Below are 57,671 nucleotides of genomic sequence, written 5' to 3'. Positions count from 1 at the left end.
TGCACCGTCGAACCTGGCGATCATCGGCCGCTACATCCTGACCCCGGACATCTTCGACCTGATCGAACAGACCGAGCCAGGCAAGGGCGGTGAAATCCAGATCACCGACGCCCTGATGAAACAGGCCCAGAACGGCTGCGTCATGGCCTACAAGTTCAAGGGCAAGCGTTTCGACTGCGGTGGCGCCGAAGGTTATATCGACGCGACCAACTTCTGCTTCGAAAACTTCTACAAGACCGGCAAGGCTTACTGATAAGCCTGCGTCGCGCTTGAAAAAACGCCCCGACTGGTTCGGGGCGTTTTTTTGCCTGCAAATCGCAGGCGCTGAGCATCCCGTGGCGAGGAGCTGCTCCAGCCGGGCCCGGTAGGAGCTGGCGAAGCCTGCGATCTTTTGATCTTGATCTTGATCTTGATCTTGAGATTCAAGTGTCTGGGGAAAGATCGCAGCCTCGTTTCACTCGGCAGCTCCTACGCAGTTCCTACGCAGCTCCTACGTAGTTGCTACGCAGTTCCTACAGCGCCGGGCGGGGGCAAGCGCCCTTGCCACAAGCTGCAAAAAACCGTTTGGCTTTTGAGGTTCCGCCCCCATAACCATCTGAACGCTGCCCCAGGTGAAAGCAGCAGGTATGCTGACAACCTGCCGAAGGAGATAGATGATGGCCTACGATTTTGATCTGTATGTGATTGGCGCCGGTTCCGGCGGTGTGCGGGCGGCGCGGTTTGCTGCGGGGTTCGGCGCGAAAGTGGCCGTGGCGGAAAGCCGCTACCTGGGCGGGACCTGCGTCAACGTCGGTTGCGTGCCGAAAAAACTGTTGGTCTACGGAGCGCATTACGCCGAGGACTTCGAACAAGCGTCGGCCTACGGCTGGACGGCCGGCGAGGCGAGTTTCGACTGGGCGACGCTGATTGCCAACAAGGATCGCGAGATCAATCGCCTCAACGGTATCTACCGCAACCTGCTGGGCAACAGTGGCGTCACGTTGCACGAAGGCCACGCCAGGATCACCGGCCCACACGAAGTCGAGATCAACGGCGAGCGCCACACCGCCGAACACATCATGATCGCCACGGGTGGCTGGCCGGTGATCCCGGATATTCCAGGGCGCGAGCACGCCATCAGTTCCAACGAGGCGTTTTTCCTGAAGACGCTACCCAAGCGCATGCTGGTGGTGGGCGGCGGCTACATCGCGGTGGAATTCGCCGGGATCTTCCACGGCATGGGCGCGCAAACGTCCTTGCTCTATCGCGGCGACCTGTTCTTGCGTGGCTTCGACGGCGCAGTGCGCAAGCATTTGGCCGAGGAGTTGCAACGTCGTGGCCTGGACCTGCAGTTCAACGCGGATATCCAGCGCATCGACAAAGAAGCCGACGGCAGCCTGAAGGTAACACTCAAGGACGGTCGCACGCTGTCCACCGATTGCGTGTTCTACGCCACTGGCCGGCGACCGATGCTGGACAACCTCGGCCTGGAGAATACCGGCGTGACGCTGGACGAAAAAGGCTTTGTCCAGGTCAACGAAAAATACGAGACCGCCGAGCCGTCGATCCTGGCCATTGGCGACGTGATCGGCCGCGTGCAGCTCACGCCTGTCGCGTTGGCCGAGGGCATGGCGGTGGCGCGACGTCTGTTCAAGCCCGAGCAGTATCGCCTGGTGGATTACCGGATGATCCCCACCGCCGTGTTCAGCCTGCCGAACATCGGCACGGTTGGCCTGACGGAAGAGCAGGCCCGGGAGGAGGGCCATGAGGTGCAGATTTTCGAAAGCCGTTTCCGGCCGATGAAGCTGACCCTCACCGAGTGCCAGGAACGCACGCTGATGAAGCTGGTGGTCGATGCCAAGACCGATAAGGTCTTGGGTTGCCACATGGTCGGCCCGGACGCGGGGGAAATCGTGCAGGGCCTGGCGATTGCCCTGAAGGCTGGTGCGACCAAGCGTGACTTTGACGAAACCATAGGGGTACACCCGACCGCCGCCGAAGAATTCGTCACCATGCGTACGCCCACTGCCTGACGCGTGGAAGACGCCTGTAGGCGCTGCCTGTAGGAGCTGCCGAGTGCAACGAGGCTGCGATCTTTCCCCTGACATTTGCCTCTCAAGCGAAAGATCCAGATCAAGATCAAAAGATCGTCCGAACGCGGCCCGAGCCTTCGCCAGCTCCTACAGATTTCTTCTATCTATATGGATTCCTGATAGCCAAAACCAATCATTCGCATGAGGTTTGGCAATGAGCCAATAGCGGAATGAATGGCTAAGATTCCCCCATCAACTTTTCAACCCCTGACGGAGAGTCAACGATGCCTATCATCAACAGCCAAGTTAAACCGTTCAAAGCTACCGCTTTCAAAAACGGCGCATTCGTCGAAGTGTCGGATGCTGACCTGAAAGGCAAGTGGTCTGTCGTGTTCTTCTACCCGGCTGACTTCACCTTCGTTTGCCCAACCGAGCTGGAAGACCTGGCCGACAACTACGCCGAATTCCAGAAACTGGGCGTCGAGATCTACAGCGTGTCCACCGACACTCACTTTGCCCACGCCGCCTGGCACAACACTTCGCCAGCCATCGGCAAGATCCAGTACACCATGATCGGCGACCCGACCCTGGCAATCTCCCGCAACTTCGACGTGCTGATCGAAGAAGCAGGCCTGGCTGACCGCGGTACTTTCGTGATCAACCCAGAAGGCCAAATCAAGATCGTTGAAATCAACGACGGCGGTGTAGGCCGTGACGCTTCCGAGCTGCTGCGCAAGATCAAGGCTGCTCAGTATGTTGCCGCTCACCCAGGCGAAGTCTGCCCAGCCAAGTGGAAAGAAGGCGAGGCCACCCTGGCTCCGTCCCTGGACCTGGTCGGCAAGATCTAAGTCCGTGAGTCATCCGAGGGCGATCCGCTCTTAATCAGGTAAGCCGCTTCGCCCCAAAAAACGCCCGGGCGAGATTCGCTCGGGCGTTGTTTTTTCTGAAATTCAAACATGGAAATCGCCCGTATGTTGGACGCCAATCTTAAAGCTCAGTTGAAGTCATACCTGGAACGGGTCACCCAGCCGATCGAGATCGTTGCATCCCTCGACGACGGTGCGAAATCCCAGGAAATGCTCGCGTTACTCAAAGACGTTGCCAGTCTTTCCAATCAGATTACCTTGCTCGACAACGGTACTGATGCGCGCAAGCCATCGTTCTCGTTGAACCGCCCCGGAGCCGATATCAGCCTGCGTTTCGCCGGCATTCCCATGGGGCATGAATTCACTTCGCTGGTGCTGGCCCTGCTGCAAGTCGGTGGCCACCCTTCGAAGGCCAGTGTCGAAGTGATCGAACAGATCCGCTCGCTCAAGGGCGAGTTCAACTTCGAGACGTATTTCTCGCTGTCGTGCCAGAACTGCCCGGACGTGGTCCAGGCGCTGAACCTGATGGCTGTGCTGAACCCGAACATCAAGCACGTCGCCATCGACGGCGCACTGTTCCAGGCCGAAGTCGATGAACGCCAGATCATGGCCGTGCCAAGCATCTACTTGAACGGTGTGAACTTCGGCCAGGGCCGCATGGGCCTGGAAGAAATCCTCGCCAAGATCGACACCAGCGGCATCGAGCGCCAAGCCGAGAAGATCAGCGCCAAGGACGCCTTCGACGTGTTGGTGGTCGGCGGTGGCCCGGCCGGTGCCTCGGCGGCGATCTACGCAGCGCGCAAAGGTATCCGCACCGGTGTGGCGGCCGAGCGTTTCGGCGGCCAGGTGCTCGACACCATGGCCATCGAGAACTTCATCTCGGTCCAGGAAACCGAAGGCCCGAAACTGGCCGTTGCCCTGGAAGAACACGTCAAGCAGTACGACGTGGACATCATGAACCTGCAACGCGCCGACGCCTTGGTGCCTGGCACGGACGGCGGGCTGCATGAAGTCAAGTTCGCCAGCGGCGCAAGCCTCAAGGCCAAGACCGTGATTCTGGCGACCGGCGCCCGCTGGCGCGAAATGAACGTGCCGGGCGAGCAGCAATACCGCAACAAAGGCGTGGCGTACTGCCCGCACTGCGACGGTCCACTGTTCAAGGGCAAGCGCGTGGCGGTAATCGGTGGTGGCAACTCCGGCGTCGAAGCGGCCATCGACCTGGCGGGTATCGTCTCCCATGTCACGTTGCTGGAGTTCGATGTGCAATTGCGTGCCGACGCGGTGTTGCAGCGCAAACTGCACAGCCTGCCAAACGTGACGGTGATCACCAACGCCCAGACCACTGAAGTAACCGGCGATGGGCAGAAGGTCAATGGCCTGCGCTACAAGGATCGTCCGAGCGGTGAATTGCGCGACGTGGCGCTGGAAGGGATCTTTGTGCAGATCGGCCTGTTGCCTAACACCGATTGGCTCAAGGGCACCGTCGAGTTGTCACCGCGTGGCGAGATCATCGTCGATGCCCGTGGCGAAACCTCGATCCCGGGTGTGTTCGCCGCCGGTGACGTAACCACCGTGCCGTACAAGCAGATCGTGATCGCCGTGGGCGAGGGGGCCAAGGCTTCGTTGAGTGCCTTCGACCACCTGATCCGCACTTCCGCGCCGGCCTGATCGCCTCTCGCTGAAACAACAAAAACCCCATGGGCCTTGGCCCCTGGGGTTTTTTATGTGTAGCTGAAGGATCGAGCCCGGTCCAGCAAGACTTACAGTGGCGCAGGCTGGATGATTTCAACCCAGTAGCCGTCCGGGTCCTTGATGAACGCCAGGCTTTTCATGCGGCCATCGTTCAGGCGCTTCTGGAAGTCACAGCCCAGCGCTTCGAAGCGTTCGCAGGCGGCGACGACGTCCGGCACCGAGATGCAGATGTGGCCAAAACCGCGCGGGTCGGTGTTGCCGTTGTGGTAGGCGAACGCCGGGTCGTTTTCGCTGCCATGATTGTGGGTCAGTTCGAGAATACCGGGGATCGATTTCATCCACTCGGTGCGCACCGCCGCGTCCGCCGGGATCCGGTTTTTGTCCACCAGCGCCAGGAAATACAGGCTGAATTCGGCTTCAGGGAAATCACGTTTTTCCACCAGGGAAAAACCCAGCACGCGGGTATAGAAGTCCAGGGATTTGGTAATGTCCTTGACCCGCAGCATGGTGTGGTTGAAGACGAACTGGGTCGTGGCGGCGTCGGGTAGTGCGGTGACGCCAGGGAAAGTGTTGAGTTCGTGCAGGCTCATGGGCCCTCCGGAAAATAAGTGGGGCAAACGGCGTCGCAACGTGGGCGCGACGGTCCTGGGCTTGCGCTGGACGGCTTCCTTGCAGGTGTGTCCATGATACGCAAGGGGCATGGCATCGCCAAACATCGCTATTGCCTGGCAATGCGACGCCCATCAGACTTCAGGATTCGCCTTAGAGTGCAGTGCAATGTTTCGATCGTTCCTTCCGCTGTCTTTGTTGCTGTTCGCCGTCGTGGCGAGTGTTGATGCCGGAGCGGCCGAACCACAGGTAATCTGGCCCCAGGGCTGGAAAGTCGAGTCGTTGTCTGCCGATGCGCCAGCACCGGGTACCCACCGGCAGCGTGCGACCAAGAACGACCTTTCCGGCAATGCCTTGATGGTCATGGAGCTGACTGTAACGCCTGTAGCGGCGGATCATCAGCCGAACTTGGAAGGCGTGTTGCTGGAAATGCGGAAGTCCCTGCAAAAGGATTTTTTCCAGGGCGGCTATCAAAGCGTTTGCAATAAGATTCATGCTTCCGTGTTGGGCGGCGTAACGGCCTTGGAAACCACTTGCACGATCACGCAGAACGGGCGTCATGTATTGTCACAAACGCTGGTCGTAGCACTAAGCGAGGGGAGCGCCTATGTGCTGTCCTACGCGGGGCAGGCGCAGGTGTATGTTGAAAGCCAGGACGAAATACAGTCAGTACGAAATAGCCTGAAACTATAAGGCCTCGGTGTACTACTCTGGAATTACTCCCAAAGTTCAGCCATAAAAAAGCCCTGAATGTATTCAGGGCTTTTTGCACTAGTGTTGACTGTCAGCCACGCAGCCACGAATCGACCGTGCTCGCGCCGTACTTTTCCTTCCAGGCTTTCAGGCCGCGATGGTTGCCGCCCTTGGTTTCGATGAGTTCGCCGGTGTGTGGGTTCTGGTAAACCTTGACGACCCTGGCCCGGCGGGTCTTCGGGGTCTTGACGGAGAGGCTGCCTGACTTGGACGGGTTCGGCTCGAGGATCGCGATAATGTCGCGCAGGCCTTTGCCGTAGGTTTTCATCAGCCCCTGGAGCTTTTCTTCGAATTCGATTTCTTTCTTGAGCCCGGCGTCATTCTTCAGTGCTTCCAGCTGTGCGAGCTGTTCCTGAAGGGCCTTCTCGGCTTTGCGAAATTCAGCGAGTCTGGACAATATCAATACTCCAATAGAAATAGATGGCTGATACCAACCGCAAACAAAGCTATAAGCCAAGCGCTTTGTAGCGACTCGGTGACTAATGACTCTCCTGCTATCTGGTACAGGCAGAAAAAATTGTAGTAGTTAAACCGAAAAGTGTAAATCGTAACTTTTTCGTTATGTAACAACAGTAGCCGTTCTAGCGAGAGCGCGCTTTCATCGTCAAGCGCTTGGCGGCGGAAAATGGCCACTAACGGTACTCGCTGTCGTAATAAATTCTTTCCCCCTAATCGCACATACCAATAGACAGCACTCTATAAAGTTCACGCGTCGGGCTGTGGAAAGTCACTGTCACTCAGTAGGTTATTTAAGATTCGAGCTGCCGTCACCCGGGCGAACGCCGCATCAGAGCGGGTGCAACGCCTGGGCCAGTTCAATAAATGCAAGGGTTGCGGGAGAGGCCTGGCGGCGATCCAGCACGGCCAGGCCGATCTGGCGTGGAACGCGTGGTGACAAGGCTCGTTTGGCGATACGTGGATCATCGAGGGGCGGCAACGAGCCTTCGGACACCACGCTTACCGCGTCGCCACGACTGACGATATCGAGCGTGCTGAGCAACTGCGAGCAGCGATAGCGCACGTTCGGTGTGAGCCGAGCGGCATTGAACAGGCGCCAGACCAGTTCCGACGAGCCGGCCTCGGTGAGTACGAAAGGGTCGTTGCACAGATCGCCGAGCGTGAGATTGGCCTGGGCGGCAAGGGGGTGAGCGGCGGGGAGCAGGGCGACCATTTGGTCCTCCATCAACGCGAATGTATCGAAGCGCTCTTCAGGCAAGACCACGAAGCCGACGTCGATTCGCCGTTCATCCAGCCATTGCAGAACCTGCCGGTCCGGCCCCTCGTCGACGTGCACCTCGATCCCCGGGTGCAAGGCTCGGAAGCGCGCCAGGATCGACGGCAGCAACTTCATCGATGACGTCGGACCGAACGAACCGATGCGCAACGTGCCGCGGCGCATCCCTCGGGCGTCGGCGGCTTCCTGGCGCAAGGTGTTCGCCAACCCGAGCATGGCCCGGGCCCGCAACAGCAACTGCTGGCCGATGTCGCTGGGCTCGACGAGGGACTGATGACGTCGGAACAGTTCGACGCCCAATTCCTGTTCGAGGGTTTTGATGGCGTGTGACACCGCTGACTGGCCGATGCCCAGGCGTGTCGCGGCTGCCGTGAAACCGCGCAGCTCGGCGACCAGCGAGAAGATTTCGAGTTGGGTGAGGGTCATGAGGGATTGCTCATTTTACGATGATCGAACATGAGGCGAACAATACGGCATCCCAACCGTACACGGAACTTTGGCCCAGGCGCTTTTCCGTGGCGAGGGCGCTTGCTCCCGCTGGACCGCGCAGCGGGCCCATTGCTGGTCAATGAAAGGACTGCTTCGCAGCCCAGCGCGAGCAAGCTCCCTCGCCACAGGTAATTCGTCCTATTCAACGTGGTGAAACCATGAAAACCCTCGAACAAACCGTCCCAATCCCTTCAGACCTGCCGGTCTACCTGAAGCTCGCCATGGTCACCATGATCTGGGGCGGAACCTTCGTGGCCGGCCGGATTCTTTCCGATGCCCTCACGCCCCTGTTCGCCGCCAGCCTGCGGTTCCTGCTGGCGAGTGTCGCGCTGTTGGTGTTTCTCGCCCTGGCCGGGATCCCACTGGCCAAGCCCAGTGTGAAGCAGGGGCTGCAATTGGCGGCGTTGGGGTTCTTCGGCATTTTTTTCTACAACCTCTGCTTTTTCTACGGCTTGCAGTACATCAATGCGTCGCGGGCCTCGCTGATCGTGGCCTTGAATCCGGCGGTGATCGGGTTGGCGTCCTGGTGGCTGTTCAAGGAACGGTTGGGTCGCTTGAAAATCACCGGCATCGCGCTGTGCATCGGCGGGGCGGGGCTGGTGATCGTCAGCCGTGATCCGTCCTTGTTGCAGGCAACGGGGCAGGGCTGGACCGGCGACTTGCTGATCTTCGGCTGCGTACTGGGATGGGGCATTTATTCGCTGTTCTCCCGGAGCCTCAATGAAAGCCTTGGCCCCTTGCAGACGGTCACCTGGTCGATCCTGTTGGGCACGCTGATGTTGTGGGCTGCCTGCGCGACGGTGGGTGAGGTTCGCTTGGAGGCGTTGACCGCGCTGGACATCAGGCAATGGCTGAGCCTGCTGTACCTCGGCGTGCTGGGCTCGGCCCTGGCCTACATCGCCTGGTATGACGGTATTCGCCGGATTGGCGCAACCCGTTCCGGCGTGTTCATCGCACTCAATCCGCTGACGGCGGTGTTGCTGGGGGCGTTGTTGCTGGACGAACGGCTCACGGCCCTGATGTGCGTCGGCGGTGGCGTGATTCTGGCGGGCATTTTCCTTTGCAACAAACCCCTTGCACGGTCGGCGCAAAAGGCGATTTGATACAGAAGGCGGACAAATCCAGTTACGCTGTGTAGAATCGATTTACGCATATAAGAATAACGTCTTCTGGCAGCAGAAGCCTCGCCCGCAAGAGCCTTGGGTCGACAATGAAGATACTTGGGTTTCAACTGATCTATGGCGATTTCCTCGCCCGCAGCGTTCGTGGCATCTCCTGCGCGCCGCCCCGTGCCCTCAGCATCACTGGCAACTAACGTTTCCTGTTAATTGATAAGCATGATGAGGCGCCGACATGGCAGATCTATACGAAAACCCGATGGGCCTGATGGGCTTTGAATTCATCGAATTCGCGTCCCCTACGCCCAACACCCTGGAGCCGATCTTCGAGATCATGGGCTTCACCAAAGTGGCCACCCACCGGTCCAAGGATGTGCACCTGTATCGCCAGGGTGCGATCAACCTGATCCTCAACAACGAACCCCATAGCGTGGCTTCGTATTTCGCGGCCGAGCACGGCCCGTCGGTGTGCGGCATGGCGTTCCGGGTCAAGGACTCGCAAAAAGCCTACAAGCGCGCCCTGGAGCTTGGCGCCCAGCCGATCCACATCGAAACCGGCCCGATGGAGCTGAACCTGCCCGCCATCAAAGGCATCGGCGGCGCGCCGCTGTACCTGATCGACCGTTTCGGCGAAGGCAGTTCGATCTATGACATCGACTTCGTGTTCCTCGAAGGCATCGACCGCAATCCGGTGGGCGCGGGCCTGAAAATCATCGATCACCTGACCCACAACGTGTATCGCGGACGGATGGCCTACTGGGCGAACTTCTACGAGAAATTGTTCAATTTCCGCGAGATCCGCTACTTCGACATCAAGGGCGAATACACCGGCCTGACCTCCAAGGCGATGACCGCCCCGGACGGCATGATTCGCATCCCGTTGAACGAAGAATCGTCCAAGGGCGCCGGCCAGATCGAAGAGTTCCTGATGCAGTTCAACGGCGAAGGCATCCAGCACGTGGCGTTCCTCACCGACGACCTGATCAAGACCTGGGACCAGTTGAAGAAAATCGGCATGCGCTTCATGACCGCTCCGCCGGACACCTACTACGAAATGCTCGAAGGCCGTCTGCCGAACCACGGTGAACCGGTGGGTGAGCTGCAATCGCGTGGCATTCTGCTGGACGGTGCGTCCGAGCAGGGCGATAAGCGCTTGCTGCTGCAGATATTTTCGGAAACCCTGATGGGCCCGGTGTTCTTCGAGTTCATCCAGCGCAAGGGCGACGATGGTTTCGGCGAGGGCAACTTCAAGGCGTTGTTCGAGTCGATCGAGCGTGACCAGGTGCGTCGTGGTGTACTCGCCACCGAGTAAACCCTGAAACCATAAAAAGCCCGACGCATTCCCGAATGTGGGAGCGAGCCTGCTCGCGAAGGCGGTATATCAGTGCCAGATATGGAAACTGACACGCCGCTTTCGCGAGCAGGCTCGCTCCCACAAGGTTTGGCGGTGACCTTAAGTCCTGCGCCGCTGCCTCACCAGGTGCTTGAACCCTTCGAACACCAGGACCGCCACGGCCATCCAGATGGGAATGTAGGTCAGCCATTCTTCGGGCTTGATACTTTCTCCCAGCAACAGCGCGACGCCCAGCAACAACACGGGTTCTACATAGCTCAACAACCCGAACAGGCTGAATGGCAGCAGTCGGCTGGCGACGATGTAGGACACCAGCGCCGACGCACTGATGACACCCAGAATCGGGATCAGCAGCGACAGCCACGGGTACTGATCGAAGACGCCGAAGCCCTGTTCACCGCTCTGCACGAACCAGAGTGCCAATGGCAGCATCAATGTCATGTCCAGCCAGAGCCCGCCCAGGTTGTCGGTGCGCAGGCGTTTGCGCAGGATGAAATAGATGGGATAGCCCACCACCACCAATAACGTCGCCCAGGAAAATCCACCCACCTGGTAGAGCTCGTTGAGCACGCCAAGGGTGGCGAAAAACACCGCGACTTTTTGCAAGCGGGAGAGGCGCTCGCCATAGGCGATACGTCCGGTCAGGACCATCGACAGCGGCAGCAGGAAATAGCCCAGCGACACGTCCAGGCTGTAGCCGTTGAGCGGCGCCCACATGAACAGCCACAACTGCGCGCCCATCAGTGCCGATGACGCCATCGCACCTAGCAGCAAGCGCGGCGTGGCGACCAGGCGTGCGACAAGGTCCGAGACGAGTTTCCATTCGCGGGCGATCAACATGAACGCGGTCATGCACGGCATCGTCAGCAACATGCGCCAACCGAAAATCTCCAGGCCGGTCAATGGCGTGAGGAGCGAGGTGTAGTAATACATGACGGCGAACAGGGCGGATGCCGAGACCGATAGAGCGATGCCTTTGGACACGGGTGCCTCTTGTTATTGGATGAGCCTAAGTCACCGTGGCGAGGGAGCAAGCTCCCGCTCGGCCTGTAGGAGCTGTGTAGGCGCTGTGTAGGAACTGCGTAGGAACTGCGTAGGAGCTGCCGAGTGCAACGAGGCTGCGATCTTTCCAAAGAACACTTGAATCCCAAGCGAAAGATCAAAAGATCGCAGCCTCGCTTCGCTCGGCAGCTCCTACGCAGCTCCTACACGCGCCTACAGGCCGCGCGGGAGCACGCTCCCTCGCCACGGTGATATCTGTGCAGGTTACGACGTACGCGGCACGCGTCCCGGCACGAAATGGCCGACATCGTTGAACCCCGGCGTCGAGGCATGCCCCGGCGTCACCAGCGAATCGATGAACGCTTCATCTTCAGCGGTGATTTTTACCGACTGCGCCTTGGTGTACGAATCCCACTGCTGCTCCGTGCGCGGCCCGACGATGGCCGAGGTCACGGCATTGTTGTTCAGCACCCAGGCGATGGCGAACTCGACGATGCCCACGCCCCGGCCCTGGGTGTATTCCAGGATCTGCTGGGCAATGCGCAGGGACTCGACCCGCCATTCGGTTTCCAGGATGCGCTTGTCCTGGCGACCGGCGCGGCTGTTGGCGTCCGGTGGCACGTCTGGCGCGTATTTGCCGCTGAGCACGCCGCGAGCCAGGGGGCTGAACGGCACCACGCCGAGGCCGTAGTTCTGCGCGGCGGTGATCTGCTCGGTTTCCGCCTGGCGGTTGACGATGTTGTACAACGGTTGGCTGATCACCGGGCGGTCGATGCCCAGGCTGTCGGCAATCCGGATCACCTCGGCGATGCGCCAGCCGCGGTAGTTCGACAGGCCCCAGTAGCGGATCTTGCCCTGGCGGATCAAATCGCCGATCGCCGACACGGTGACGTGCAGCGGGGTGTTGTGGTCTTCGCGGTGCAGGTAATAGATGTCCAGGTAATCGGTGCCCAGGCGCGTCAGGCTGGCTTCGATGCCATTGAACAGATGCTTGCGGCTCAGGCCGCTGCGGTTGGGCACGCCGTCCGGCGGGCCGAAACCGACCTTGGTGGCGAGCACCCACTCGTGACGACGACTGGCAATCGCCTCGCCGACGATTTCTTCGGAGCGACCGCCGGTGTAGACGTCGGCGGTGTCGATGAAGTTGATGCCCTGGTCCCAGGCCTTGTCGATGATCCGCAGCGAATCCTCGGTGCTGGTCTGTTCGCCGAACATCATCGTGCCCAGGGTCAACGTCGAGACTTGCAACCCGGAATGGCCTAGCGTGCGGTAGCTCATGACAAGATCCTTTCATCCATGGGGAAAGGCTCAATCAAATACCAGAACCGCCGCGTGGATCCAACCGTTTTCTCAAACACCCCCAATCAACTGTGGGCGCGAGCTTGCTCGCGATAGCGTCAGGTCAACCAACATTGGTATCGACTGATACACCGCCATCGCGAGCAAGCTCGCTCCCACGGAGGGCAGGGGGGGGTCAGGCCCGCAGGGTGCGAGTCATGCGCAACGCCAGCAGGCTGCCGCAGACAATCACGCCGGCCAACAGGTACAACGCCGCGTCGGTCGAGCCGGTGGCGTCCTTGACCCAGCCCACCAGGTAGGGGCTGAGGAAACCGGCCATCTGGCCCATGGAGTTGATCAACGCCAATCCACCAGCCGCCGCGCCCGCGCTGAGCAGGGCGGTGGGCACCGGCCAGAACATCGGCAGGCCGGTGAGGGCGCCCATGGTGGCGATGGACAGGCCGAGGATGGCGATGGCCGGCGTGGTGGCGAAATTCACCGCGATCAGCAGCCCCACCGCGCCCATCAGCATCGGCACCACCAGGTGCCAGCGACGCTCCTTGTGCAGGTCCGCCGAGCGTCCCACCAGCAACATGAACACCGCCGCCAGCAAATAGGGAATCGCGCTCAGCCAGCCGATCACCAGGTTATCGCTGAAACCGAGGTTCTTGATGATCGACGGCAGCCAGAAGTTGATCGCGTACACGCCGCTCTGGATGCAGAAGTACACCAGGCCAAACGCCCAGATCGCTGGGTTCTTGAACACCGCCGCCAGTGAGTCGGTGCTGGTTTTCGGTTTGTTGGCCTGGTCTTCGGCGTGGTCGGCGGTGAGCACAGCACGTTCATGATCGGTCAGCCAGGTGGCCTTGGCGAAGGTGTCGCTGAGCAGGAAGAACGCCAGCCCGCCAAGGATCACCGTCGGGATGCCTTGCAGCAGGAACATCCATTGCCAGCCCGCCAAGCCGCCCTGGCCCGCGGCGAAGTGATTGAGGATCCAGCCGGAAAACGGGCTGCCGAGCAGGCCGGACACCGGGATGGCCGACATGAACAGCGCCATGATGCGGCCACGGCGGAACGTCGGGAACCACTGCGAGAGGTACAGCACCACGCCAGGGAAGAATCCGGCCTCGGCCGCGCCGGTGAACAGTCGCAAGGTGTAGAACTGCGTCGGTGTGGTCACGAACAACAGGCAGGTCGACAGCGTGCCCCAGGTGATCATCATCAGCGCGATCCAGCGCCGTGGACCGAATCGGGTCAGGGCCAGGTTGCTCGGCACGCCGCACAGCACATAGCCGATGAAGAAAATCCCGGCGCCGAGGCCGTATACGGTTTCGCTGAATTTCAACGCGTCGAGCATCTGCAACTTGGCGAAGCCAACGTTCACCCGGTCGAGGTAATTGAACAGGTAGCAGATGAAGATGAAGGGGATCAAGCGCAGGGTGATGCGCTTGTAGACGGTATTCTTTTCGTCGTGGGTAGCCAGGAGGGCTGCTGCGCTCTGGGACATGGCGGGTCTCTCTTTATTATGATTTTGGCGTGCCAAGGGGTAACGTTGACCGCCCCTTGAGTCTCGGCCAGCCCAAGGTCCCGTGTCTTTGTGCCGGAGCACAGGGTTTGGCTGTCGACCCTGTGCGCCTGACCAATCACGCGCGCGCTGCACCTCAAAAACAACAATCACGCCGCTTGCAAGGAACACCGCCCATGTTCGAACTCGATCACGACCTGGCGCAGGACATCGTCGACCGGGCGATGGCGATCCTGCCCTATAACGTCAATGTCATGGACAACCAGGGCCTGATCCTCGGCAGCGGCGAGCGCGAGCGCATCAATACCCGCCACGAGGGCGCGCAACTGGTCCTGGCCAACGGCCGGGTGGTGGAAATCGACGAACACACCGCCGTGCACCTCAAGGGTGTGCAACCGGGAATCAACCTGCCGCTGATGCTCGACCAGCGGCTGATCGGCGTGCTGGGCATCACCGGTGAGCCCGCGCAATTGCGCACCTACGCTGAACTGGTGCGCATGACCGCGGAAATGCTGCTCGGCCAGCGCAACCAGCAGGCCGAGCAGCAATGGCGCCGCCAGCGTTGCGATGACTTGCTGGCGTTGCTGCTGGGCGATGCCGGGGATTCGCCACGGTTGCTCGACGAGGCGCAGCAGATGGGCCTCAAGCCGCAGCTGTCGCGGGTGCCGTACTTGTTTGAATTGGGCTGGGAGCACGGGCCTGGGCAAACCGTGGAATCGTTGAGCGCCTGGTTGATGTCGCGCTACCCGGACAGCTGGTGCCTGACTTCGTCCAAATCCTCGTTGCTCTGGTGCCGGCCAGTCACGGCTTCGGTGGAGAACGAGCGCTTGCTGGGCAAGCTCGACGGCCTGGGCTGGAACATCCTTCGAGTCGCTGTGGGCGGCCAGGCCGAAGGCTTGGCGGGCCTGCGCCGTTGCTACCGGCGCGTGGCGGACCTGCTGGCGTATGGTCGTGATGTCCTGCCGCAGTCACGCTTGTTGATCCTCAATCGCTATCGTCTGCCGGTGATGCTCTGGCGGCATCGCAGCGATGATGCGCTGGACGAGTTGTTGACCCCGTTGCGCAAAGTCATCGCCAAGGACAGCAACGGCCAACTGCTGGCTACCCTGCGAAGCTGGTGTGAACACGACGGCCAGAGCCAGGCCTGCGCCGACGCCCTGGGCATCCACCGCAACAGCCTGCGCTATCGCATGGAGCGCATTGCCGAACTCAGCGGCGTCGACCCGCTCAGGCTGGATGGGATGTTGGCGTTGTACTTGGGCGTCCAGCTGTTGCCACAGACCGTCGATACCCCCACATAACCTATGTGGGGTGCAATTGACTCATAACCCCGTGGCGAGGGAGCTTGCTCCCGCTGGGTCGCGCAGCGGCCCCAAAAAAGCGGCCGCTACGCAGCCGAGCGGGAGCAAGCTCCCTCGCCACAGATGCGCTGGCCACACGCTATGCGACCCAGCCTTTGTGAATTTGACCAATAATCCCCAGTGTCTTTTGTGCGGCGGACCGGCGTCACGGTTGCGGTCAGCTGGCAGCATGCTGTGCATCGGAACCGGAGAACAAAAATGAAAATAATCATCGCCCCCGACTCGTTCAAGGACAGCCTCAGCGCCCAGGGCGTGGCGGATGCCATCGCACAAGGGCTGGCCCAGGTCTGGCCGGACGCGCAGTTGATCAAGTGTCCAATGGCGGACGGAGGCGAGGGAACGGTGGAGGCGGTGCTTGCGGCCTGCCACGGCCAGTGGCGTGAAAACCGGGTCCGTGGCCCGCTGGGAGCCCCCGTCGAGGCCCGCTGGGGCTGGCTGGCGCAAAGCCGCACGGCAATCATTGAAATGGCTGAGGCCAGCGGTTTGCAATTGGTGCCACCGGGACAGCGCGATGCCTGTTCCAGCAGCACCTATGGCACCGGTGAGTTGATTCGCGCCGCCCTGGACGAAGGCGCCAGCCGGGTTATTTTGGCGATCGGCGGCAGCGCCACCAACGACGGTGGCGCCGGGGCGATGCAGGCCTTGGGTGTGGCGTTGCTCGACGACCAGGGCCAGCCGCTGGCGCCCGGTGGTTCGGCCTTGGACAAACTCGCGCGGATCGACCTGGGCGACCTGGATCCGCGCCTGGCCGGCGTGCGTTTCGAGATCGCCGCCGATGTCGATAACCCGCTCTGCGGCCCCCACGGCGCTTCAGCCGTGTTCGGCCCGCAGAAAGGCGCCTCCGCCGGGCAGGTGCGGCAACTGGACCGGGCGCTGGGGCACTTCGCCGAACATTGTGCCCGGGCGCTCGCCCGTGACGTTCGCGACGAACCGGGCAGCGGCGCCGCCGGGGGCCTGGGCTTCGCCGCCAAGGCGTTCCTCCAGGCGCAGTTTCGGACCGGTGTGGAAGTCGTTGCGCAGTTGACCGGCCTGGCCGATGCGATCAACGGTGCCGACCTGGTGATCACCGGTGAAGGCCGTTTCGACGCCCAGACCCTACGCGGCAAGACGCCGTTTGGCGTCGCCCGCATCGCCCGGCGCCACGGGGTGCCGGTAGTGGTCCTGGCCGGTACGCTGGGGGAGGGCTACGAAGCGCTTTATGGACACGGTATCGACGCCGCGTTTGCCCTGGCGAACGGGCCCATGACGCTGCAAGAGGCGTGCACCGAGGCGCCGCGCCTGCTGGCCGAGCGGGCCCGGGACATCGCCCGGCTCTGGCGAGTGGCGGCCCGCTGATTTTCCCTGCGGACGGTCGCCAGGACGCCCCGGTCAGCGGAGATTGCCTGCGGAGATTGACCCGCCCGCACACCCTGCGTAGCCTTGCGCCTTCGAGGTTCTTCGGCATGCGCCGAAGCTAGGGGCTGTATGAAATGTGTTCGCGCGAAGGCCAGACAAGGCGAAACGGGCGAGTGCGGATACCTTTTTTACAGAGCCTGAAGGGAACGCGGTCCAAGCCGCGGCTGCCCCCGCAACTGTGAACGGTGCTGTCTCTGCAAGGCCACTGTGCATGCCCTGTTACAACGGGCGCACGGGAAGGCGCAGAAAATTGCCAGCCCAGGCTTTGGATAAAGGCCTGCCTGGCCCGCCGTCAGCCAGGAGACCTGCCTCGACAACAGATTCTCACTACAACCGGGCGGGGTGATCCGGTGGCGAAATCTTCCGCGCACGCCTGTGCCTGCGGTTGTCGTCCCGTTTGCCCGCCACCTTGCCAAAGGGCATCCGATGAAAACACTGGCCAAACTCCCCGTCACCATCGTCACCGGTTTCCTCGGCTCGGGTAAGACCACCTTGCTGCGGCACATGCTCGACAACGCCCAGGGCCGACGTATCGCGGTCATCGTCAACGAATTCGGCGAACTGGGCATCGACGGCGAGATCCTCAAGCAGTGCTCCATCGGATGCACCGAAGAAGAAGCCAACGGCCGCGTCTATGAACTGGCCAACGGCTGCCTGTGCTGCACCGTGCAAGAAGAGTTCTTCCCGGTGATGCGCGAACTGGTAGCCCGTCGCGGCGACCTTGATCACATCCTCATTGAAACCTCCGGCCTGGCCTTGCCCAAGCCGCTGGTCCAGGCGTTCCAGTGGCCGGAAATCCGCAGCGCCTGCACCGTCGATGCGGTGATCACCGTGGTCGATAGCCCGGCCGTCGCCGCCGGCACCTTCGCCGCATTCCCGGACAAGGTCGATGCCCAGCGCAAGCTGGACCCGAACCTGGACCATGAATCGCCGCTGCACGAGCTGTTCGCCGATCAACTGGCAAGCGCCGACCTGGTGATCCTCAACAAAGCCGACCTGATCAACCCTGAAGACCTGGCAAAAGTCCGCCTGGAAGTCGCCGAAGAACTGCCGCCAGCGGTCAAGATCATCGAAGCCAGCAGCGGTCGCCTGCCACTGGACGTGCTGATCGGCCTGGGCGCCGGTTCCGAAGAGCACATCGACAGCCGCCACAGCCATCACGACCACCACCATGACGGCGATGACGACGACCACGATCACGATGCCTTCGATTCGATTTCCATCGAACTGCCCCAGGCTGACGAAAGCCTGCTGCTGGACGCGCTGACGCAACTGGTGGTCCAGCACGACGTGCTGCGGGTCAAGGGCTTCGCGGCGATCCCGAACAAACCGATGCGCCTGCTGATCCAAGGCGTCGGCACGCGCTTCGACAAGCACTTCGACCGCCAGTGGAGCGCCGACGAAGCACGCGTGACCCGGTTGGTGCTGATCGGCCAGGCGCTGGACGCCGGGCGGCTCGAAGCGCAGTTGCGCGCCGCCCTCAGCGTGTAAGCCATGCACCTGCTCAGGACCCAGCCCGGCGGTTTCGTGTCGGATGACAACATCGCCGACCTCGGGCAAACCCCCGCCGAACTGGTGGTCCTGTGCAGCGGCGATTCCAGCCTGGCGCTGCTGGCCGAAGCGGCGCGGCAGTTGCCGGACGACTACCCGCAGTTCCGCCTCGCCAACCCGATGCAGGTGCAGAACCACGCGTCGGTGGATCTGTATGTCGAAGACGTGCTGCAACACGCCAAGGTCATCTTGCTGTCGCTGCACGGCGGCATCGGCTATTGGCGCTACGGCATCGAGCGACTGATGGAACTGGCCGGACGCGGGGTGAAGCTGATCCTGGTGCCGGGGGATGACCGTCCAGATCCGGAGCTCAGCGACTTGAGCAATGTGCCTGTCGAAGATCGCGACCGGCTCTGGCAGTTTCTTCGCCAGGGTGGATTGGAAAACGCCCTGAACCTGTTCCGTCACCTCGGCAGCCAATGGTTTGGCCGCGACTATTCGTGGGGCGAGCCCCAGCCCCTGGCACGCACGGCGATCTATCACCCGAAAAAAACCAACGCGACCCTGGATGATTGGCGGGCCGACTGGCAGGCCGGCGAACCGGTGGCGGCGCTGTTGTTTTATCGCTCGCACCTGCAAGCCGCGAACACCGCGTTCATCGATGTGTTCTGCCAGCGCCTGCAGGCGGCGGGGCTCAATCCTTTGCCGATCGCCGTGGCGAGCCTCAAGGAACCCGGGTGCCTGGCCCAGGTGGAAGACTGGCTGGACGAGGTGGCGGCCGGGGTGATTCTCAACACCACCGGCTTCGCCCAATCCAGTCCCGAGGCCCCGCACCTGCGGCCGTTTCGCCGCGATATCCCGGTGATCCAGGCGATCTGCGCCCAGGACAACGAACCCGGCTGGCGCGCCAGCGAACAAGGCCTGGGGCCGCGGGACCTGGCGATGCACATCGCCTTGCCGGAACTGGACGGGCGGATCATCAGCCGGCCCATCAGTTTCAAGGACCTGGCCTGGCGCAGTGAGCGCAGCCAAAGCGACGTGGTGTGCTACCGGGCCGTGCCCGAGCGCATGGATTTTGTCGCCGCACTGGCCCGGCGCTGGACCACCCTGGCGCGCCTGCCCAACGGCGAAAAACGTGTGGCGCTGATCCTCGCCAACTACCCGACCCGGGACGGGCGCATCGGCAACGGCGTTGGCCTGGACACGCCGGCGGCGGCGCTGAATATCCTGCGGGCGATGCAGGCCGAAGGGTATCCGCTGTCCGCGGAACTGCCGGCCAGTGGTACCGCGTTGATCCAGCAATTGCTCGGCGGCGTCACTAACGACCTGGACAGCCTCGACCTGCGGCCCTGCCATCAGAGCCTGGCGCTGGACGCGTACCAGGCAATGTTCGACGCGCTGCCCGAGGCCAATCGCCACGCGGTGCTCGCGCGTTGGGGCGCGCCCGAGCAGGACCCGATGTTCCGCGACGGTCGCTTGATGATCGCCGGCCTGCGCCTGGGCCTGACGTTCGTCGGCATCCAGCCGGCGCGGGGCTACCAGGTCGATCCGAGCGCGGTGTACCACGACCCGGACCTGGTGCCGCCCCACGGTTACCTGGCGTTCTATTTCTGGTTGCGCCACGCCTATGGCACTCACGCTGTCATCCACGTCGGCAAGCACGGCAACCTCGAATGGCTGCCGGGCAAGGGCGTCGGGCTTTCGGAGAGCTGTTGGCCCGACGTGCTGCTGGGACCGCTGCCGAACATCTATCCGTTCATCGTCAACGACCCGGGCGAGGGCGCCCAGGCCAAGCGTCGCGCCCAGGCGGTGATCATCGACCACTTGATGCCACCGTTGACCCGCGCCGAAACCTACGGGCCGCTGCGTAACCTGGAGCTGCTGGCCGACGAATACTACGAGGCGCAACTGCTCGATCCGCGCCGCGCCAGGGAATTGCAACGGGATATCCTGGCCCTGGTGCGCGAGACGCATATCGATCGCGAGCTGCAACTCGACGCCGGCCTCGACAGCGACGCCGACGCGGCGATCTGGCTGCCGCGCCTGGACACCTACCTGTGCGACTTGAAGGAGTCGCAGATCCGCGACGGCCTGCACATCTTTGGCGAGTCGCCCGGTGGACGGCTGCGCATCGACACCTTGCTGGCGCTGTTGCGCATTCCCCGTGGCGACGGCAAGGGCGCCCAATCGAGCCTGCTTCGCGCGCTGGCGAAGGCGTTCGGGTTGGGTTTCGATCCGCTCGATTGTGCCTTGGCCGAGCCTTGGACCGGCGAGCGTCCCGAGGCGTTGCGCGACATCAGTGACGAGCCTTGGCGCACCGTCGGCGATAGCCGTGAGCGCCTGGAGCTGTTCGCCGGACGATTGATCGAGCAAGCCTTGGACGGCGAGGTCGAGCTGCTCGACGCGCCGGGTTGGGAGACGGTGCACAACATCATCGATCACCTGCGCGCCGTCGTCGCGCCGCGCCTGGACGCCTGCGGCCCGGCGGAGATGCGCGGGTTGCTCGATGCCCTGGACGGGCGCTTCGTACCGGCCGGCCCCAGTGGCGCACCGAGTCGCGGACGCCTGGATGTGCTGCCCACCGGGCGCAACTTCTTCTCCGTCGATGTGCGCAACCTGCCCACCACCACCGCGTGGCGCATCGGTTTCCAGTCGGCGAACCTGATCCTCGAACGGCACCTGCAAGACCATGGCGATCACCTGCGCCGACTCGGCCTGTCGGTGTGGGGCACCGCCACCATGCGTACCGGCGGCGACGACATTGCCCAGGCGATGGCGCTGATGGGCGTGCGTCCGGTCTGGGCCACGGGCAGCCAGCGGGTGGATGATTTCGAAATTTTGCCGCTGAGCCTGCTGGACCGCCCTCGGGTCGATGTGACGTTGCGGGTTTCCGGATTCTTCCGGGACGCCTTCGCCAACCTGATCCGCTTGTTCGACGCGGCGGTGCAGGCCGTTGCGGCCCTGGATGAGCCCGACGACCTGAACCCGCTGGCGGCCAAGGTCCGCGCCGAGCGCGAAGCCCTGCTGCAATCGGGCTTGCCCCCGGAAGACGCGGCGCGCCAGGCCGGCTGGCGGATCTTCGGCGCCAAGCCCGGCGCCTATGGCGCGGGCGTGCAGGGGGCAATCGACGGTCGGCTCTGGCAGAGCCGCGAAGACCTCGCCGAGGTCTACCTCAACTGGGGCGGCTACGCCTATGGCGCGGGTGACGAGGGCACCGCGGCGAGGGCGCAATTCTCCAGGCGACTGAGCCAGGTGCAAGCGGTGCTGCAGAACCAGGACAACCGTGAGCACGACCTGCTCGACTCCAACGATTACTACCAATTCCAGGGTGGCATGCTCGCTGCCGTGGAAACCCTCAGTGGTGAAGCCGCCGCCAGTTACCACGGCGATCACAGCCAGCCGGACCTGCCGAAGATCCGCACGCTGAAGGAAGAACTCAACCGGGTCATTCGTTCCCGCGCGGCCAATCCGAAGTGGATCGACGGGGTCAAGCGCCACGGCTACAAAGGCGCGTTCGAACTGGCGGCGACGGTGGACAATCTGTTCGCCTTCGACGCCACCACCCGGTTGATCGATGACCACCAGTACGCCTTGCTGGCCGATGCCTATCTCCTCGATCCGCATACCCGGGATTTCGTCCGCCAGCACAACCCCGACGCCCTGCGGGACATGACCGAGCGAATGCTCGAAGCGCAGCAGCGGGGGATGTGGCAGGAACCGGGGGATTATCGCGAGGCGCTGGAAAACCTGCTGTTGGACATTGAAGAAGATGGCTGACTTATCGCTGGCCGATGGGCTCTCGTGGCGAGGGCGCTTGCTCCCGCTCGGCCCCGTAGGAGCTGCCGAGTGCAACGAGGCTGCGATCTCTTGATCTTCGGTTTGAAACTCAAGCGCCGCGCGAAAGATCGCAGCCTCGCTTCGCTCGGCAGCTCCTACACAGCGCCTACACATTTTTTGCGACCCAGCGGGAGCAAGCTTCCTCGCCACAGGGACCTCCTTACACTCATGAGATATCTCATATGACCGACACCCCCCATTTCCCCCTCGCCGCCGTGGTCGGCGCCGATGCGTTGAAACTGGCCCTGTGCCTGGCGGCGATCGATCCGAAGATCGGCGGCGTGTTGATCGAAGGCCCGCGCGGGATGGCCAAGTCCACCCTGGCCCGGGGCCTGGCGGATCTGTTGGCCAGCGGCCAGTTCGTGACCTTGCCCCTGGGCGCCACCGAAGAACGGCTGGTCGGCACCCTCGACCTGGGCGCGGCGTTGGGGGAAGGGCGTGCACAGTTTTCTCCCGGGGTGCTGGCCAAGGCCGACGGTGGCGTGCTGTACGTCGATGAAGTGAACCTGCTGCCGGATCATCTGGTGGATCTGCTGCTCGACGTCGCCGCCAGCGGTACCAACCTGATCGAACGCGACGGCATTTCCCACCGGCATCCGGCGCGTTTCGTGTTGATCGGTACGATGAACCCGGAAGAAGGCGAGCTGCGTCCGCAACTGCTCGACCGCTTCGGCCTCAACGTGGCCCTGGACGGCCACACCGCCCCGGCCGAGCGCGGGCAGATCATCCGTCGGCGGTTGGATTTCGACAGTGATCCGACGGCATTTTGCGCCGAGTGGGAGCCAGCCCAGCAACGGTTGCGTGAACGCTGCGAACAGGCCCGCACGGGCTTGGCCCAGATCCCCCTGGATGACACGGCGCTGGGGCAGATCACCGAGCGTTGCTTTGCCGCCGGGGTCGATGGGTTGCGCGCCGACCTGGTCTGGTTGCGGGCTGCCCGTGCCCATGCCGCCTGGCGTGGCGCGCAAGCCATCGCCGCTGAAGACATCGACGCCGTTGCCGAGTTTGCCCTGCGTCATCGCCGCCGCGACCATGCCGCCCCGGCTCCGGCGCCAACCCAGGCACCATCGTCGACCCCGAAGGAAACCAGCCAACCTGGCGAAGCCGAGGGCCAATGGGGCGACCTGCCGCCTCGGGCATTGCCGACCGGCGCCCGGCGTGACGTGCCGAGCTGGCCAAAAAAGCCCTAGGCATTCGCCCCCGCTCGCCGGCGGGGGCGAATGCCAGGCCCCGCGCCGGACGACTCGACCAGGGCCGCCAGGGACGGAGCAAAGCGGCAGCCAGCGGCTTGGTGGACTGGCCGGGTTCCTTGCTCAATGGACGTCCGCGCGTGCTGGCGGACTTGCGTTTCAAATGGCGGCAGCGTTCGGCCAATGAGCTGTGGCTGGTGATCGTCGATGCGTCGGCCTCGACCCGTCGCCACCGGGCCTTGAGCGACGGCAAGGGCCTGCTCGCACAACTGTTCGACGACGCCTACCGGCAACGCGCGCGGTTGGCGTTGTTGACCGCCAGCGGTGCCGCACCGACCTGGCAAGTGCAGGGACTCAAGGCCTCCACTGGCCTGGGGCACTGGCTCGACGCGCTGGGTGCCGGTGGCGGTACGCCGTTGCTGGCGGCGATCGGCGAGGCGCAGCGCTGGCTGGCCGCCCGGCGCAAGCGCTTCCCGGCGGAGCGACAGCGAGTGCTGCTGATGACCGATGGCCGGGTGAAGGAAGGGCAACCCCTGCCGCCCCTCGATTGGCCCAGCCTGCTGATCGACATCGAGCGCGGCCCGATTCGCCTGGGCCGGGCGCGGCAATTGGCGGGGCAGTTGGGGGCTGAGTATCGGCATATCGATGAAGGCACTTGAAATGTGCTGTGGCTGTCTGGGCCCTATCGCGAGCAAGCTCGCTCCCACATGGGTTTCGCTGTGAACACATAATTGCTGAACACCCCAGCCCCCTGTGGGAGCTTGCTCGCGATGGCATCACCGCGGTTTCAATGCTCTGCCCACCCAACCCGCGTCACTGCTCTATGCTCAAGCAACCCTCAAAGGAATGAACCCATGCGCGTACTCGTCACCAATCCCCAGGACGATTTCCGGGTCAAGGCCTACGCCGGCACCAACGGGGTGCTTCTTGCCATGGACCTCGCCGAGCCCCGGCGCAAGGGGCTGTTGGGCTTCGCCATCGAGAAGCAGGCGGGCGACAAGCCCTGGCTGTTCCTGTTCAACAGCCTGACCTTTCCCGACAAGGCCCACACCTTTCCCCAATTCCACGCCACGCCCAGCGACAAGGCGCCGTTGCAGAAATTTCGCTGGGCCGATTACGCGGTCAACCCGGGCGTGACGATTCATTACCGCGTGCACCTGGCCTACGGCAGCCCCGATGCGCCGCAACTGGGCGAAGCCTTGGAAGTGAGCGTCACCAGTGACGATGGTCAACCGGCCAGCCAGCGGGTCATGTTCAACCGCGCAGTGGCGGCCAGCCAGGCGTTCCAGCGCAAGTTTGCGGAAGTGGATGCGCTGATCAGCGCCAATAAAAAGTTGTCCATCGAGGAGTGGCCCGACGCCCCGCGTCGATGGTTGGAAAATGGTTTGCTGGGACGCTTGATCGGCTTCATCGACCGGGCCCTGGATGCCAACTGGGCACTGGATGTGGCCATCTACGAATACGAACTGCCGGTGATCGTCGCTGCGGTGAACGCCGCCCATGCACGCGGCGCGCAGGTCAGGGTGCTGTACCACGCCGAGCCGGATGACGACACGACACTGCGCAACGAAGCCAGCCTGGAAAAGCTCCCGGCGGCCAATAAACGTGGGCGGGTCACGCACAATATTTTTCACGACAAGTTCATCGTCCTGAGCAAGGTCGAAGCAAACGGCTCGTTGACGCCCGAGGCGGTGCTGTGTGGCAGCACCAATTTCACCGCCAATGGCGTCTATCGCCAGGCCAACGTCATCCATGTGCTGGATGATTCACGGATCAGCGACAGCTACCGCCAAGTGTTCGAGCAGATCTGGCACGCGCCCGCAGATGTCGACGCGACCCGCGATTGGTTGACCCAGCACAATCCCATGGCCGCCGATGACAAACTGTTCGCCGGTTTTTCGCCCCGCAACGGGCAAGGCGATCTCGATCGCTTCGTCGACATCATCAAGTCCGCGCGCAAGGACCTGCTGTTCGTCACGGCATTTGCCTTGCCGGACGCGATCCTCGATGCCTTGCTCGGCCAGCCCAATGACGATGTGCTGCGCTACGGCCTGCAGAATTCCGCCAGTCGCATCACCGGTTTCCATGCCGATCGCACTGCGGAATTCGCCGCCACCGCCTTGCTCAATACCGGCCTGGAAGGGTGGCTCCGGGAAAACATGAAGGGCCAGAAAGGCAACTTGCTGGTGCACACCAAGGCCGTGGTCACCGACTTCACCAGCGATGCCCCGACCATCATCAGTGGCAGCCATAACCTGAGCGCCGCGGCCAGCGGCGGCAACGACGAAAACTACCTGATCATCCAGGGCGACACCGACCTGGCCGACCGCTACGGGCTGGAACTGCTGCGCTTCTACGAGCACTACCGGTTTCGCTACTTTGCGAAAAAACTCGCCCTCAAGCAGGTCAAGCCCTTGGCGCCGAACGACAGCTGGACCGATGATTACTACCGCGACGGCGATCTGCGGATGTTGTCCCGGCTTAGGTTCAGCGCCCGTTAAGGGATTCAAGGCGCGACGTGGTAGGGGTTGCGCGGATCGTGGTTCCAATCCAGGAACGGCTTGCCGGTATCCACCGTCACCATCTCGATGCAATCCTGCACCGGGCAGGTGATCTGGCAGAGGTTGCAGCCCACGCATTCCTCTTCGATCACCTCGTAGGCATGGGTGCCGTCCGCCAGCCTGAGGCTGGCGATGGCCTGGTGCGAGGTGTCTTCACAGGCGATGTGACAGCGCCCGCAACCGATGCAGGCTTGCGGGTCGATTTTCGCGATGACCTGGTAGTTGATGTCCAGGTACTTCCAGTCGGTGGTGTTGCCCACCGCGCGACCGGAGAAGGCTTGCAGATTGGCGTGACCGTGTTCGTCCATCCAGCGCGACAGACCGTCCTTCATCTCCTCGACAATGCGAAAGCCATGCAGCATCGCCGCCGTGCACACTTGCACCGCGCCGCTGCCCAAGGCGATGAACTCCGCCGCGTCGCGCCAACTGCCGATGCCACCGATGCCGCAGATCGGCAGGCCCTGGGTCTGCGGGTCACGGGCGATTTCCGCGACCATGTTCAGCGCAATCGGCTTGACCGCCGAGCCGCAGTAACCGCCGTGGGTGCTCTGGCTGCCAACGATGGGCAGGGCGACCATGCGGTCCAGGTCGACGCTGGTGATGGAATTGATGGTGTTGATCAGCGACACCGCGTCGGCCCCGCCGCGATGGGCAGCCCGGGCGGCGACGCGGATGTCAGTGATGTTCGGCGTGAGCTTGACGATCACCGGCAGCGAGCAATAAGTCTTGCACCAGCGCGTCACCTGCTCGACGTACTCCGGCACCTGGCCGACCGCCGCGCCCATGCCCCGTTCCGGCATGCCGTGGGGGCAGCCGAAATTCAGCTCGATGCCATCGGCGCCGGTGGCTTCCACCAGGGGCAGGATGCTCTTCCAGGATTCCTCGACGCACGGCACCATCAGCGACACGATCAGCGCCCGGTCCGGCCAGTCCTTTTTCACCTGGGTGATTTCCCGCAGGTTGATCTCCAGCGAACGGTCGGTGATCAGCTCGATGTTATTGATGCCCAGCACCTCGCGATTGGCACCGTAGTGAGCCGAGTAGCGCGAGGACACGTTCACCGCCGCCGGATCTTCCCCCAGGGTTTTCCAGACGACGCCACCCCAGCCCGCCTCGAAGGCACGCACGACGTTGTAGGCCTTGTCGGTGGGCGGCGCGGAGGCCAGCCAGAACGGGTTGGGGGCTTTGATGCCGGCGAAGACAATCGACAGATCGGCCATTACGCAGCCTCCACATTGAGCATGAGATGAGCATTGATTGCCTCGGCGGCGAGCTTGCCGTGCTGCACGGCCTGCACGGTGAGGTCTTGGTCGAGGCTGGTGCAATCGCCGCCGGCGTAGACACCGGGGATGCTGGTGCGCAAATGCTCATCCACCAGGATGCGGCCGTCCTGGCGCTTGAGCTCCCGGGCCAGCGGGTCCACCAGCGCGTCGTCGTCGAAGGCTTGGCCGATGGCTTTGAAGATGGCATCGGCGGGCAGATCGAAGGTCTCGCTGCCGATCACCAGCCGACCGCTCTCCAGATGAGTCCGGGAGAAGCGCATGCCGCGCACTACGCCGCTGTCGTCCAGCAGTACTTGCTGCGGCTGGGCCCAGGTCAGCAGGCGGACCTGATTGGCCTTGGCGATGTCTTGTTCGTGCACGGTGGCGCCCATGTCCTCCAGGCCGCGGCGGTAGACCAGGCTGACGTCGCGAGCGCCGAGGCGGGCCATTTGCACGGCCATGTCGATGGCGGTGTTGCCAGCACCGAGCACGATGCAACGGTCGGCCAGCGGCAACTGGCTGAGGTCGTCAGCCTGGCGCAACTCGCGGATGTACTCGGTGGCGGCCAGCAACCCAGGCGCTTGTTCGTCGCTCAGGCCCAGCTGTTTGCTGGCGGCCAGGCCGAGGCCGAGGAACACCGCGTCGAATTGCTGGTGCAGGTCGCTCAGGCTGAGGTTGTCGCCGAGCTTCTGGCCATGACGGATCTCGATACCGCCGATCTCCAGCAGGAAGTCCAGTTCACGTTGCGCGTAGTCGTCCACCAGTTTGTACTTGGCGATGCCGTATTCGTTGAGGCCACCGGCCTTGTCCCGGGCTTCGAAAATCACCACGTCATGGCCGTGCATCGCGCTGCGGTGCGCGCAGGACAGCCCGGCGGGACCTGCCCCGACCACCGCGATGCGTTTGCCGCTGGCGGCGGCGCGTTTGAACGGGTGTTCGCCGAAGTGGGCATTGTCGACGGCGTAGCGTTGCAACAGGCCGATCAGCACGGGCGCGCATTCCTGGGCGTTGTTGCGCACGCAGGCTTGCTGGCACAGCACTTCGGTGGGACAGACCCGGGCGCAACTGCCGCCGAGGATGTTCGCCGAGAGAATCCGCTGCGCCGCACCCTGGACGTTGTCCTGATGAATGTTGCGAATGAACGATGGAATGTCGATCTCGCTCGGGCAAGCGTTCACGCAAGGCGCGTCGTAGCAGTACAGGCAGCGGGACGCTTCCAGGTGGGCCTGGCGCGCATTGAGGGGCGGCGCCAGGTCACAGAAGCGGGCGGCGAGGGTGGTCGGGTCTTCCTGGGAATGGGGGAGATGATTCAAGGGCTGGATCATGGAATCGGGCCTCACGGTGGTTGAGGTGCTGCCTCTGGTGGGCAGTGGTTTTTGTCTGCGCAGGAACCCTGTAGGAGCTGCCGAAGGCTGCGATCTTTTCCCCGGACTATTGAGTCTTGAGTGAAAAAACGCCAGATCAAAAGATCGTCCGAACGCGGCCCGAGCCTTCGGCAGCTCCTACGGACGGCGTTCGCTTATCGCTTGATGGCAACAGGCCTGGTCAACTCAGCCCGCTTGCTCAGCAAATCGAACACCGCCGGGTACGCCGGTCGTTCGATATAGCGCCCGGCCCCGCGTTCGGCCCGCAGGTCGCCGTCGGCCCAGACCAGCCGACCCTGGCTGATGGTGTGGCTGGGCACGCCGCGCACGGTCTTGCCTTCGAAGATGTTGAAGTCCACTTGCTGGTGGTGGGTCTTGGCGGAGATCGTCCGGCTGCCCTGGGGATCCCAGAGCACCAGGTCCGCGTCGGCACCGACGCGGATCGCGCCTTTGCGTGGGTAGAGGTTGAAGATTTTCGCGGTGTTGGTGGAAGTCAGGGCAACGAAGTCGTGCATCGACAATTTGCCGCTGTTGACCCCTTCGTCCCAGAGCACGGCCATGCGGTCTTCGATACCGGCGGTGCCGTTGGGAATCTTGCTGAAGTCATCGCGGCCGGCGGCTTTCTGTTCCGCGCAGAAACAGCAGTGGTCGGTGGCGGTGGTGTGCAGGTTGCCGGATTGCAGGCCATGCCAGAGCGCTTCCTGGTGCCCGCGTGGACGGAAGGGCGGGCTCATCACGTAACCGGCGGCGGTCTGCCAGTCGGGATCGCGATAGACACTGTCGTCCAGCAGCAGATGCCCCGCCAACACTTCACCGTAGACCGGCTGGCCCTTGCCACGGGCGTAGGTGATTTCGTCCAGCGCTTCTTTCGTCGAGACGTGTACCAGGTACAGCGGCGTGCCGAGGGTTTCGGCGATACGGATGGCCCGGCTGGCGGCTTCACCTTCCACCTGGGATGGGCGCGACAGCGGGTGGGCTTCCGGCCCGGTGATGCCTTGGGCCAGCAGCTTGCGTTGCAGGTGATAGACCAGCTCGCCGTTCTCGGCATGCACGGTGGGCACCGCGCCCAGTTCCAGGCAGCGCTCGAAGCTCGCCACCAGGGTGTCGTCGGCGGCCATGATCGCGTTCTTGTAGGCCATGAAATGCTTGAAGCTGTTGACGCCGTGATGGCTGACCAGCTCACCCATTTCTTCGCGAACCTGTTCGCTCCACCAGGTGATTGCCACATGGAAGCCGTAGTCGCTGGCGCTTTTTTCGGCCCAGCCCCGCCATTGATGAAAGGCTTCCATCAGCGATTGCTGGGGGTTGGGAATCACGAAGTCGATGATCGAGGTGGTGCCTCCGGCAAGCCCCGCCGCCGTGCCGCTGAAGAAGTCCTCGCTGGCGACCGTGCCCATGAAGGGCAGCTGCATATGGGTGTGGGGATCGATGCCGCCGGGCATCAGGTATTGACCGCTGCCGTCGAGCACTTCGGTCGCGGCCGGAACATCGAGGTCTTCACCAATGGCCTTGATCACGCCGTCGGCGCAGAACACATCGGCGCGATAACTTTCATCATGGGTGATAACGGTGGCGCCACGGATCAACAGAGACATTCCGAGTTCCTCGCAGGGCATGACCGACTGTTGCCGGCTCTTTATGTTTTATCCATCACGGTAGGTCAGTCGCGCGGTGCTTTAATCTTGTCACGACTGTCAGGATTAGACGCTAGCTTGAGTTTCTTAAATGAGCAAGATTATTTTTTATAAGCTTATTCGTTTTATAACGTATTGAAATTAAAACAATAAATATTCAAATCACCAAATTGGTGAGCGTGCTCACCAATTTGACGCACTTGACAGGATCGCTATTTGAGCGAGATTTATCATGGTAAATCAGCCGCTTGAAAGCGCTTGTAGCGCGGTCTAGACACTTCGCGCTGTTGCGGGTTGCACCACTTTGAATCCCCCGCTCGACAGGGCGCGAAGGTCATCTAGCCTGAACATTGATGATCGGAAAGTGGAGCAGGACGATAAGTTGACCTTAAAGCGTTAAAGATCAAATGGTTGAAAGGAATATATCGATCGCCCCGTCAGTTATTCAGGCCGTTCGGCACGGTTATTGAGTGTCGTCGTGGTCTGGCGGGGTGATTGGCAGTACGTGCGCAAGTACTCCAGCCATCGCCCGTCGATGAGCAAAAATAATGAAAACAGTGGAGCGGACATGACCAGATCAACAGTGACCGAGCGCGACGGATTATTCGAACTCGAAGCCGGCAGCGACGTCCTCGACAGCCCCCGTTACAACCACGACATCGCACCCACCAAGGTGCACGAGCGAACCTGGAACAAATGGCACATCACCGCACTGTGGGTCGGCATGGCGATCTGCGTGCCGACCTATACCTTGGGCGGCGTGCTCACGGCCTATTTCGGCTTGACGGTGGGCGAGGCATTGCTGGCGATCCTGTTCGCCAACATCATCGTGTTGATCCCGCTGACCCTGAACGCCTTTGCCGGGACCAAGTACGGCATCCCGTTCCCGGTGCTGCTGCGCTCGTCCTTCGGCGTCATCGGTTCCAATGTGCCGTGCCTGATTCGCGCCCTGGTCGCCTGTGGCTGGTTCGGTATCCAGACGATGTTCGGCGGGCTGGCGATCCACCTGTTTCTCGGTTCGGTGTTCGAGGGCTGGAAGAGCCTCGGCGGCACTGGCGAAGTGATCGGCTTCATGGTGTTCTGGGTCATCAACCTGTGGGTGGTCTTGCGCGGCGCCGAGTCGATCAAGTGGCTGGAAACCTTGTCTGCGCCGCTGCTGGTTCTGGTGGGGGCCGGGCTGTTGGTCTGGGCGTTGCCCAATGTGTCGCTGACCGAGCTGATGGCGGTCCCGGCCAAGCGACCCGAAGGCGCTGGGGTGACTGGCTATTTTCTCGCCGGGCTGACGGCGATGGTCGGTTTCTGGGCCACCTTGTCCTTGAACATCCCGGACTTCAGCCGTTATGCCAAGAGCCAGAAGGACCAGATCGTCGGCCAGGTCATCGGCCTGCCGTTGACCATGTTCCTGTTCGCCTCCCTCGGCGTGGTCATGACCGCCGCCTCGGAAAAACTGGTGGGCGTGACCGTCTCCGACCCGGTGACCTTGATCGGTCACATCCAGAGCCCGTTGTGGGTGGCGTTGGCCATGGTGCTGATCATCGTCGCCACGCTCTCGACCAACACCGCCGCCAACATCGTCTCGCCCACCAATGACTTCCAGAACCTGGCGCCGAAACTGATCGGCCGTACCAAGGCCGTGCTGCTCACCGGCCTGGTGGGGCTGGCGCTGATGGGCCACGAATTGCTGAAAAAACTCGGCTGGATCGTTTCCGACGTCAGCCTGGAGTCGGTTTATTCGAATTGGCTGCTGGGCTATTCGAGCCTGTTGGGGCCGATTGCCGGGATCATGGTGGTGGATTATTTCCTGATCAAGCGACAGCAGTTGGACCTGGCCGGGTTGTACCGCGACGACGTCTACCCGGCCTGGAACTGGAACGGCTTCATCGCCTTTGGCGTACCGGTGGTGCTGACGCTGCTGTCCCTGGGCAGTGATGCGTTCAGTTGGTTCTACAGCTACGGCTGGTTCACCGGCTCGGCGTTGGGCGGGGTGATTTACTATGGGTTGTGCAGTCTGCGAACGAGCCCGTCCGTTGCTAAAACCGCGGTGTGAAAGAGGGCCTCATCGCGAGCAAGCTCGCTCCCACATTGGATTGGGGTGGATGAAAAATTTGTATGCGCAGCACATCCCTGTGGGAGCGAGCTTGCTCGCGATGGCGGCCTCAAGTACACCGAAAACATGCCAGAAAAAAATGGAGATCCCCATGAACGCAGCCACCGACGTCCTGCAATCCACCCACCAGCACATCAACCGCGACCGCCTCTGGCAATCGCTCATGGACCTGGCCCAGCTCGGCGCGACGGTCAAGGGCGGTGTGTGCCGGCTGGCCCTGACCGACCTCGATCGCCAGGCCCGCGACTTGTTCGTGCAATGGACCGAAGCGGCAGGGTGTACGGTCAGCATCGATGCCGTGGGCAATATTTTCGCCCGGCGCCCGGGGCGTAATCCGAACCTGCCGCCGGTGATGACCGGCAGCCACATCGACACCCAACCTACCGGCGGCAAGTTCGACGGCTGCTTCGGTGTCCTGTCCGGGTTGGAGGTGCTGCGCACCCTCAACGACTTGGGCATCGAGACCGAAGCACCCTTGGAAGTGGTGGTCTGGACCAACGAAGAAGGCTCGCGCTTCGCCCCATGCATGATGGGGTCCGGGGTCTTCGCCGAGAAATTCACCCTCGAAGAGACCCTCGCCAAGACCGACGCCGAAGGCATCACGGTGGGCCAGGCGCTGAACGCCATCGGTTACGCCGGCCCCCGGCAAGTGAGTGGTCATCCGGTGGGCGCGTATTTCGAAGCCCATATCGAGCAGGGACCGATCCTCGAAGACGAGGGCAAGACCATCGGCGTGGTGATGGGCGCCCTCGGGCAGAAATGGTTCGACCTGACCCTGCGCGGCGTCGAGGCCCACGCCGGCCCCACGCCGATGCACCTGCGCAAGGACGCCCTGGTGGGCGCCTCGATCATCGTCGGTGCCGTCAACCGCGCCGCCCTCGGTCATCAACCCCACGCCTGCGGCACGGTCGGTTGCCTGCAAGCCTACCCGGGGTCGCGCAATGTCATTCCTGGCGAGGTGCGCATGACCCTGGACTTCCGTCACCTGGAACCGGCGCGCCTGGATTCGATGATCGCCGAGGTCAAGCAAGTGATCGAAGACACCTGTCGGCAGCACGGCCTGACCTTCGATTTGAAACCCACGGCCGACTTCCCGCCGCTGTATTTCGACCCGGGCTGCGTCGAGGCGGTACGCGGCGCTGCACAAGGGCTAGGAATGTCGCACCTGGACATTGTCAGCGGCGCCGGCCATGACGCGATTTTCCTCGCGGAACTGGGCCCCGCCGGCATGATCTTCGTGCCCTGCGAAGGCGGCATCAGCCACAACGAAATCGAAAACGCCACCCCCGACGACCTCGCCGCCGGCTGCGCCGTGCTGCTGCGCGCCATGCTGGCCGCCTCCCAGGCGATCGCCGAGGGGCGCATGGCGGCGTGAGGCCGCCAGGATAAAAGATCGCAGCCTCGCTTCGCTCGGCAGCTCCTACCGGGAACGCCTTTTAGGAGCTGGCGAAGCCTGCGATCTTTTGATTTTGATGTTCAGCCGTCAAGACAGCGCCAATTGGAAAGATCGCAGCCTCGTTGCACTCGGCAGCTCCTACCGGGAACGCCTTGTAGGAGCTGGCGAAGCCTGCGATCTTTTGATCTTGATGTTCAGCCGTCAAGACAGCGCCGATTGGAAAGATCGCAGCCTCGCTTCGCTCGGCAGCTCCTACCGGGAACGCCCTGTAGGAGCTGGCGAAGCCTGCGATCTTTTGATCTTGATGTTCAGCCGTCAAGACAGCGCCAATTGGAAAGATCGCAGCCTCGTTGCACTCGACAGCTCCTACCGGGAACGCCTTGTAATTGGATGGACTCGCCCAAGCCGAGGCGTCTGTAGCGCCACGGTGGCATTCTTAAGAAGCCAACGACAGCGAGGGCGAGCCCATGAAAAAGCATACGACCAAAACCAGCCTGTCTCCAGCCGATGTTTCGGCCTGTTCGACCCTGGCGGTGGATCTTGCCAAGAACGTGTTCCAGGTGGCCGGAGAAGACGCTCTCGGCCAGGTCATTTACGAACAACGAATCAAGTCGCGTGAAGCCTTTTTGAAGTTCCTGCACCAATTGCCCACAGGCCTGACAGTGTTGATGGAAACGGGGCCAGGGGCGCAGGCCTGGGCGCGACAGTTGCAGCAACAGGGCAATGCGGTGCGGATCCTGCCAGCGCAGCGTGTGGCCGAGCATCGTAGCGGCGCCAAGAACGATCGCAATGATGTGCTGGCGATATTGCGGGCAGGTCGGGACAAGGGCATTGCAGCCGTGCCGGTCAAAAGTACGGCACAACTGGCCATGCAGGCGCTGCATCGGGCCCGGCAGGGTTATGTGCGGCGGCGTACCGCCCTGGGTAATCAGATGCGCGGTTTGCTGCTCGAGCATGGGATTGCCATTGCGCAAGGTGAAACCTCCCTTGATCGAAATATTCCCCGGTTACTGGAGGATGCCACCCAACCATTGCCGGACATGTTGCGAGAACTGATCGCCGAGTTGATGGGCGAGTGGAGCCAGATGGGCGAACGTATCCGCGTGCTGACGGGGCGGCTGGAAGTCGCGGCTCGTGAAGACGAAACAGCGAAGCGGCTGATGACGGTACGCGGTATCGGCCCCATCATCGCCACCGCAGTATTGGCCAAGCAGACCGAACCTGAGAGGTTCAAAAATGCCCGGCAATTTGCTGCCTACTTCGGCACCGTGCCCGAACAACACAGCACCGGGCAGACGGTGAGACTGGGCAAGATGTGCAAGCGTGGTGATGCCTACCTGCGAAGCTTGACGATCCAGGGGGCGCACGCGGTGTTGAAACAGGTGCGGCCGGATTCGGATCATCCAGATGATCGGCGACTGCGACGCTGGCTGAGCCGTCACGGCCAAAAAGGCGCGGCTGTACGACTGGCCAACCGCAACCTACGAATCATCTGGGTATTGCTTCAAAACGAAGAAACCTATCGTCGCCAACCGGCGTCTAGTCCGGAGGCTGCGATGGACCATTAATTTACCGAGTTGTGCCACCGGGGCGCTGAGCCGCCTCAACCCTTGCTAAGGAACATTGACCCCAGGTCAGACCGTCGCGGATAGATGCCTGAGCTCCTACCGGCCCTTGAGGCCTCACTGTAATCGGCATACCGCGAGCTCACCCAATGTTGGCCAGAAGCTGATCATGCTTCCTCGAACAGGCCTTATACATAGATGCAACCGGGTATCGGTGTTCAAACGCAGGTTGACAGTGGGGGCGAGTCCATACATAGGAGCTGGCGAAGCCTGCGATCTTTTGATCTTGATGTTCAGCCGTCAAGACAGCGCCAATTGGAAAGATCGCAGCCTCGTTGCACTCGGCAGCTCCTACCGGGAACGCCTTGTAGGAGCTGGCGAAGCCTGCGATCTTTTGATCTTGATGTTCAGCCGTCAAGACAGCGCCGATTGGAAAGATCGCAGCCTCGCTTCGCTCGGCAGCTCCTACCGGGAACGCCTTGTAGGAGCTGGCGAAGCCTGCGATCTTTTGATTTTGATGTTCAGCCGTCAAGACAGCGCCAATTGGAAAGATCGCAGCCTCGTTGCACTCGGCAGCTCCTACCGGGAACGCCCTGTAGGAGCTGGCGAAGCCTGCGATCTCTTGATCTTGATGTTCAGCCGTCAAGACAGCGCCAATTGGAAAGATCGCAGCCTCGTTGCACTCGGCAGCTCCTACCGGGAACGCCCTGTAGGAGCTGGCGAAGCCTGCGATCGTTTGCTTATCAAATCCAAATAGCGTCCCAGAGGGGATAGTCACCCACGCGCGTCACCAACCCTGCGCGCAAGGGATTGTTGATGATATATCTAGCGGCGTCTTTCAGATCCTCATCCTTGCGTAGCGCACGATCGTAATAGCCTCGCTGCCATAATCGGCCTTGTTGGCAACGGGCAAGGTTGATGGTTCGGCTGCTGCGAGATTTGATGCGGTTCATCAAGCCGGCCAGATTGCCAGCTTGCAACTGTGCCAACCAATGCAGGTGATCTGGCATTACTACCCAGGCAAGGGAGGTCACCAGTGAGGCTTCTTCGGCACTGCGAATTTGTTCAACAAGCAGACGGCCCACCCGCCAGTCGCTAAAGATCGGCTGGCGCTGGTACACAACGGTGGTCAATAAGTAGATTCGGTCGAGCTCGCTCACTCGACCTTTACGCAAACGACATCCATGTGCTGCGATGGGCATTGGTTGATCTCCAAAAAAATAGGTAGAACACCGAAAATTAGCTGTTGCGACAAAGAACGGCTGGAAAAGCAATTGCGCCATATTTCAACGCACCCATTTTGTAGGAGCTGGCGAAGCCTGCGATCTTTTGATCTTTTGATCTTTTGATCTTTTGATCTTTCGCTTGAGATTCAGGTGTTTCGGAAAGATCGCAGCTTCGTTTCACTCAGCAGCTCCTACGCAGCTCCTACGCAGCGCCTACCGGGAACGTGTCATCACTGCGGATGGTCGTAACTTCCATGCGCTTTTGACCCATGGAGACCCAATGAATCAGGATGTCCCGAACACCGACACCAATCGCCGCCAGTTGCTGCAGATCATTGCCGGGCTGTCTGACGGTGTAATCCTCGTTGAGGTCGACCAGACCATCGCCTGGGCCAACGAGGCGGCGCTGACCATGCACGGCGTCCAGGCACTGAGTGAACTGGGCACCAATGCCAAGGAATATGCCCGGCGTTTCAACTTGCGCTATCGCAACAATCATCCGCTGCCCGAAGAAAACTATCCCATCGCCCGCGTGGCCCGTGGTGATGAGTTCAGTGACGTGCTGGTGGAAGTCACGCCAGTGGCCGACCCCGATCGAACCTGGGTGCATCGCATCCGCAGCATGGTGCTGACCGACCGCGCCGGCGAGCCGGAATACCTGGTGCTGATTCTCAGCGACGCCACCGAATGGGCAAGCGCCGAGCAGCGTTTCGAGAGAACCTTCGCCGCCAACCCGGCACCCGCGGTGATCTGCCGTCTCAGCGACTTGCGCTACATCAAGGTCAACCCTGGCTTCCTGGAAATGACCGGCTACAGCCGCGAGCAGGTGATCGGCCGTTCGGTGTACGAATTGGATGTACTCGAGGCCGCCGAGAAACGCGACCTGGCCATTGAACGCCTCGGCCAGGGCGCAACCATTCCGCAAATGCAGGCCGAAATGCGCTTGCCGGACGGTACGAACAAGCAGGTGATCGTCGCCGGACAGCCGCTGGACCTGCACGATGAAGACTGCATGCTGTTCTCGTTCATGGACATGGAGCCGCGGCGCAAGGCCGAAACCGCGCTGCGCCAGAGCGAGGAACGCTTCGCCAAGTCGTTCCGCCTGTCCCCGGTGCCGACGTTGATTTGCAGCGGTGAATTGCAACTGTTGGAAATCAATGAAGCCTTCCTCCAGGCGACCGGTTACGCCAGCGAGGAACTGCTGGGCAAGACCGTGGACGAAATCGGCTTCCTGGACAAGGAGGCGAGCGCTGCGTTGTTTGCCCGGCTGGAGAAGGCTGCCGCCGTGTCGAGCGTCGACGTCAAGGTGCACAAGAAAGGCGGCGAGCAGATCGATTGCGAAGTGGCCGCCGATACCGTGGCTATCCAGGACAAGCCCTGCTATTTGCTGGTGCTGATGAACATCACCGAACGCAAGCGCTCGGAGCTGGAGTTGGTGGCGGCCATCGAGGAAGTGATGAAGGACGCCTCCTGGTTCAGCCGGACCCTGATTGAAAAACTGGCGAATGTGAAAAGCATCAACGCGCAATCCCCCTCGACCTCTTTCACCGAACTGACGGCCCGGGAGCGTGATGTACTGGGGCTGATTTGCGAAGGCCTGGCCGACAAGGAAATTGCCGCGCGCTTGAAGCTGGCCCCCAACACCGTGCGCAACCACGTGGCGACGCTGTATTCGAAACTGGACGTTCACAGCCGCAGCGAAGCGATCGTCTGGGCCCGGGAGCGGGGTCTTTTCGGGAATGAATGGCGGATGAAGGCACCATGATAGCTAGTGCATATGTACCTGGCGTTCTGGTGCAAATTCGGGTTCTACCCCGGCGGATACGTCCCTAGGCTGGTGGGGTGCGACATTGTTGTAGGTGTCGCGTCCCCACGAAACAGTCAAGGAATACGTCACGATGTGCAGCAAACCCTTCAAAAGTGAGATCGACAGGACGTCCGCGGGAGCCAGGAGGCCGGAACGATTTTCCGGCCATTTGCGACTTCGAAGCTGAGGTGCGATCCATGACCCACCTGGCTCCGTTACGCGCCCGTCTCGAGAACAGCTTTGCGCCGCTGTCCTGCGACTGCAGCCTCAATGGCGACGGCACGCTCACCATTCGTTTGTATCACCAGGAAAGCGGCGAGGTCGACCTGGTGGTCAGCGGCATGAGCGTCGACAGCATCCGCTCTGAAGAAAGTCTGGAAAAGCTGATCGATGAGTTGCGCTATGAGCTGCATAACACACCGTTGCATCGCAGTGATCCTGCCTGAACGGGCATCCCGTGGCGAGGGAGCTTGCTCCCGCTCGACGCGGTAGGAGCTGGCGAAGCCTGCGATCTTTTGATCTTGATCTTGATCTTGATCTTGATCTTGATCCTGGGATTCAGGTGGCTGGGGAAGAGATCGCAGCCTCGCTTCGCTCGGCAGCTCCTACGCAGCTCCTATGCAGCTCCTACGCGGCTCCTGCGCAGCGCGGTGGGCTCTCTTGCGATAGAGCAAGTGGCTTATAACAACGTCGCCCGACAATCGAGCACCAACCGCGCGCCCCCCGACTCGCTGCGATCCACCTCCAGCGTAAACCCGTGCAGGCTGACAATCGCGGCGACGATCGACAGGCCGAGGCCGAATCCGCCGTGTTGGCTGCTGCCCTCGGCGCGGTAGAAGCGTCGAAACACGGCCTTGCGTTCGGCCTCGGGGATGCCGGGGCCGGAGTCGAGCACTTCGATGCGGGTGCTGTCGCCCTGGTCCACGCCCCGCAGGATCACTTCGCCGCCCGGCGGGGTGAATTTGATCGAGTTGCTCAACAGGTTCGACACCGCTTCGAACAGCAGTGCCCGGTCGCCGTTGAGCAGGGGCAGGGCGTCGGGCACTTCCAGGGTGAAGACCAGCTCGCGCTCTTCCGCCAGGGGCAGATAGAAATCATGCAATTCCTGCAATAGCTGCAGCGGATCGAGGCGCACGAAACCTGAGCGGCGCTGCTGGTCCTCCAGTTCCGAAATCCTCAACAGGCCACGAAACCGCGCCATCAGCGTATCGGTCTCGGCGATCACCTGATCCATCTGCAACGCTTCGGGGGAGCCGTCGGCGGCTTCCTGCTGGATGCGATAGAGCTGGGCGCGCAGGCGGGTGAGCGGGGTGCGCAAGTCATGGGCGATGTTGTCGCACACGCCCTTGACCTCGTTCATCAGCCGTTCGATGCGGTCGAGCATGGCATTGACGATCGCCGCCAGCATGTCCAGTTCATCGCGCCGGCTCGACAGCGGCAGGCGATGGGTCAGGTCCCCGGCGACGATGGCTTCGGCACTGGCCTGCAGTTTGCGAATGCGTTGCAACGGTCGGCGGCGCAACAGGTGCCAGCCAGCGATGCCTGGCAGGATCGTCAGCGAGACGCCCCAGAACAGCGCGTGCAGGATGATGCGCGTGACGGCGAACAGCGAACCGTTGTCCCGGGCCAGTACCAGCCAGCGGCCATCCTGGGTCCGGGACGCCACGGCATCGCAACTGTCGGAAGGCACGTCCGGATCGTCGGAATCCACGCAGCCGCCGAGCATGTGGATCTTGCCGTCGAGCGGCAGGTCGGCGGGGATTCGCTGGATCGGCCCGCTCAGGTGACGCAGTTGCGGGTCGAACAGGCCATAGGCGTCGACGCCGCGTTCGTCCAGGGTCAGGCTGGCCATGAGCGCGTCTTCCAGCTGGTCGCCATGGATGCGCGCGAACAAATGCTGGCGCTGCATCAGGGAGTGCTTGGCGAGGCTGTCGAGGTAGCCAAATACCTCGTAGTACATCACCCCCATCAGGATCGCGCTCCAGAGCACGAACAGCGAACTGTACAGCGCCAGCAGGCGGCTGCTGGAGGAGCGCCAGCCCTTAGCGGGGTTCAGCAATGACATAGCCGGAACCCCGTACCGTGCGAATCAGCGGTTCCAGGCCCGGCGGGTCGATTTTCTTGCGCAGGCGGCCGATGTGGACGTCGATCAGGTTGGTGCCGGGGTCGAAGTGATAACCCCAGACTTCCTCGAAAATCATCATGCGCGAGAGGATCTGCCCGCTGTTGCGCATCAGGAATTCCAGCAGTTTGTATTCGGTGGGCAGCAGGCTCAGCAACTGCCCGTTGCGGCTGGCTTCGCGGCTGATCAGGTTCAGTTCCAGGTCGGCCACCCGCAGCGCGGTTTCCGGTTCACGGGCGCCGTTGTTGCGCCGCAGCAGCACTTCGACCCGGGCGGCCATTTCGTCAGTGGCGAAGGGTTTGGTCAGGTAATCGTCGCCGCCTGCCCGTAGACCACGGACCCGCTCATCGACATCGGAGAGGGCGCTGATCATCAGGATCGGCGTGGCCACGCCCATGCTTCGCAGTTGTGTGACGATCACCAGGCCGTCGAGCTCGGGCAGCATGCGGTCCAGGGTAATAAGGTCATAGTCACCGCTGACGGCACGTTCCAGGCCCTCGCGGCCATTGTCGACCCAGTCGACATCCAGGCCGTTGCGGGTCAGTTCGGCGACGATCTCACGGGCGGTCACGGCGTCGTCTTCGATGGTCAGGATGCGGTTCATGGCAGTACCGTGTGGGGAAGTTGGAGCGACTGCGCAGCATTCTGCCAAAGAATACCTGTCGGCTTTCTGAAAAAAAGTTCATCAGCGCCCGCCGGCGCATTCAGTGGCCTGGATCAATACTTCGTCACAAATATTCCCTAACATCCTTCCGGTGCGCACCCTCATGCTGCGTTCGTTGCCCTGTTCTGGTGCGCTGTCGCCGCGGGCTCGATACGAAATCTCAATAGTGTGCCGCCAGGACCAAGCCTTCACTGAACTCAAGGAAGATTCGCATGCTGCAACCTCAAGACTTTCTTCGTCGCCCCTTTGATATCCAGCCCCTGAAGCAGGCAGACATGACCGTGCACCTGGACGGCCAGGCTGTCAACGCCGCCCAGGGCGAAACCGTGCTCACGGTCATCCAGGCCCTGGGCCAGCGCCAGGTCGCGCGCAACGATCATGATCAGATCAGCGGAGCCTATTGCGGCATGGGCGTGTGCCAATGCTGCCTGGTCAAGATCGACGGACGCCACAAGCGCCGCGCCTGCCAGACCCTGGTGCGCCCCGGCATGCACATCGAGACCCGGACCAACCGCATTGCCGAAACGGAGGCGCCATGAGCCTCGATCCGGTGATCGTCGGCGGCGGCCCGGCGGGTATGGCGGCGGCCATTGAACTGGCCGCCCACGGCGTGCGCTGCACCTTGCTCGAGGAGGCGCCGCGCCTGGGCGGAGTGGTGTATCGCGGCCCTTTGCGCGATGGGGTACGCCTGGATTACCTGGGGCCGCGCTACAGCGAAGCCCTGGAAAAACTTCATGGGGAATTCCAGCGCCATGCCGGCCTGATCGACGTGCGACTGGGCCATCGGGTCGTCGGCGCCGAGGGGTTCCGGGCCCTGACGCTGCTGGATGCCGACGAACGCTTGCGCGAAGTCGCCTATTGCCAATTGATCCTCGCGGCCGGTTGCCATGAACGCAGCGTGCCGTTTCCTGGCTGGACGCTGCCGGGTGTGATGATGCTCGGCGGCTTGCAATTGCAGATCAAGAGCGGCGTGGTCAAGCCACCAAGCCCGGTGGTCATCGCCGGCACGGGGCCGTTGTTGCCATTGGTGGCCTGCCAGCTACATGCCTCGGGTGTCACCGTGGCGAGTGTCTACGAGGCCTGTGCGTTCGGTCGGATTGCCAAGGAAAGCCTGGCGTTGCTGAACAAGCCGCAGCTGTTCCTCGATGGCCTGGGCATGCTCGCGTACCTCAAGCGGCATCGCATTCCCGTGCGCTATGGCTGGGGCGTGGTGCGTGCCGAGGGGGAGGCCGAGTTGAGCGGCGTGACCGTCGCGCCGTATTCCGCGGATTGGACGCCGGACCTTGAGCGCGCCGAACAGTTGCCGGCCCAGACGTTGGCTGTTGGCTACGGGTTTATCCCGCGCACCCAACTGAGCCAGCAAATGGGCCTGGAGCATGGTTTCAGCGAAGACGGTTATTTGCGGGCGGTGTCGGATGCCTGGCAACGCAGCAGCGAGGCCCATATCCACCTGGCGGGCGACATGGGCGGGATTCGCGGAGGTGAAGCCGCCATGCTGAGCGGGCGTATTGCCGCGCTGTCAGTGCTGATGCAGCGCAACGTCCTGGACGAGCCCACGGCCCTCGAGCGGCGTGGGCGCTATCAGGCCCAGCTGGAGCGGATCATTCGCTTTCGCGCCGCCGTCGATCGCTATACCCGGCGCGGGGCGGGCCAGACTGCGCTGCCTACTGCCGACACGGTGATCTGCCGCTGCGAGCATGCCACCCGTGCCGATATCGACCGGGCCCTGGAGCAGGGTGTGCAAGACATGGCCAGCCTGAAGATGCGCACCCGCGTCAGCATGGGTGATTGCCAGGGGCGCATGTGCGTCGGTTACTGCAGCGACCGGTTGCGCGAGGCCACCGGACGCGCCGATGTGGGCTGGTTGCGGCCGCGTTTTCCCATCGATCCGATTCCTTTTTCAGCCTTTCAGAATGTCGGCACGGAGGCCGCCTCCCATGACTAAGCACTACGACGTGGTGATTGCCGGTGGCGGCGTGATCGGCGCCTCCTGTGCCTATCAGCTGTCCAAGCGCAGCCATTTGAAGATTGCCCTGATCGACGCCAAGCGCCCCGGCAACGCCACCCGTGCGTCAGCGGGTGGCTTGTGGGCCATCGGGGAATCGGTGGGCCTGGGCTGCGGGGTGATTTTCTTCCGCATGATGTCGGCCAATCGCAAGCGCCAGGCCCAGGGCGCCGCCGTGGCGGTGGATGCGAGTACGCCGCACATCCTGCCCGACTCGTTTTTCCAGTTCGCCTTGCGGTCCAACGCGATGTACCCGCAACTGCATCGCGAGTTGCTTGAGCGCCACGGAATGGATTCCAAGTTCGAAGAGACCGGGCTGAAGTTCGTGATCTATGACGATGAGGACCGCTTGTACGCCGAGCACATCGCCGCCTCCATTCCCCATCTGGCCGATCAGGTGCGTTGGCTCGACCAGGCGGCCTTGCGCGAGGCAGAGCCGAGCGTCAGCCATGAGGCCCTCGGCGCGCTGGAGTTTCTCTGCGATCACCAGGTCAGCCCGTTCCGCCTCGCCGACGCCTACACCGAGGGCGCGCGGCAGAACGGCGTCGACCTGTACTTCAACACCCATGTGACTGAAGTCTTGCGCAGCGGCACGCGGGTGACAGGCGTACAAACCGCCGAAGCCGGAACGTTCAATTGCCGGACCCTGATCAATGCCGCCGGCGCCTGGGCGGCGGACCTCAGCGAGCAGGCCACGGGCGTGCGGATTCCGGTCAAGCCCGTCAAGGGCCAGATCCTGTTGACCGAACGCATGCCCAAGATCCTCAACGGCTGCCTGACCACCAGCGATTGCTATGTGGCACAGAAAGACAACGGCGAAATCCTGATCGGCAGCACCACGGAGGACAAGGGGTACGACGTGACCACCACCTACCCGGAGATCGAAGGGCTGGTGCAAGGCGCGATGCGTTGCATCCCGCAACTGGCCGACATCAACCTCAAGCGCACCTGGGCCGGGCTGCGCCCCGGTTCACCCGACGAGCTGCCGATCCTCGGGCCGATGCGCGGCGTGGAAGGCTACCTCAACGCCTGCGGACATTTCCGCACCGGCATCCTGACCTCGGCCATTACCGGGGTGCTGCTGGATAAGCTGGTCAATGATGAGCCGTTGCCGCTGGACATCACGCCGTTCCTGGCTGACCGGTTCGAAGTGGCGGCGGTTGCCAAGGTGATGGAAATGGATCCGGCCTGAGCGCCGCATCAAAACCCTGTGGGAGCGAGCCTGCTCGCGAAGGCGTCATGTCAGTCGGCATCCATGGTGACTGATGCACCGCTTTCGCGAGCAGGGCTCGCTCCCACACGGGAATGTATCCAGCCGGTTATTCCACCGGGGTGCTGAGGAACGCTTCCAGCCCCTCGGCGTAGGCGGTGAATGCACTGATTTGAGGGAAGGACTTGCCCTGCACCTGATCCGCCACCAGCAGGTTGGTGAAGGTCCATGCCACGGCGATGGTGATGCCGGCCTGGTCGATCGAGCCCTCGGTGGCCAGTGGCTGTTTTGCCAGCGCCTGTTCCAACCCGCCGTATGCAGCCAGCAGTTGACCGGAGATCCGCTCGAGCCACGGACCATGCTGGATTTCCGCCGGCCGCAGGGTGCGTTCGTAGTAGATCTGCACCGACTTCTCGCATGCCGCCAGCGCCAATCCGATCAATTGTAACGAGTGCAAGCGTGGCCCCGGATCGTTCGGCATCAGGCTGCGTGTTGGCCCGGCCAGGGCCTCCAGGTAATCGATGATCAACGTGGAGTCCATCAATACCGAGCCATCGTCCAGCACCAGGGTCGGTGCCTTGACCACCGGGTTGATGCCCTGGAAGTGCTCGAATTGCCTGAACACCGACACCGATTCGTGTTCCAGGGCGATTCCCAGGCGCTTGGCGGAAATGGCGACGCGGCGTACATAGGGCGAGTCCAGCATGCCGATCAGTTTCATGGCTTCTCCTTCAGCGGTTTTCAGGTCGGGGATCAATCCTCGAAGCCGACCTGTTCATGGATTTCATCAACCTTGAGTTCAAGGCGGTAGGCCACGGCGATGAACAACGCCTGGCACAGGCACAGCGTGGCGCTCAACGAGCGGAACGCGAACGAGCTGCCTTCGTTGACCAACAGCACCGCGTTGGCCCGTTTGGCCAGCGGCGACAGGTTGCTGTCGGTGATGATCAGCGTCTTGGCCTGGTGATGCTGGGCAATGCGCAAGCAGTGTTGGGTTTCCTTGCCATAGGGCGTAAAGCTGATGGCAATCACCAGGTCATTGGCCCGCACGCTGCGCATCTGCTCGCGATAACTGCCGCCCAGGCCGGACACCAGGTGAATGCGCTTGTTGGTGTGCTGCAGGTTGTAGACCAGGTAGTCGGCCACCGCGAATGAACGCCGCACGCCGACCACATAGATGTTGTCGGCATTGACCACCAGGTCCACGGCTTTTTCGAACGCCTCGTCATCCAGTTCCAGCCCCAGGCGCTCGATACCTGACAGGGTCGCGTTGACGCATTCGCGGGCCAGGTCGCCGGCGCTGGCCTTCTGCGATTTGTTGGCGATCATGCTGCGGATGCGCTGCTGGTAGTTCTGCACCGGCGTGGTCTTGTGGGTATAGGCCTCGCGGAACAAGGCCTGCATTTCGCTGAACCCGCTGAAGCCGAAGCGCTGGGAGAACCGTACGATGGCCGAAGGGTGGACTTCGCATTCCCGGGCGATGTCGCTGATGCGATCCACCATGATCCGGTCGCTTTGCTGGCTCATGTAGCTGGCGATGCGCTTGAGCTGGCGCGGCAGGCTTTCGTATTCCTCGGTGATCAGTTGCAGCAGACGCTCGGCGTTGATCGGTGGGCTGGGGAGCGCGGCTTCGGACGCGCTCTCGGACGGCGCCGGCAGATCGGGGCGGGTCATAGGAAATCCTTCTGGCTTGTTCTTATAGGGCAACCCGTGAAAATGGGCCGCCCTCGACAATAGGTTGGCTGGTCGCAGTCTACAGCGTAGGCGCCGGGAAAATCATGGTTGAGCGAAGTTGTCGCGCCTGCTGAAACGATGCACTGCGTCTGGCCCGGTTGAGCAGTAGCATATTGGAAAAAATATTCCACGATAAAAATTTATGGAAAAAATATTGATTATTGGCGCTGGCTCGTTTTAGTCTGCATCCACCAAAGCGCTGATGTCGGTTCCGACGACCAGCGCAGGCTGATAAAAATAACAGGAGCCAGCATGGGCCAGACTCGTTTTGCCAGTGGGCGTCAATTGGATGTGATCTGCCTGGGACGCCTGGGCGTCGATCTTTACGCGCAGCAAGTCGGCGCGCGCCTGGAAGATGTTTCAAGCTTCGCCAAATACCTGGGCGGATCATCGGCCAACATCGCCTTCGGCACGGCTCGCCTGGGGCTCCGGTCGGCGATGCTGAGCCGGGTCGGCGACGATCACATGGGGCGCTTCCTGGTGGAGTCCCTGGTGCGCGAAGGGTGTGACGTCAGCGGTATCAAGGTCGATCCTGAGCGACTCACCGCCATGGTCCTGCTGGGCATCAAGGATCGCGAGACCTTTCCCCTGGTGTTCTACCGGGAAAACTGCGCCGACATGGCGCTGCGGGCCGAAGACATCGACGAAGCCTTCATCGCTTCCAGCAAGGCGCTGCTGATCACCGGCACCCATTTCTCCACCGAAGGCGTCTACAACGCGAGCGTCCAGGCGCTCGACCATGCGCGAAAACACAACGTCAAGTGCGTCCTCGACATCGATTACCGCCCGGTCCTCTGGGGCCTGGCAGGCAAGGCCGATGGCGAAACCCGTTTCGTCGCCGATCGTAAGGTCAGCCAGCACGTGCAAGGGATCCTGCCGCGTTTCGACCTGATCGTCGGCACCGAAGAAGAATTCCTGATTGCCGGTGGCAGCGAAGATCTGTTGACCGCGCTGCGGACGGTGCGCGCGCTGACGACCGCAACCCTCGTGGTCAAGCTCGGCCCGCAAGGGTGCACGGTGATCCACGGTGATATTCCAAGCCGATTGGAGGACGGCGCCCTTTACCCTGGCGTGCGGGTCGAAGTCCTGAATGTGTTGGGCGCAGGCGATGCGTTCATGTCGGGTTTCCTCGCCGGTTGGCTGGAAGACGCCAGCGATGAGCGCTGCTGCCAGTTGGCCAACGCCTGTGGCGGCCTGGTGGTGTCGCGCCATGCGTGCGCCCCGGCGATGCCGACCCGGGCCGAGCTCGATTATCTGTTCAAGAGCCCGGTGCCCATCACCCGCCCGGACCAGGATGCCGTGCTGCAACGGCTGCATCAGGTCAGCGTGCCGCGCAAGGCTTGGAAACAGCTGTTCATCTTTGCCTTCGATCATCGCTGGCAGTTGGTGGAACTGGCGCAGAAGGGCGGTCGTGAACTGAGCAGCATCGGCGAGCTCAAGCAATTGTTCATCCAGGCGGTGGAGCGGGTCGAAGCCGACCTGCAACGCCAGGGCATCGACGCCGACGTCGGCCTGTTGGCCGATCAGCGTTTCGGCCAGGACTCCCTCAACGCCGCCACCGGGCGTGGCTGGTGGGTGGCGCGACCGGTGGAGGTGCAAGGCTCCCGGCCGCTGGCGTTCGAGCATGGGCGCTCCATCGGCAGCAACCTGATCGCCTGGCCGCAGGAACAGATCATCAAATGCCTGGTGCAGTTTCACCCCGACGACGAGCCGCTGCTGCGCCTGGAACAGGAGGCGCAGTTGATGGGCTTGTATAAGGCGTCCCAGGTCAGCGGGCATGAACTGCTGCTGGAAGTCATTCCGCCGAAGGATCATCCATCGGCCCATCCGGACGTGCTTTATCGCGCGCTCAAGCGCCTCTACAACCTGGGCATCTTTCCGGCGTGGTGGAAGATCGAAGCGCAGACAGCCGAGGAGTGGAAGCAGCTCGACGAGTTGATCCAGCAACGCGACCCGTACTGCCGTGGCGTGGTGCTGCTGGGCCTCAACGCCCCGGCTTCCGCGTTGGCCGAGGGCTTCCGCCAGGCCAGCCAGAGCACCACCTGCCGGGGGTTTGCCGTGGGCCGGACGATCTTCCAGGAACCGAGCCGGGCCTGGCTGGCCGGGGAGATCGATGATGAAACATTGATCCGGGACGTGCAGGGGCGGTTTGTGGAGTTGATCGAGGCTTGGCGTGCCGCACGGGCCTGACGCGATGGGGCTTTTGTGGCGAGGGAGCTTGCTCCCGCTGGACTCTGTAGGAGCTGGCGAAGCCTGCGATCTTTTGATCTTTTGATCTTGATTCGGTGGCTTTTGGAAAAGATCGCAGCCTTCGGCAGCTCCTACGCAGCTCCTACGCAGCTCCTACATAGTTTCACCAGGGTCCAGCCGAGCGGGAGCAAGCGCCCTCGCCACAGGTGATCGGTTAAATATCAGAGAAAACAATAAAAGGTGCAGCCATGCCCGCAATCCGAATTGGCATCAACCCGATTTCCTGGAGCAACGACGACCTGCCATCCCTCGGCGGCGAGACGCCCTTGAGCACGGCGTTGAGCGAAGGCAAGGAAATCGGCTACGAAGGTTTCGAGCTCAACGGCAAGTTTCCCAAGGACGCCAAGGGCGTCGGCGATGTGTTGCGCCCGTATGACCTGGCGCTGGTGTCCGGCTGGTATTCCAGTCGCCTGGCGCGGCGTTCGGCCGCCGAGGAGATCGACGCCATCGCCAGCCACGTCGAGCTGTTGGCACAGAACGGCGCGACGGTGCTGGTCTATGGCGAAGTGGCGGACTCGATCCAGGGCCAGCGTATCCCGCTGATCGAACGCCCGCGCTTCCACACCGACGACGCCTGGCAAGCCTACGCCGACAAGCTCACCGAACTGGCGCGCTTCACGCTGTCCCAAGGCGTGCGCCTGGCGTATCACCACCACATGGGCGCCTACGTCGAATCGCCTTCGGACATCGACAAGTTGATGGCCCTGACCGGCAGCGAAGTAGGCCTGTTGTTCGACTCGGGCCACTGCTACATGGGCGGCGGCGAACCGTTGCAAGTCCTGCGCAAGCACATCGAGCGCATCTGCCACGTGCATTTCAAGGACGTGCGCAAACCGGTGGTGCAGTTGGCGCGCAACAACCTCTGGAGCTTTCCCGACTGCATCATCAACGGCACCTTCACCGTGCCAGGGGACGGCGACATCGATTTCGCCGCGTTGCTCGACGTCCTGCTCGCCGCCGACTACCACGGCTGGCTCGTCGTGGAAGCCGAGCAGGACCCGGCGGTAGCGCCGAGTTATGTCTACGCCAAGAAGGGCTACGACACCTTGCGTGCCCTGTTGCAAGAGAGGATGCCGGCATGAGCCTGTTGATCAAGAGCAACCCCGGCGGCCAAAAGCTGGTCGAACTGCCCCGTGGCGCGTTGGAATACGTGGGGTTCGCCGCCTACCGCCTGAGCCTCGGCGAAACCCTTCCCGTGATGGCCGGTGACAAGGAATTGTGCGTGGTCCTGCTCAGCGGACGCATTGACCTCAAGGGCGAGGCGCCGGGGCAGGGGGCCTTCAACTGGGACAACCTCGGTGATCGCCAATCGGTGTTCGAGGACAAATCACCCTTCGCAGCGTATCTCCCGCCCGGCAGCCAGGCCCAGGTCACCGCCCTGAGTGATGTGCAGGTGGCGGTGTGCGCCGCGCCAGGTGCCGCGCAAAGCGAATATGGCCCACGGCTGATCCGCCCCGACAGCATGAAACGCAGCGTGCGCGGCAAGGGCGCCAATACCCGCTACGTCTGCGACATCCTGCCGGACAGCGAACCTGCCCATTCGCTGCTGGTGGTGGAAGTGCGCACGCCGTCGGGGCATTCCTCGAGCTACCCGCCGCACAAGCACGACACCGACGACCTGCCGCACCAGAGTTTTCTCGAAGAAACCTATTACCACCAGGTCAACCCGTCCCAGGGCTTCGTGTTCCAGCGGGTCTACACCGACGACCGCAGCATCGACCAGGCCATGGCCGTGGAAAACAGCGACCTGGTGGTGGTACCCAAGGGTTACCACCCGGTCAGCGTGCCTTACGGGTACGAGTCGTATTACCTGAATGTCATGGCCGGTCCGAAGCGGGTCTGGCAGTTCCATAACGACCCGCAGCACAGCTGGCTGCTCGACCTCTGAATTCGAACATTTCAACGGAGAACCAGGACAATGAGCGACACCCCGGTAATAGGCCATTACATCAACGGCCAAGTGCAGGACAGCGAAACCGCGCGCTCCAGCAACGTCTTCAACCCGGCCACCGGCGCGGTGCAGGCGCGGGTGGCCCTGGCCGAGCCGAGTACCGTCGACGCGGCGGTGGCCTCGGCGCTGGCGGCGTTCCCGGCCTGGTCCGAGCAATCGTCGTTGCGCCGTTCGCGGGTGATGTTCAAGTTCAAGGAACTGCTCGACCGCCATCACGACGAACTGGCGCAGATCATCAGCCGCGAACACGGCAAGGTGCTGTCCGACGCCCACGGTGAAGTCACTCGCGGCATCGAGATCGTCGAGTACGCCTGTGGTGCACCCAACCTGCTCAAGACCGATTTCAGTGACAACATCGGCGGCGGTATCGACAACTGGAATCTGCGCCAGCCCCTGGGTGTGTGCGCCGGCGTCACGCCGTTCAACTTCCCGGTGATGGTGCCGCTGTGGATGATTCCGCTGGCATTGGTTGCCGGCAATTGCTTCATCCTCAAACCTTCGGAGCGCGACCCGTCCGCCAGCCTGCTGATGGCTCGCTTGCTGACTGAAGCCGGCTTGCCGGACGGCGTATTCAACGTCGTCCAAGGCGACAAGGCGGCGGTGGATGCACTGTTGCAGCACCCGGACATCGAGGCGATTTCCTTTGTCGGCTCCACGCCTATCGCCGAGTACATCCACCAGCAGGGCACCGCGCATGGCAAGCGCGTGCAGGCCCTGGGCGGGGCGAAGAACCACATGATCGTCATGCCCGACGCCGACCTCGACCAGGCGGCGGATGCCTTGATCGGCGCGGCCTACGGCTCGGCCGGCGAGCGCTGCATGGCGATTTCCATTGCCGTGGCGGTGGGCGATGTCGGTGATGAGCTGATCGCGCGATTGCTGCCGCGTATCGATCAATTGAAGGTCGGCAACGGCCAGCAACCGGACACCGACATGGGGCCGCTGGTTACTGCCGAGCACAAGGCCAAGGTGGAAGGTTTTATCGATGCCGGTGTGGCTGAGGGCGCTCGGCTGATCGTCGATGGTCGAGGTTTCAAGGTACCGGGGGCCGAAAAAGGATTTTTCGTCGGCGCGACGCTGTTCGACCAGGTCACCGCCGAGATGAGCATCTACCAGCAAGAGATTTTCGGCCCGGTGCTGGGCATCGTTCGTGTACCGGATTTCGCCACGGCGGTGGCGCTGATCAATGCCCATGAGTTCGGCAACGGCGTGTCGTGCTTCACCCGTGACGGCGGCATCGCCCGGGCATTTGCCCGCAGCATCAAGGTCGGCATGGTGGGCATCAACGTGCCGATCCCGGTGCCCATGGCCTGGCATTCCTTTGGCGGCTGGAAGCGTTCGCTGTTCGGCGACCACCATGCCTATGGCGAGGAAGGCCTGCGTTTCTACAGTCGCTACAAGAGCGTGATGCAGCGCTGGCCCGACAGCATCGCCAAGGGCCCAGAATTCAGTATGCCCACTGCCCAATAACTCAATTTCATGAATGCCGGAGGGAGAACAACAATGAACCAGCCCCTGCGTTTTGCCTTGAACCGAATGGTTGCCCCACGCCTGTCACTGCCTGCTTTCATCGACTTGGCGCTGGCGTTGAAAACCGACGCCATCGAGATTCGCAATGACCTGAAAGGTGTCGAGATCGAAGACGGCATGCCGCCGGCCCGCGTCCGCGAGTTGTGCGAGGCACGCGACATCAAGGTGCTGTCGATCAACGCCCTGTATCCATTCGATGTGTGGAACGAAGAGCGTCGCGCCCAGGCCGTGCGCCTGGCCGACTACGCCCGCGAGTGTGGCGCCGAGGGGTTGGTGATGTGCCCGCTCAACGACCGCGCCGACCCGCGCAGCGAGGCCGAACGTGCGGCGGGGCTGCGCACGGCCCTGAGTGAACTGGCTCCGATCCTGCGCGCCTTCGGCATCTACGGTTTCATCGAACCTTTGGGTTTCGAGGAGTGCTCGCTGCGGCGCAAACGCACGGCGGTGGAAGCGATCAAGGCCGTTGGCGGGCTGGACGTGTTCCGCCTGGTGCATGACACCTTCCACCATCATCTGGCCGGCGAGCAGGAATTCTTCCCTGAACTGACCGGGCTGGTGCACATCTCCGGGGTCGAGGATGCGCAAGCACCGCTGGCGACCATTCGCGACGGTCATCGGGTGCTGGTGGGCGAAGCGGACATCCTGGGCAACGCTGCTCAGATCGAGGCGCTGCTCAGTGGAGGTTATGACGGCTACCTGTCCTTCGAACCGTTTGCCGAGAGCGTCCATGAATTGGCCGACATCCGCCAGGCGCTGGGGGCGAGCATGAGCCACCTGCAAAGCTCCCAGGCCTGAGCCGGCTCCCTGAACAATGGAGAACTCCTGTGGGAGCGAGCTTGCTCGCGATGACGGCACTCCAATCAATGCATGAGTTGCCTGACACACCGCTATCGCGAGCAAGCTCGCTCCCACAGTTGACCGAGTTGCGTTTGAAGAAGGTGCAAGCATGACCACAACACGACTGACCATGGCCCAGGCCCTGGTGAAATTCCTCGATAACCAGTACGTCGAGGTCGATGGCGTCCAGAGCAAGTTCGTCGCCGGGGTGTTTACCATTTTCGGCCACGGCAACGTGCTGGGCCTGGGCCAGGCGCTGGAGCAGGACAGCGGCGACCTGGTGGTCCATCAGGGCCGCAATGAGCAGGGCATGGCCCACGCCGCCGTCGGTTTTGCCAAGCAGCATTTGCGGCGCAAGATCTACGCCTGTACTTCGTCGGTCGGTCCCGGCGCGGCGAACATGCTGACCGCTGCCGCCACCGCGACGGCCAATCGCATCCCGCTACTGCTGTTGCCGGGCGATGTCTACGCGAGTCGCCAGCCGGACCCGGTGCTGCAACAGATCGAGCAGTTCCATGACCTGAGCATCAGCACCAACGATGCGTTCAAGGCCGTGAGCAAGTACTGGGATCGCATCAACCGCCCCGAGCAATTGATGAGCGCCGCGATCCATGCCATGCGCGTGTTGACCGACCCGGCCGAGACCGGTGCGGTGACCCTGGCGCTGCCCCAGGACGTGCAGGCCGAAGCTTATGATTACCCGGATTACTTCCTGCAGAAACGCGTGCACCGCATCGACCGCCGCCCGGCCACCGAAGCGATGCTCGACGACGCGTTGGCGCTGCTCAAGGGCAAGCGCAAGCCGCTGATCATCTGCGGCGGCGGGGTGAAATATTCCGGGGCCAACGCTGCCTTGCAAGCCTTCGCCGAGCGCTTCGACATTCCTTTCGCAGAAACCCAGGCGGGGAAAAGCGCCATCGTCTCCAGCCATCCGCTGAACGTGGGCGGCGTCGGCGAGACCGGGTGCCTGGCAGCGAACCTGTTGGCCAAGGAAGCGGACCTGATCATCGGTATCGGCACCCGCTACAGCGATTTCACCACGGCGTCGAAATGGCTGTTCCAGCACCCCGAAGTGCAGTTCCTGAACCTCAACATCAGCCCGTGCGATGCGCTGAAACTCGACGGCGTGCAACTGCTGGCCGACGCCCGTTCCGGCCTGGCGGCGCTGGCCGGCAAACTGGGGGATTACCGTGCCGAATGGGGCGGGCAGATCGCTGACGCCAAGGCCCAGCTCGACGCGGAAGTGGACCGGATCTACCAGGCGGATTTCCAGACCCAGGATTTCGTCCCGGAAATCAACGACCACATGGACCCGGCCGTGTTTCGTGAATTCATCGAACTCACCGGCTCCTGCCTGACCCAGAGCCGCGTGCTGGGTACCCTCAACGAAACCCTGGCGGACGACGCCATCATCGTCGCTGCCGCCGGCAGCCTGCCCGGTGATCTGCAGCGCAGTTGGCGGAGCAAGGGCGTGAACACTTACCACGTCGAATATGCCTATTCGTGCATGGGCTACGAGGTAAATGCCGCTCTGGGGGTGAAACTCGCCGAGCCGGACAAAGAGGTCTACGCGCTGGTAGGCGACGGTTCCTACATGATGTTGCACTCGGAACTGGCAACCTCGATCCAGGAACGGCGCAAGATCAACGTGGTGCTGCTGGACAACATGACCTTCGGCTGCATCAACAACCTGCAAATGGAACACGGCATGGACAGCTTCGGCACCGAGTTCCGCTTCCGCAACCCCGAGACCGGCAAGCTCGATGGCGGTTTCGTGCCGGTGGACTTCGCCATGAGCGCGGCGGCCTACGGTTGCAAGACCTACAAGGTCAAGACGCTGGACGAGTTGCACGCCGCCCTGGCCGATGCCCGGCGCCAGACAGTCTCGACGCTGATCGACATCAAGGTCCTGCCCAAGACCATGATCCACAAATACCTGTCGTGGTGGCGGGTCGGCGTGGCGCAAGTCTCCACCAGCGCCCGTACCGATGCCGTCGCCAGGACCCTCAACGAACGACTGGCCAAGGCCCGTCAATACTGATTGCGCCAACACCTACATAAAGGAGTTCCACATGTCTTTGAAGCTGGGCGTCATCGGCACCGGGGCCATCGGCCAGGACCATATCCGTCGTTGCAGCCAGACCTTGCTCAACAGCCAGGTGGTGGCGGTGACCGACATCAACCTTGCCCAGGCGGCGAAAGTGGTGGCCGACCTGAAACTGACCGCCGAGGTCTACCCCGACGGCCATGCGCTGATCAAGGCGCCGGACGTCGAGGCGATCCTTGTCACGTCCTGGGGCCCGAGCCACGAAGAGTTCGTGCTGGCGGCGATCGCGGCGGGCAAGCCGGTGTTCTGCGAGAAACCCCTGGCGGTCACGGCCGAAGGCTGCCGCAAGATCGTCGAAGCCGAAGTGGCCCATGGCAAGCGCCTGGTGCAGGTCGGTTTCATGCGGCCGTACGATGAAGGTTATCGAGCGCTCAAATCGGTGATCGACAGCGGCCAGATCGGCGAACCGTTGATGCTGCACTGCGCCCACCGCAACCCGAGCGTGGGCGAGAACTACAAGACCGACATGGCGATCACCGACACCCTGATCCATGAACTGGACGTGTTGCGCTGGTTGCTGGCCGACGATTACGTGTCGGTGCAGGTGGTGTTCCCGCGCAAGAGCAGCAAGGCCTTGGCTCACCTGCGCGATCCGCAGATCGTCCTGCTGGAAACCGCCAAGGGCACGCGGATCGACGTCGAGGTGTTCGTCAATTGCCAGTACGGTTACGACATCCAATGCGAAGTGGTGGGGGACACCGGCATCGCGAAGCTGCCGGAACCGTCCCAGGTGCAACTGCGCAGCGGCGCCAAGCTGTCCAACGCGATCCTGATGGATTGGAAGGATCGGTTCATTGCCGCTTATGACGTCGAGTTGCAGGCCTTCATCGACGGCGTGCGCGCCGGGCAAGTAGGCGGGCCGTCGGCCTGGGATGGTTTTGCCGCGGCGGTGGCGGCGGATGCCTGTATCGAAGCACAGCAGAGTGGGCAGATCGTCAAGGTCGAGTTGCCGGAGCGGCCACGGTTCTATGGCTGAGCACATTCCCCTTTGGGCATGCAGTTCAACTGTGGGAGCGAGCTCGCTCCCACAGGGGATGGCATGTTCAATGACTGACAAGGAGTTTTCATGCGAATCGGACTGGTCGGCTATGGCAAGGGTGGGCGGTTCTTTCATGCGCCACTCATCAGCAGTCTGCCCGGCGCTACGTTCGTCGGCGTGGTGACCCGCTCCGCCGAGCGGCGCCAGCAATTGGCAACCGACCACCCCGGCGTCCAGGCCTTCGACAGCCTGGCGCAACTGGTGGCGGCAGGCGTCGATGCGGTGGTGGTGTCAACGCCGCTGGAGGCCCGTCCGGCCGTGGTGATGGACGCCATCGAGCACGGCGTCGCGGTGGTCAGCGACAAGCCTTTTGCCCTTGACGCCGCACAGGCCGAAGCGATGGTGCTGGCCGCGGAACGCCGCAACGTGCCGTTGAGCGTGTATCAGAACCGTCGCTGGGATTCGGATTTCCTGACCGTGCGCAAATTGCTCGCGTCCGGCGCCCTGGGGCAGGTCATTCGCTTTGAATCCAGCGTCGAGCGTTACTCGCCGACCTCGGTGGGCAAAGGCAGCGGCGGGGGATTCCTGCGGGACCTGGGCAGCCATCTGGTGGACCAGGCGCTGCAATTGTTCGGGCCGGTGACCAGGGTGTATGCCGAGCTGGATTATCGACAGCCGGGCCAGGCCTACGACAACGGTTTTTTCATGTCGTTGGCGCACGCGAACGGCGTGGTTTCGCACTTGAGCGGCAGTTGCGTGCAAAACGCTCCACGCCCACGTTTCCGGGTCAGCGGCAACGAAGGCTGCTATACCGTCGAAGGCCTCGACGGGCAGGAAGCCTTGGCATTGGCGGGGTTGAGCCCGGCCACCGAAGGCGAACGCTGGGGCGCGGAGGAGCACCGGCGCTGGGGCTGGTTCGAGCACGGTGCCGAGCGCGAGCGGGTGGCCTCGGAGCGGGGTTGCTGGCTGACGTTCTACCAGCGTCTCCAGGCAGCCTTGCAGGGCGACGGCCCCCTGCCGGTGGCGGCGCGCGATGCCTTGGCCACGACCCGTATCCTGGATGCGGCAAGGCACAGCGCGGAGCAGGGCGAGGTGGTGTGTTTATCAGCACCTGTAGGACATGGAATAAAAAACGAATAAAATTCTAAAATGAGTTGATATGGAAAATATTTTCCAATAAAGTCGATTCCAGGTTACCGACAACCCTGTCCGCGTTTATCCAGGCCTGCCCTGGATGGACGAAGGACGAAACAAAAACAAGAAACACAGCCAGGTACCGTCGATGAAAACCTTCAACCGCTCTGCGTTTCACTTGCCACTGTCCTTGCGCCTGTCCGCAATTCTTCCCTTGTTTGAATCCCTGTGCATCCAGCGCAAGGGCGCCGTGGTGTGCTGCATGCCCGGCGCCCCGATCGTGCGTTTGCCGCGTTCCTGAAGTCCGTCACGCCTTATCCATAAAACAAACAAAAAAGTGGAGAAAGAACGTTCATGAACACCAAGACTCGCATTGCCTCGCTGGCCCTGTCATTGATGTTCGCCAGCGGCGCTGCCCTGGCGGACCTGAAGATCGGCGTCAGCATGTCTCAGTTCGATGACACCTGGTTGACCTACCTGCGCGAATCCATGGACAAGAAGGCCAAGTCCCTGCCGGACGGCGTCACGCTGCAGTTCGAAGACGCGCGCAGCGACGTGGTCAAGCAACTGAGCCAGGTGGAAAGCTTCATCAGCCAGAAGGTCGACGCGCTCATCGTCAACCCGGTGGACACCGCCGCGACCCAGCGCATCACCAAGGCCGCCGTGGCCGCCGGTATCCCGCTGGTGTACGTCAACCGCCGTCCGGACGACCCGAAGCTGCCGCAAGGCGTGGTCACCGTGGCCTCGGATGACCTGGAAGCCGGGCGCATGCAGATGCAATACCTGGCCGACAAGATGGGCGGCAAGGGCGACATCGTGATCCTGCTGGGCGATTTGGCGAACAACTCCACCACCAACCGCACCAAGGGCGTCAAGGAAATCCTCGCCAAATACCCGGACATCAAGATCGAACAGGAACAGACCGGCACCTGGTCCCGGGACAAGGGCATGACCCTGGTGAATGACTGGCTCACCCAAGGCCGTGAATTCAACGCGGTGGTGTCCAACAACGACGAGATG

Annotated in this window: 48 protein-coding genes and 1 riboswitch (2 of these 49 running past the window's edge); of the genes, 33 read left to right on the top strand and 15 right to left on the bottom strand. The window is 62.3% G+C overall.

What is annotated here, in order from left to right; translation table 11 throughout:
- The 4 genes from galU to ahpF form a co-directional block, all read left to right on the top strand.
- On the top strand, window positions 1–253 hold the end of the coding sequence (gene galU / locus M8Q45_RS13835) for a UTP--glucose-1-phosphate uridylyltransferase GalU (protein WP_003182953.1). Its footprint begins 587 nt before the window's first position; the window shows 253 of its 840 coding nt (coding positions 588–840); its start codon lies off the left edge, out of view; it ends in the stop codon at window positions 251–253.
- A gap of 403 nt (window positions 254–656) precedes the next feature.
- Entirely contained in the window at window positions 657–2,012 is a 1,356-nt protein-coding gene (gorA, locus tag M8Q45_RS13830; RefSeq protein ID WP_249875215.1) for a glutathione-disulfide reductase, read from the top strand.
- A 284-nt stretch (window positions 2,013–2,296) separates the two neighbouring features.
- A complete protein-coding gene (gene ahpC / locus M8Q45_RS13825) occupies window positions 2,297–2,860 on the top strand; it encodes an alkyl hydroperoxide reductase subunit C (protein WP_011061677.1) in 564 nt (187 codons plus the stop codon).
- A 123-nt stretch (window positions 2,861–2,983) separates the two neighbouring features.
- On the top strand, window positions 2,984–4,546 hold the full coding sequence (gene ahpF, locus M8Q45_RS13820) for an alkyl hydroperoxide reductase subunit F (protein ID WP_249875214.1): 1,563 nt from the start codon (window positions 2,984–2,986) through the stop codon (window positions 4,544–4,546).
- Between the two features lie 92 nt (window positions 4,547–4,638).
- Here the strand turns inward: ahpF and gloA are convergent, their stop codons facing one another.
- Window positions 4,639–5,160 (bottom strand): lactoylglutathione lyase, encoded by a 522-nt coding sequence (gene gloA, locus M8Q45_RS13815; protein ID WP_249875213.1) that lies wholly within the window; start codon window positions 5,158–5,160, stop codon window positions 4,639–4,641.
- A gap of 187 nt (window positions 5,161–5,347) precedes the next feature.
- Between gloA and M8Q45_RS13810 the strand changes: the two genes are divergently transcribed.
- On the top strand, window positions 5,348–5,872 hold the full coding sequence (locus M8Q45_RS13810) for a DUF4946 domain-containing protein (protein WP_249877328.1): 525 nt from the start codon (window positions 5,348–5,350) through the stop codon (window positions 5,870–5,872).
- A 91-nt stretch (window positions 5,873–5,963) separates the two neighbouring features.
- Here the strand turns inward: M8Q45_RS13810 and M8Q45_RS13805 are convergent, their stop codons facing one another.
- Together M8Q45_RS13805 and M8Q45_RS13800 are read right to left on the bottom strand one after the other, a co-directional pair.
- Entirely contained in the window at window positions 5,964–6,329 is a 366-nt protein-coding gene (locus M8Q45_RS13805; protein ID WP_249875212.1) for a histone-like nucleoid-structuring protein, MvaT/MvaU family, read from the bottom strand.
- Between the two features lie 390 nt (window positions 6,330–6,719).
- Entirely contained in the window at window positions 6,720–7,592 is an 873-nt protein-coding gene (locus M8Q45_RS13800) for a LysR family transcriptional regulator (RefSeq protein ID WP_249875211.1), read from the bottom strand.
- 221 nt (window positions 7,593–7,813) lie between these two features.
- Here M8Q45_RS13800 and M8Q45_RS13795 point away from each other — a divergent pair, with 221 nt between their 5' ends.
- Both M8Q45_RS13795 and hppD read left to right on the top strand, forming a co-directional pair.
- Window positions 7,814–8,758 carry a DMT family transporter gene (locus M8Q45_RS13795; RefSeq protein ID WP_249875210.1) on the top strand — a complete coding sequence of 315 codons (945 nt, stop codon included), beginning with the start codon at window positions 7,814–7,816 and terminating at the stop codon, window positions 8,756–8,758.
- Between the two features lie 250 nt (window positions 8,759–9,008).
- Window positions 9,009–10,085 (top strand): 4-hydroxyphenylpyruvate dioxygenase, encoded by a 1,077-nt coding sequence (gene hppD / locus M8Q45_RS13790; protein ID WP_249875209.1) that lies wholly within the window; start codon window positions 9,009–9,011, stop codon window positions 10,083–10,085.
- A 141-nt stretch (window positions 10,086–10,226) separates the two neighbouring features.
- On the opposite strand, the gene rarD is transcribed toward hppD, so the two are convergent.
- The 3 genes from rarD to M8Q45_RS13775 all read right to left on the bottom strand — a co-directional run bounded on the left by rarD (window position 10,227) and on the right by M8Q45_RS13775 (window position 13,914).
- The gene (gene rarD / locus M8Q45_RS13785; RefSeq protein ID WP_249875208.1) at window positions 10,227–11,111 is read right to left on the bottom strand and encodes an EamA family transporter RarD; all 885 of its coding nucleotides are present in this window, start codon (window positions 11,109–11,111) and stop codon (window positions 10,227–10,229) included.
- A gap of 282 nt (window positions 11,112–11,393) precedes the next feature.
- Window positions 11,394–12,407: an aldo/keto reductase gene (locus tag M8Q45_RS13780; protein ID WP_249875207.1), complete on the bottom strand. Its 1,014-nt coding sequence runs from the start codon at window positions 12,405–12,407 to the stop codon at window positions 11,394–11,396.
- A gap of 196 nt (window positions 12,408–12,603) precedes the next feature.
- Window positions 12,604–13,914, bottom strand: a complete 1,311-nt coding sequence (locus M8Q45_RS13775) for an MFS transporter (protein ID WP_249875206.1) — start codon at window positions 13,912–13,914, stop codon at window positions 12,604–12,606.
- A 194-nt stretch (window positions 13,915–14,108) separates the two neighbouring features.
- Between M8Q45_RS13775 and M8Q45_RS13770 the strand changes: the two genes are divergently transcribed.
- The 7 genes from M8Q45_RS13770 to M8Q45_RS13740 all read left to right on the top strand — a co-directional run bounded on the left by M8Q45_RS13770 (window position 14,109) and on the right by M8Q45_RS13740 (window position 25,707).
- The gene (locus tag M8Q45_RS13770; protein ID WP_249875205.1) at window positions 14,109–15,233 is read left to right on the top strand and encodes a sugar diacid recognition domain-containing protein; all 1,125 of its coding nucleotides are present in this window, start codon (window positions 14,109–14,111) and stop codon (window positions 15,231–15,233) included.
- 258 nt (window positions 15,234–15,491) lie between these two features.
- A complete protein-coding gene (locus tag M8Q45_RS13765; RefSeq protein WP_249875204.1) occupies window positions 15,492–16,628 on the top strand; it encodes a glycerate kinase in 1,137 nt (378 codons plus the stop codon).
- Between the two features lie 160 nt (window positions 16,629–16,788).
- Window positions 16,789–17,014: riboswitch (cobalamin riboswitch) on the top strand.
- 100 nt (window positions 17,015–17,114) lie between these two features.
- Window positions 17,115–18,179: a cobalamin biosynthesis protein CobW gene (gene cobW, locus M8Q45_RS13760; RefSeq protein WP_283939042.1), complete on the top strand. Its 1,065-nt coding sequence runs from the start codon at window positions 17,115–17,117 to the stop codon at window positions 18,177–18,179.
- 3 nt (window positions 18,180–18,182) lie between these two features.
- Entirely contained in the window at window positions 18,183–21,956 is a 3,774-nt protein-coding gene (gene cobN / locus M8Q45_RS13755; protein WP_249875202.1) for a cobaltochelatase subunit CobN, read from the top strand.
- Between the two features lie 242 nt (window positions 21,957–22,198).
- The gene (locus tag M8Q45_RS13750) at window positions 22,199–23,206 is read left to right on the top strand and encodes a magnesium chelatase ATPase subunit I (RefSeq protein WP_249875201.1); all 1,008 of its coding nucleotides are present in this window, start codon (window positions 22,199–22,201) and stop codon (window positions 23,204–23,206) included.
- A gap of 101 nt (window positions 23,207–23,307) precedes the next feature.
- Window positions 23,308–23,865 (top strand): vWA domain-containing protein, encoded by a 558-nt coding sequence (locus tag M8Q45_RS13745; protein ID WP_349654625.1) that lies wholly within the window; start codon window positions 23,308–23,310, stop codon window positions 23,863–23,865.
- 195 nt (window positions 23,866–24,060) lie between these two features.
- Entirely contained in the window at window positions 24,061–25,707 is a 1,647-nt protein-coding gene (locus tag M8Q45_RS13740) for a phospholipase D-like domain-containing protein (RefSeq protein WP_249875200.1), read from the top strand.
- Window positions 25,708–25,712: 5 nt separating this feature from the next.
- Here the strand turns inward: M8Q45_RS13740 and preA are convergent, their stop codons facing one another.
- From preA to hydA, 3 genes are all read right to left on the bottom strand, one after another.
- Complete coding sequence (preA, locus tag M8Q45_RS13735) at window positions 25,713–26,987, bottom strand: NAD-dependent dihydropyrimidine dehydrogenase subunit PreA (protein ID WP_249875199.1); 1,275 nt, start codon at window positions 26,985–26,987, stop codon at window positions 25,713–25,715.
- Window positions 26,987–28,354: an NAD(P)-dependent oxidoreductase gene (locus M8Q45_RS13730; protein WP_249875198.1), complete on the bottom strand. Its 1,368-nt coding sequence runs from the start codon at window positions 28,352–28,354 to the stop codon at window positions 26,987–26,989. Before M8Q45_RS13730 ends, preA begins: the two co-directional genes overlap by 1 nt.
- Window positions 28,355–28,548: 194 nt before the next feature.
- Window positions 28,549–29,988, bottom strand: coding sequence for a dihydropyrimidinase (gene hydA, locus M8Q45_RS13725; RefSeq protein ID WP_249875197.1), 1,440 nt, complete (start codon window positions 29,986–29,988; stop codon window positions 28,549–28,551).
- Between the two features lie 607 nt (window positions 29,989–30,595).
- Between hydA and M8Q45_RS13720 the strand changes: the two genes are divergently transcribed.
- Together M8Q45_RS13720 and M8Q45_RS13715 are read left to right on the top strand one after the other, a co-directional pair.
- Window positions 30,596–32,074, top strand: a complete 1,479-nt coding sequence (locus M8Q45_RS13720; RefSeq protein WP_249875196.1) for an NCS1 family nucleobase:cation symporter-1 — start codon at window positions 30,596–30,598, stop codon at window positions 32,072–32,074.
- 151 nt (window positions 32,075–32,225) lie between these two features.
- Window positions 32,226–33,509: a Zn-dependent hydrolase gene (locus tag M8Q45_RS13715; RefSeq protein ID WP_249875195.1), complete on the top strand. Its 1,284-nt coding sequence runs from the start codon at window positions 32,226–32,228 to the stop codon at window positions 33,507–33,509.
- A gap of 61 nt (window positions 33,510–33,570) precedes the next feature.
- Here the strand turns inward: M8Q45_RS13715 and M8Q45_RS13710 are convergent, their stop codons facing one another.
- Complete coding sequence (locus M8Q45_RS13710; protein WP_249875194.1) at window positions 33,571–33,849, bottom strand: hypothetical protein; 279 nt, start codon at window positions 33,847–33,849, stop codon at window positions 33,571–33,573.
- Window positions 33,850–33,997: 148 nt separating this feature from the next.
- Between M8Q45_RS13710 and M8Q45_RS13705 the strand changes: the two genes are divergently transcribed.
- Together M8Q45_RS13705 and M8Q45_RS13700 are read left to right on the top strand one after the other, a co-directional pair.
- Entirely contained in the window at window positions 33,998–35,098 is a 1,101-nt protein-coding gene (locus M8Q45_RS13705; RefSeq protein WP_249875193.1) for an IS110 family RNA-guided transposase, read from the top strand.
- 286 nt (window positions 35,099–35,384) lie between these two features.
- Entirely contained in the window at window positions 35,385–35,852 is a 468-nt protein-coding gene (locus M8Q45_RS13700; RefSeq protein WP_249875192.1) for a hypothetical protein, read from the top strand.
- Here M8Q45_RS13700 and M8Q45_RS13695 read toward each other — a convergent pair.
- Window positions 35,839–36,297 carry an REP-associated tyrosine transposase gene (locus M8Q45_RS13695; RefSeq protein ID WP_249877326.1) on the bottom strand — a complete coding sequence of 153 codons (459 nt, stop codon included), beginning with the start codon at window positions 36,295–36,297 and terminating at the stop codon, window positions 35,839–35,841. The two genes, M8Q45_RS13700 and M8Q45_RS13695, sit on opposite strands and share 14 nt — an antisense overlap.
- Before the next feature lie 304 nt (window positions 36,298–36,601).
- Here M8Q45_RS13695 and M8Q45_RS13690 point away from each other — a divergent pair, with 304 nt between their 5' ends.
- Both M8Q45_RS13690 and M8Q45_RS13685 read left to right on the top strand, forming a co-directional pair.
- Window positions 36,602–38,086, top strand: a complete 1,485-nt coding sequence (locus tag M8Q45_RS13690) for a helix-turn-helix transcriptional regulator (RefSeq protein ID WP_249875191.1) — start codon at window positions 36,602–36,604, stop codon at window positions 38,084–38,086.
- Between the two features lie 239 nt (window positions 38,087–38,325).
- On the top strand, window positions 38,326–38,574 hold the full coding sequence (locus tag M8Q45_RS13685; RefSeq protein ID WP_249875190.1) for a DUF1652 domain-containing protein: 249 nt from the start codon (window positions 38,326–38,328) through the stop codon (window positions 38,572–38,574).
- A 233-nt stretch (window positions 38,575–38,807) separates the two neighbouring features.
- On the opposite strand, the gene M8Q45_RS13680 is transcribed toward M8Q45_RS13685, so the two are convergent.
- The gene (locus M8Q45_RS13680) at window positions 38,808–40,193 is read right to left on the bottom strand and encodes a sensor histidine kinase (protein ID WP_030141266.1); all 1,386 of its coding nucleotides are present in this window, start codon (window positions 40,191–40,193) and stop codon (window positions 38,808–38,810) included.
- The gene (locus tag M8Q45_RS13675) at window positions 40,171–40,854 is read right to left on the bottom strand and encodes a response regulator transcription factor (RefSeq protein WP_030141267.1); all 684 of its coding nucleotides are present in this window, start codon (window positions 40,852–40,854) and stop codon (window positions 40,171–40,173) included. The genes M8Q45_RS13680 and M8Q45_RS13675 overlap by 23 nt, the downstream gene beginning before the upstream one ends.
- Before the next feature lie 272 nt (window positions 40,855–41,126).
- On the opposite strand from M8Q45_RS13675, the gene hcnA reads away from it, so the two are divergent.
- The 3 genes from hcnA to hcnC are packed head-to-tail and all read left to right on the top strand — an operon-like array spanning window position 41,127 to window position 44,111.
- Entirely contained in the window at window positions 41,127–41,453 is a 327-nt protein-coding gene (hcnA, locus tag M8Q45_RS13670) for a cyanide-forming glycine dehydrogenase subunit HcnA (RefSeq protein WP_249875189.1), read from the top strand.
- Window positions 41,450–42,859 (top strand): cyanide-forming glycine dehydrogenase subunit HcnB, encoded by a 1,410-nt coding sequence (gene hcnB, locus M8Q45_RS13665; RefSeq protein WP_249875188.1) that lies wholly within the window; start codon window positions 41,450–41,452, stop codon window positions 42,857–42,859. The genes hcnA and hcnB overlap by 4 nt, the downstream gene beginning before the upstream one ends.
- A complete protein-coding gene (gene hcnC / locus M8Q45_RS13660; protein WP_249875187.1) occupies window positions 42,852–44,111 on the top strand; it encodes a cyanide-forming glycine dehydrogenase subunit HcnC in 1,260 nt (419 codons plus the stop codon). The genes hcnB and hcnC overlap by 8 nt, the downstream gene beginning before the upstream one ends.
- A 127-nt stretch (window positions 44,112–44,238) precedes the next feature.
- Here the strand turns inward: hcnC and M8Q45_RS13655 are convergent, their stop codons facing one another.
- Together M8Q45_RS13655 and M8Q45_RS13650 are read right to left on the bottom strand one after the other, a co-directional pair.
- Window positions 44,239–44,850 carry a glutathione S-transferase gene (locus tag M8Q45_RS13655; RefSeq protein WP_249875186.1) on the bottom strand — a complete coding sequence of 204 codons (612 nt, stop codon included), beginning with the start codon at window positions 44,848–44,850 and terminating at the stop codon, window positions 44,239–44,241.
- Window positions 44,851–44,882: 32 nt separating this feature from the next.
- Complete coding sequence (locus tag M8Q45_RS13650; RefSeq protein WP_030141273.1) at window positions 44,883–45,803, bottom strand: MurR/RpiR family transcriptional regulator; 921 nt, start codon at window positions 45,801–45,803, stop codon at window positions 44,883–44,885.
- Window positions 45,804–46,115: 312 nt separating this feature from the next.
- Here M8Q45_RS13650 and M8Q45_RS13645 point away from each other — a divergent pair, with 312 nt between their 5' ends.
- The 10 genes from M8Q45_RS13645 to M8Q45_RS13600 all read left to right on the top strand — a co-directional run.
- Window positions 46,116–48,053: a bifunctional 5-dehydro-2-deoxygluconokinase/5-dehydro-2-deoxyphosphogluconate aldolase gene (locus M8Q45_RS13645; RefSeq protein ID WP_249875185.1), complete on the top strand. Its 1,938-nt coding sequence runs from the start codon at window positions 46,116–46,118 to the stop codon at window positions 48,051–48,053.
- 248 nt (window positions 48,054–48,301) lie between these two features.
- The gene (gene iolE / locus M8Q45_RS13640) at window positions 48,302–49,195 is read left to right on the top strand and encodes a myo-inosose-2 dehydratase (protein ID WP_249875184.1); all 894 of its coding nucleotides are present in this window, start codon (window positions 48,302–48,304) and stop codon (window positions 49,193–49,195) included.
- The gene (iolB, locus tag M8Q45_RS13635; protein WP_249875183.1) at window positions 49,192–50,001 is read left to right on the top strand and encodes a 5-deoxy-glucuronate isomerase; all 810 of its coding nucleotides are present in this window, start codon (window positions 49,192–49,194) and stop codon (window positions 49,999–50,001) included. Before iolE ends, iolB begins: the two co-directional genes overlap by 4 nt.
- A gap of 30 nt (window positions 50,002–50,031) precedes the next feature.
- The gene (locus M8Q45_RS13630; protein ID WP_249875182.1) at window positions 50,032–51,534 is read left to right on the top strand and encodes a CoA-acylating methylmalonate-semialdehyde dehydrogenase; all 1,503 of its coding nucleotides are present in this window, start codon (window positions 50,032–50,034) and stop codon (window positions 51,532–51,534) included.
- 33 nt (window positions 51,535–51,567) lie between these two features.
- Complete coding sequence (locus tag M8Q45_RS13625; RefSeq protein WP_249875181.1) at window positions 51,568–52,389, top strand: TIM barrel protein; 822 nt, start codon at window positions 51,568–51,570, stop codon at window positions 52,387–52,389.
- Window positions 52,390–52,540: 151 nt separating this feature from the next.
- Entirely contained in the window at window positions 52,541–54,472 is a 1,932-nt protein-coding gene (gene iolD / locus M8Q45_RS13620) for a 3D-(3,5/4)-trihydroxycyclohexane-1,2-dione acylhydrolase (decyclizing) (RefSeq protein WP_249875180.1), read from the top strand.
- A 31-nt stretch (window positions 54,473–54,503) separates the two neighbouring features.
- The gene (iolG, locus tag M8Q45_RS13615) at window positions 54,504–55,514 is read left to right on the top strand and encodes a bifunctional inositol 2-dehydrogenase/D-chiro-inositol 1-dehydrogenase (RefSeq protein WP_249875179.1); all 1,011 of its coding nucleotides are present in this window, start codon (window positions 54,504–54,506) and stop codon (window positions 55,512–55,514) included.
- A 90-nt stretch (window positions 55,515–55,604) separates the two neighbouring features.
- Window positions 55,605–56,657 carry a Gfo/Idh/MocA family protein gene (locus M8Q45_RS13610; RefSeq protein WP_249875178.1) on the top strand — a complete coding sequence of 351 codons (1,053 nt, stop codon included), beginning with the start codon at window positions 55,605–55,607 and terminating at the stop codon, window positions 56,655–56,657.
- Between the two features lie 142 nt (window positions 56,658–56,799).
- A complete protein-coding gene (locus M8Q45_RS13605) occupies window positions 56,800–56,952 on the top strand; it encodes a hypothetical protein (RefSeq protein ID WP_249875177.1) in 153 nt (50 codons plus the stop codon).
- Window positions 56,953–57,005: 53 nt separating this feature from the next.
- Window positions 57,006–57,671, top strand: partial view of a sugar ABC transporter substrate-binding protein gene (locus M8Q45_RS13600; RefSeq protein ID WP_249875176.1) — the 5' portion only. Its footprint extends 258 nt past the window's final position; only the first 666 of its 924 coding nucleotides appear in the window; its start codon is at window positions 57,006–57,008; its stop codon lies off the right edge, out of view.

It is taken from the genome of Pseudomonas sp. T1.Ur, assembly GCF_023516725.1.
In the GTDB taxonomy this organism is placed as follows: Bacteria; Pseudomonadota; Gammaproteobacteria; order Pseudomonadales; family Pseudomonadaceae; genus Aquipseudomonas; species Aquipseudomonas alvandae.
The sequence above is the reverse complement of the archived record's forward strand: the minus strand, read 5'-3'. Positions and strand labels throughout refer to the sequence as shown.

Bases quoted from the DNA above. Each gene is read 5' to 3' on its own strand.
- gorA (WP_249875215.1), top strand. From the start codon at position 657: ATGGCCTACGATTTTGATCTGTATGTGATTGGCGCCGGTTCCGGCGGT.
- ahpC (WP_011061677.1), top strand. From the start codon at position 2,297: ATGCCTATCATCAACAGCCAAGTTAAACCGTTCAAAGCTACCGCTTTC.
- ahpF (WP_249875214.1), top strand. From the start codon at position 2,984: ATGTTGGACGCCAATCTTAAAGCTCAGTTGAAGTCATACCTGGAACGG.
- gloA (WP_249875213.1), bottom strand. From the start codon at position 5,160: ATGAGCCTGCACGAACTCAACACTTTCCCTGGCGTCACCGCACTACCC.
- M8Q45_RS13810 (WP_249877328.1), top strand. From the start codon at position 5,348: ATGTTTCGATCGTTCCTTCCGCTGTCTTTGTTGCTGTTCGCCGTCGTG.
- M8Q45_RS13800 (WP_249875211.1), bottom strand. From the start codon at position 7,592: ATGACCCTCACCCAACTCGAAATCTTCTCGCTGGTCGCCGAGCTGCGC.
- M8Q45_RS13795 (WP_249875210.1), top strand. From the start codon at position 7,814: ATGAAAACCCTCGAACAAACCGTCCCAATCCCTTCAGACCTGCCGGTC.
- hppD (WP_249875209.1), top strand. From the start codon at position 9,009: ATGGCAGATCTATACGAAAACCCGATGGGCCTGATGGGCTTTGAATTC.
- M8Q45_RS13780 (WP_249875207.1), bottom strand. From the start codon at position 12,407: ATGAGCTACCGCACGCTAGGCCATTCCGGGTTGCAAGTCTCGACGTTG.
- M8Q45_RS13775 (WP_249875206.1), bottom strand. From the start codon at position 13,914: ATGTCCCAGAGCGCAGCAGCCCTCCTGGCTACCCACGACGAAAAGAAT.
- M8Q45_RS13770 (WP_249875205.1), top strand. From the start codon at position 14,109: ATGTTCGAACTCGATCACGACCTGGCGCAGGACATCGTCGACCGGGCG.
- M8Q45_RS13765 (WP_249875204.1), top strand. From the start codon at position 15,492: ATGAAAATAATCATCGCCCCCGACTCGTTCAAGGACAGCCTCAGCGCC.
- cobW (WP_283939042.1), top strand. From the start codon at position 17,115: ATGAAAACACTGGCCAAACTCCCCGTCACCATCGTCACCGGTTTCCTC.
- cobN (WP_249875202.1), top strand. From the start codon at position 18,183: ATGCACCTGCTCAGGACCCAGCCCGGCGGTTTCGTGTCGGATGACAAC.
- M8Q45_RS13750 (WP_249875201.1), top strand. From the start codon at position 22,199: ATGACCGACACCCCCCATTTCCCCCTCGCCGCCGTGGTCGGCGCCGAT.
- M8Q45_RS13740 (WP_249875200.1), top strand. From the start codon at position 24,061: ATGCGCGTACTCGTCACCAATCCCCAGGACGATTTCCGGGTCAAGGCC.
- preA (WP_249875199.1), bottom strand. From the start codon at position 26,987: ATGGCCGATCTGTCGATTGTCTTCGCCGGCATCAAAGCCCCCAACCCG.
- M8Q45_RS13730 (WP_249875198.1), bottom strand. From the start codon at position 28,354: ATGATCCAGCCCTTGAATCATCTCCCCCATTCCCAGGAAGACCCGACC.
- hydA (WP_249875197.1), bottom strand. From the start codon at position 29,988: ATGTCTCTGTTGATCCGTGGCGCCACCGTTATCACCCATGATGAAAGT.
- M8Q45_RS13720 (WP_249875196.1), top strand. From the start codon at position 30,596: ATGACCAGATCAACAGTGACCGAGCGCGACGGATTATTCGAACTCGAA.
- M8Q45_RS13715 (WP_249875195.1), top strand. From the start codon at position 32,226: ATGAACGCAGCCACCGACGTCCTGCAATCCACCCACCAGCACATCAAC.
- M8Q45_RS13705 (WP_249875193.1), top strand. From the start codon at position 33,998: ATGAAAAAGCATACGACCAAAACCAGCCTGTCTCCAGCCGATGTTTCG.
- M8Q45_RS13700 (WP_249875192.1), top strand. From the start codon at position 35,385: ATGTTCAGCCGTCAAGACAGCGCCAATTGGAAAGATCGCAGCCTCGTT.
- M8Q45_RS13695 (WP_249877326.1), bottom strand. From the start codon at position 36,297: ATGCCCATCGCAGCACATGGATGTCGTTTGCGTAAAGGTCGAGTGAGC.
- M8Q45_RS13690 (WP_249875191.1), top strand. From the start codon at position 36,602: ATGAATCAGGATGTCCCGAACACCGACACCAATCGCCGCCAGTTGCTG.
- M8Q45_RS13685 (WP_249875190.1), top strand. From the start codon at position 38,326: ATGACCCACCTGGCTCCGTTACGCGCCCGTCTCGAGAACAGCTTTGCG.
- M8Q45_RS13680 (WP_030141266.1), bottom strand. From the start codon at position 40,193: ATGTCATTGCTGAACCCCGCTAAGGGCTGGCGCTCCTCCAGCAGCCGC.
- M8Q45_RS13675 (WP_030141267.1), bottom strand. From the start codon at position 40,854: ATGAACCGCATCCTGACCATCGAAGACGACGCCGTGACCGCCCGTGAG.
- hcnA (WP_249875189.1), top strand. From the start codon at position 41,127: ATGCTGCAACCTCAAGACTTTCTTCGTCGCCCCTTTGATATCCAGCCC.
- hcnB (WP_249875188.1), top strand. From the start codon at position 41,450: ATGAGCCTCGATCCGGTGATCGTCGGCGGCGGCCCGGCGGGTATGGCG.
- hcnC (WP_249875187.1), top strand. From the start codon at position 42,852: ATGACTAAGCACTACGACGTGGTGATTGCCGGTGGCGGCGTGATCGGC.
- M8Q45_RS13655 (WP_249875186.1), bottom strand. From the start codon at position 44,850: ATGAAACTGATCGGCATGCTGGACTCGCCCTATGTACGCCGCGTCGCC.
- M8Q45_RS13650 (WP_030141273.1), bottom strand. From the start codon at position 45,803: ATGACCCGCCCCGATCTGCCGGCGCCGTCCGAGAGCGCGTCCGAAGCC.
- M8Q45_RS13645 (WP_249875185.1), top strand. From the start codon at position 46,116: ATGGGCCAGACTCGTTTTGCCAGTGGGCGTCAATTGGATGTGATCTGC.
- iolE (WP_249875184.1), top strand. From the start codon at position 48,302: ATGCCCGCAATCCGAATTGGCATCAACCCGATTTCCTGGAGCAACGAC.
- iolB (WP_249875183.1), top strand. From the start codon at position 49,192: ATGAGCCTGTTGATCAAGAGCAACCCCGGCGGCCAAAAGCTGGTCGAA.
- M8Q45_RS13630 (WP_249875182.1), top strand. From the start codon at position 50,032: ATGAGCGACACCCCGGTAATAGGCCATTACATCAACGGCCAAGTGCAG.
- M8Q45_RS13625 (WP_249875181.1), top strand. From the start codon at position 51,568: ATGAACCAGCCCCTGCGTTTTGCCTTGAACCGAATGGTTGCCCCACGC.
- iolD (WP_249875180.1), top strand. From the start codon at position 52,541: ATGACCACAACACGACTGACCATGGCCCAGGCCCTGGTGAAATTCCTC.
- iolG (WP_249875179.1), top strand. From the start codon at position 54,504: ATGTCTTTGAAGCTGGGCGTCATCGGCACCGGGGCCATCGGCCAGGAC.
- M8Q45_RS13610 (WP_249875178.1), top strand. From the start codon at position 55,605: ATGCGAATCGGACTGGTCGGCTATGGCAAGGGTGGGCGGTTCTTTCAT.
- M8Q45_RS13605 (WP_249875177.1), top strand. From the start codon at position 56,800: ATGAAAACCTTCAACCGCTCTGCGTTTCACTTGCCACTGTCCTTGCGC.